The sequence below is a fragment of the Halobacillus litoralis genome, from assembly GCF_009856355.1.
Taxonomy (GTDB): domain Bacteria; phylum Bacillota; class Bacilli; order Bacillales; family Halobacillaceae; genus Halobacillus; species Halobacillus litoralis_B.
On sequence record NZ_WMEW01000007.1, the window covers coordinates 1 to 57,671 of the forward strand.

At 46.6% G+C, this 57,671-nt stretch carries 55 protein-coding genes, 1 tRNA gene and 1 pseudogene (1 of these 57 running past the window's edge); 49 read left to right on the top strand and 8 right to left on the bottom strand.

What is annotated here, in order from left to right:
• The first annotated feature begins 233 nt into the window (after positions 1-233).
• Both GLV97_RS11070 and GLV97_RS11075 read left to right on the top strand, forming a co-directional pair.
• Positions 234-545 carry a hypothetical protein gene (locus tag GLV97_RS11070; protein WP_160889687.1) on the top strand — a complete coding sequence of 104 codons (312 nt, stop codon included), beginning with the start codon at positions 234-236 and terminating at the stop codon, positions 543-545.
• Positions 546-725: 180 nt separating this feature from the next.
• Positions 726-971, top strand: coding sequence for a hypothetical protein (locus GLV97_RS11075; protein ID WP_160889688.1), 246 nt, complete (start codon positions 726-728; stop codon positions 969-971).
• A gap of 203 nt (positions 972-1,174) precedes the next feature.
• Here GLV97_RS11075 and GLV97_RS11080 read toward each other — a convergent pair whose 3' ends face one another.
• From GLV97_RS11080 to GLV97_RS11090, 3 genes are all read right to left on the bottom strand, one after another.
• Positions 1,175-2,374, bottom strand: a complete 1,200-nt coding sequence (locus tag GLV97_RS11080; protein ID WP_160889689.1) for an IS110 family transposase — start codon at positions 2,372-2,374, stop codon at positions 1,175-1,177.
• 345 nt (positions 2,375-2,719) lie between these two features.
• A complete protein-coding gene (locus GLV97_RS11085; protein ID WP_160838261.1) occupies positions 2,720-3,196 on the bottom strand; it encodes a hypothetical protein in 477 nt (158 codons plus the stop codon).
• Between the two features lie 1,811 nt (positions 3,197-5,007).
• The gene (locus GLV97_RS11090) at positions 5,008-6,372 is read right to left on the bottom strand and encodes an alkaline phosphatase (protein ID WP_160889690.1); all 1,365 of its coding nucleotides are present in this window, start codon (positions 6,370-6,372) and stop codon (positions 5,008-5,010) included.
• A 159-nt stretch (positions 6,373-6,531) separates the two neighbouring features.
• Here GLV97_RS11090 and GLV97_RS11095 point away from each other — a divergent pair, with 159 nt between their 5' ends.
• Entirely contained in the window at positions 6,532-6,954 is a 423-nt protein-coding gene (locus GLV97_RS11095) for an RDD family protein (RefSeq protein WP_160838265.1), read from the top strand.
• A gap of 465 nt (positions 6,955-7,419) precedes the next feature.
• Here GLV97_RS11095 and GLV97_RS11105 read toward each other — a convergent pair whose 3' ends face one another.
• Positions 7,420-7,959: a GNAT family N-acetyltransferase gene (locus tag GLV97_RS11105; RefSeq protein ID WP_160842205.1), complete on the bottom strand. Its 540-nt coding sequence runs from the start codon at positions 7,957-7,959 to the stop codon at positions 7,420-7,422.
• Positions 7,960-8,155: 196 nt separating this feature from the next.
• On the opposite strand from GLV97_RS11105, the gene GLV97_RS11110 reads away from it, so the two are divergent.
• On the top strand, positions 8,156-8,341 hold the full coding sequence (locus tag GLV97_RS11110; protein ID WP_160838269.1) for a hypothetical protein: 186 nt from the start codon (positions 8,156-8,158) through the stop codon (positions 8,339-8,341).
• A gap of 125 nt (positions 8,342-8,466) precedes the next feature.
• Complete coding sequence (locus tag GLV97_RS11115) at positions 8,467-8,799, top strand: YnfA family protein (RefSeq protein ID WP_202409749.1); 333 nt, start codon at positions 8,467-8,469, stop codon at positions 8,797-8,799.
• Between the two features lie 150 nt (positions 8,800-8,949).
• On the opposite strand, the gene GLV97_RS11120 is transcribed toward GLV97_RS11115, so the two are convergent.
• Positions 8,950-9,633, bottom strand: a complete 684-nt coding sequence (locus GLV97_RS11120) for a Crp/Fnr family transcriptional regulator (protein ID WP_160838271.1) — start codon at positions 9,631-9,633, stop codon at positions 8,950-8,952.
• Between the two features lie 209 nt (positions 9,634-9,842).
• On the opposite strand from GLV97_RS11120, the gene GLV97_RS11125 reads away from it, so the two are divergent.
• The 3 genes from GLV97_RS11125 to GLV97_RS11135 all read left to right on the top strand — a co-directional run bounded on the left by GLV97_RS11125 (position 9,843) and on the right by GLV97_RS11135 (position 13,757).
• A complete protein-coding gene (locus GLV97_RS11125; RefSeq protein ID WP_160889692.1) occupies positions 9,843-10,403 on the top strand; it encodes a TetR/AcrR family transcriptional regulator in 561 nt (186 codons plus the stop codon).
• 296 nt (positions 10,404-10,699) lie between these two features.
• A complete protein-coding gene (locus GLV97_RS11130) occupies positions 10,700-11,530 on the top strand; it encodes an ABC transporter ATP-binding protein (protein ID WP_160838275.1) in 831 nt (276 codons plus the stop codon).
• 154 nt (positions 11,531-11,684) lie between these two features.
• Positions 11,685-13,757, top strand: coding sequence for a PAS domain S-box protein (locus GLV97_RS11135; RefSeq protein WP_160889693.1), 2,073 nt, complete (start codon positions 11,685-11,687; stop codon positions 13,755-13,757).
• 25 nt (positions 13,758-13,782) lie between these two features.
• On the opposite strand, the gene GLV97_RS11140 is transcribed toward GLV97_RS11135, so the two are convergent.
• Positions 13,783-14,430 (bottom strand): haloacid dehalogenase type II, encoded by a 648-nt coding sequence (locus tag GLV97_RS11140; RefSeq protein ID WP_160838279.1) that lies wholly within the window; start codon positions 14,428-14,430, stop codon positions 13,783-13,785.
• A gap of 85 nt (positions 14,431-14,515) precedes the next feature.
• Here GLV97_RS11140 and GLV97_RS11145 point away from each other — a divergent pair, with 85 nt between their 5' ends.
• Together GLV97_RS11145 and GLV97_RS11150 are read left to right on the top strand one after the other, a co-directional pair.
• Complete coding sequence (locus GLV97_RS11145; protein ID WP_160838281.1) at positions 14,516-15,070, top strand: metal-dependent hydrolase; 555 nt, start codon at positions 14,516-14,518, stop codon at positions 15,068-15,070.
• Between the two features lie 104 nt (positions 15,071-15,174).
• Positions 15,175-16,065, top strand: coding sequence for a COX15/CtaA family protein (locus tag GLV97_RS11150; RefSeq protein WP_160838283.1), 891 nt, complete (start codon positions 15,175-15,177; stop codon positions 16,063-16,065).
• Positions 16,066-16,107: 42 nt separating this feature from the next.
• Here GLV97_RS11150 and GLV97_RS11155 read toward each other — a convergent pair whose 3' ends face one another.
• A complete protein-coding gene (locus tag GLV97_RS11155; protein ID WP_160889694.1) occupies positions 16,108-19,311 on the bottom strand; it encodes a DEAD/DEAH box helicase in 3,204 nt (1,067 codons plus the stop codon).
• 261 nt (positions 19,312-19,572) lie between these two features.
• On the opposite strand from GLV97_RS11155, the gene GLV97_RS11160 reads away from it, so the two are divergent.
• The 32 genes from GLV97_RS11160 (at position 19,573) to GLV97_RS11315 (ending at position 51,844) form a co-directional block, all read left to right on the top strand.
• The gene (locus GLV97_RS11160) at positions 19,573-21,162 is read left to right on the top strand and encodes a peptide chain release factor 3 (RefSeq protein WP_160838287.1); all 1,590 of its coding nucleotides are present in this window, start codon (positions 19,573-19,575) and stop codon (positions 21,160-21,162) included.
• 175 nt (positions 21,163-21,337) lie between these two features.
• The gene (gene uvrB, locus GLV97_RS11165) at positions 21,338-23,317 is read left to right on the top strand and encodes an excinuclease ABC subunit UvrB (RefSeq protein WP_160838289.1); all 1,980 of its coding nucleotides are present in this window, start codon (positions 21,338-21,340) and stop codon (positions 23,315-23,317) included.
• 6 nt (positions 23,318-23,323) lie between these two features.
• Complete coding sequence (gene uvrA, locus GLV97_RS11170) at positions 23,324-26,200, top strand: excinuclease ABC subunit UvrA (protein WP_160838291.1); 2,877 nt, start codon at positions 23,324-23,326, stop codon at positions 26,198-26,200.
• Between the two features lie 66 nt (positions 26,201-26,266).
• The gene (locus GLV97_RS11175) at positions 26,267-26,638 is read left to right on the top strand and encodes a YojF family protein (RefSeq protein WP_160838293.1); all 372 of its coding nucleotides are present in this window, start codon (positions 26,267-26,269) and stop codon (positions 26,636-26,638) included.
• Positions 26,631-27,284: a bacillithiol biosynthesis deacetylase BshB2 gene (gene bshB2, locus GLV97_RS11180; protein ID WP_160889695.1), complete on the top strand. Its 654-nt coding sequence runs from the start codon at positions 26,631-26,633 to the stop codon at positions 27,282-27,284. Before GLV97_RS11175 ends, bshB2 begins: the two co-directional genes overlap by 8 nt.
• Before the next feature lie 106 nt (positions 27,285-27,390).
• Positions 27,391-28,419 carry a DUF4097 family beta strand repeat-containing protein gene (locus tag GLV97_RS11185; RefSeq protein WP_160889696.1) on the top strand — a complete coding sequence of 343 codons (1,029 nt, stop codon included), beginning with the start codon at positions 27,391-27,393 and terminating at the stop codon, positions 28,417-28,419.
• A 27-nt stretch (positions 28,420-28,446) separates the two neighbouring features.
• On the top strand, positions 28,447-28,803 hold the full coding sequence (locus GLV97_RS11190) for a phage holin family protein (RefSeq protein WP_160838299.1): 357 nt from the start codon (positions 28,447-28,449) through the stop codon (positions 28,801-28,803).
• Positions 28,804-28,961: 158 nt separating this feature from the next.
• A complete protein-coding gene (gene hprK / locus GLV97_RS11195) occupies positions 28,962-29,894 on the top strand; it encodes an HPr(Ser) kinase/phosphatase (RefSeq protein WP_160838301.1) in 933 nt (310 codons plus the stop codon).
• A gap of 12 nt (positions 29,895-29,906) precedes the next feature.
• The gene (lgt, locus tag GLV97_RS11200; RefSeq protein ID WP_160889697.1) at positions 29,907-30,743 is read left to right on the top strand and encodes a prolipoprotein diacylglyceryl transferase; all 837 of its coding nucleotides are present in this window, start codon (positions 29,907-29,909) and stop codon (positions 30,741-30,743) included.
• Between the two features lie 13 nt (positions 30,744-30,756).
• Positions 30,757-31,713, top strand: coding sequence for a nucleoside recognition domain-containing protein (locus tag GLV97_RS11205; protein ID WP_160889698.1), 957 nt, complete (start codon positions 30,757-30,759; stop codon positions 31,711-31,713).
• Positions 31,688-32,326, top strand: a complete 639-nt coding sequence (gene ppaX / locus GLV97_RS11210; protein WP_160838306.1) for a pyrophosphatase PpaX — start codon at positions 31,688-31,690, stop codon at positions 32,324-32,326. Before GLV97_RS11205 ends, ppaX begins: the two co-directional genes overlap by 26 nt.
• 3 nt (positions 32,327-32,329) lie before the next feature.
• Positions 32,330-32,842, top strand: a complete 513-nt coding sequence (locus tag GLV97_RS11215; protein ID WP_160838308.1) for an acyltransferase — start codon at positions 32,330-32,332, stop codon at positions 32,840-32,842.
• Positions 32,839-33,390, top strand: coding sequence for a glycerol-3-phosphate responsive antiterminator (locus GLV97_RS11220; RefSeq protein WP_160838310.1), 552 nt, complete (start codon positions 32,839-32,841; stop codon positions 33,388-33,390). Before GLV97_RS11215 ends, GLV97_RS11220 begins: the two co-directional genes overlap by 4 nt.
• A 108-nt stretch (positions 33,391-33,498) precedes the next feature.
• Positions 33,499-34,299 (top strand): MIP/aquaporin family protein, encoded by an 801-nt coding sequence (locus GLV97_RS11225; protein WP_160838312.1) that lies wholly within the window; start codon positions 33,499-33,501, stop codon positions 34,297-34,299.
• 15 nt (positions 34,300-34,314) lie between these two features.
• Positions 34,315-35,814 carry a glycerol kinase GlpK gene (gene glpK, locus GLV97_RS11230; RefSeq protein ID WP_202410631.1) on the top strand — a complete coding sequence of 500 codons (1,500 nt, stop codon included), beginning with the start codon at positions 34,315-34,317 and terminating at the stop codon, positions 35,812-35,814.
• Positions 35,815-36,039: 225 nt separating this feature from the next.
• Positions 36,040-37,707, top strand: coding sequence for a glycerol-3-phosphate dehydrogenase/oxidase (locus GLV97_RS11235; RefSeq protein ID WP_160838314.1), 1,668 nt, complete (start codon positions 36,040-36,042; stop codon positions 37,705-37,707).
• A 233-nt stretch (positions 37,708-37,940) separates the two neighbouring features.
• Positions 37,941-38,759: a hypothetical protein gene (locus tag GLV97_RS11240; protein WP_160889699.1), complete on the top strand. Its 819-nt coding sequence runs from the start codon at positions 37,941-37,943 to the stop codon at positions 38,757-38,759.
• A 322-nt stretch (positions 38,760-39,081) separates the two neighbouring features.
• Positions 39,082-40,263 carry an ATP phosphoribosyltransferase regulatory subunit gene (locus GLV97_RS11245; protein WP_337192771.1) on the top strand — a complete coding sequence of 394 codons (1,182 nt, stop codon included), beginning with the start codon at positions 39,082-39,084 and terminating at the stop codon, positions 40,261-40,263.
• A complete protein-coding gene (hisG, locus tag GLV97_RS11250; RefSeq protein ID WP_160838320.1) occupies positions 40,256-40,894 on the top strand; it encodes an ATP phosphoribosyltransferase in 639 nt (212 codons plus the stop codon). Before GLV97_RS11245 ends, hisG begins: the two co-directional genes overlap by 8 nt.
• Positions 40,891-42,165, top strand: a complete 1,275-nt coding sequence (gene hisD, locus GLV97_RS11255) for a histidinol dehydrogenase (RefSeq protein ID WP_160842191.1) — start codon at positions 40,891-40,893, stop codon at positions 42,163-42,165. The genes hisG and hisD overlap by 4 nt, the downstream gene beginning before the upstream one ends.
• Complete coding sequence (gene hisB, locus GLV97_RS11260) at positions 42,162-42,755, top strand: imidazoleglycerol-phosphate dehydratase HisB (RefSeq protein WP_160838324.1); 594 nt, start codon at positions 42,162-42,164, stop codon at positions 42,753-42,755. Before hisD ends, hisB begins: the two co-directional genes overlap by 4 nt.
• Positions 42,756-42,757: 2 nt before the next feature.
• On the top strand, positions 42,758-43,387 hold the full coding sequence (hisH, locus tag GLV97_RS11265; RefSeq protein ID WP_160889700.1) for an imidazole glycerol phosphate synthase subunit HisH: 630 nt from the start codon (positions 42,758-42,760) through the stop codon (positions 43,385-43,387).
• A 13-nt stretch (positions 43,388-43,400) separates the two neighbouring features.
• Complete coding sequence (gene hisA, locus GLV97_RS11270) at positions 43,401-44,132, top strand: 1-(5-phosphoribosyl)-5-[(5-phosphoribosylamino)methylideneamino]imidazole-4-carboxamide isomerase (RefSeq protein WP_160842189.1); 732 nt, start codon at positions 43,401-43,403, stop codon at positions 44,130-44,132.
• Entirely contained in the window at positions 44,132-44,890 is a 759-nt protein-coding gene (gene hisF, locus GLV97_RS11275; RefSeq protein WP_160889701.1) for an imidazole glycerol phosphate synthase subunit HisF, read from the top strand. Before hisA ends, hisF begins: the two co-directional genes overlap by 1 nt.
• Positions 44,887-45,510 carry a bifunctional phosphoribosyl-AMP cyclohydrolase/phosphoribosyl-ATP diphosphatase HisIE gene (gene hisIE / locus GLV97_RS11280; protein WP_160842187.1) on the top strand — a complete coding sequence of 208 codons (624 nt, stop codon included), beginning with the start codon at positions 44,887-44,889 and terminating at the stop codon, positions 45,508-45,510. Before hisF ends, hisIE begins: the two co-directional genes overlap by 4 nt.
• An 88-nt stretch (positions 45,511-45,598) precedes the next feature.
• Positions 45,599-46,624 carry a tetratricopeptide repeat protein gene (locus tag GLV97_RS11285; RefSeq protein ID WP_160889702.1) on the top strand — a complete coding sequence of 342 codons (1,026 nt, stop codon included), beginning with the start codon at positions 45,599-45,601 and terminating at the stop codon, positions 46,622-46,624.
• A gap of 298 nt (positions 46,625-46,922) precedes the next feature.
• The gene (gene trxB, locus GLV97_RS11290) at positions 46,923-47,873 is read left to right on the top strand and encodes a thioredoxin-disulfide reductase (protein ID WP_160842186.1); all 951 of its coding nucleotides are present in this window, start codon (positions 46,923-46,925) and stop codon (positions 47,871-47,873) included.
• A 273-nt stretch (positions 47,874-48,146) separates the two neighbouring features.
• Positions 48,147-48,605, top strand: coding sequence for an 8-oxo-dGTP diphosphatase (locus GLV97_RS11295; protein WP_160842185.1), 459 nt, complete (start codon positions 48,147-48,149; stop codon positions 48,603-48,605).
• Positions 48,606-48,629: 24 nt separating this feature from the next.
• Entirely contained in the window at positions 48,630-49,514 is an 885-nt protein-coding gene (rapZ, locus tag GLV97_RS11300; RefSeq protein WP_160838340.1) for an RNase adapter RapZ, read from the top strand.
• A gap of 3 nt (positions 49,515-49,517) precedes the next feature.
• Complete coding sequence (locus GLV97_RS11305) at positions 49,518-50,471, top strand: gluconeogenesis factor YvcK family protein (protein ID WP_160838342.1); 954 nt, start codon at positions 49,518-49,520, stop codon at positions 50,469-50,471.
• Positions 50,472-50,505: 34 nt separating this feature from the next.
• Positions 50,506-51,462: a DNA-binding protein WhiA gene (gene whiA / locus GLV97_RS11310; protein ID WP_160838656.1), complete on the top strand. Its 957-nt coding sequence runs from the start codon at positions 50,506-50,508 to the stop codon at positions 51,460-51,462.
• A gap of 127 nt (positions 51,463-51,589) precedes the next feature.
• A complete protein-coding gene (locus GLV97_RS11315) occupies positions 51,590-51,844 on the top strand; it encodes an HPr family phosphocarrier protein (protein ID WP_160838344.1) in 255 nt (84 codons plus the stop codon).
• A gap of 101 nt (positions 51,845-51,945) precedes the next feature.
• Here the strand turns inward: GLV97_RS11315 and clpP are convergent.
• Positions 51,946-52,533, bottom strand: a pseudogene (gene clpP / locus GLV97_RS11320) (ATP-dependent Clp endopeptidase proteolytic subunit ClpP); the annotation flags it as partial.
• Positions 52,534-52,876: 343 nt separating this feature from the next.
• On the opposite strand from clpP, the gene GLV97_RS11325 reads away from it, so the two are divergent.
• The 7 genes from GLV97_RS11325 to tpiA all read left to right on the top strand — a co-directional run.
• Positions 52,877-52,952: transfer RNA gene (locus GLV97_RS11325), tRNA-Arg, on the top strand.
• Positions 52,953-53,204: 252 nt separating this feature from the next.
• Positions 53,205-53,429 (top strand): hypothetical protein, encoded by a 225-nt coding sequence (locus GLV97_RS11330; RefSeq protein WP_160838346.1) that lies wholly within the window; start codon positions 53,205-53,207, stop codon positions 53,427-53,429.
• 73 nt (positions 53,430-53,502) lie between these two features.
• The gene (locus tag GLV97_RS11335) at positions 53,503-53,724 is read left to right on the top strand and encodes a glutaredoxin family protein (RefSeq protein ID WP_160838348.1); all 222 of its coding nucleotides are present in this window, start codon (positions 53,503-53,505) and stop codon (positions 53,722-53,724) included.
• Positions 53,725-53,874: 150 nt separating this feature from the next.
• Positions 53,875-54,903, top strand: a complete 1,029-nt coding sequence (locus GLV97_RS11340) for a sugar-binding transcriptional regulator (protein WP_160838350.1) — start codon at positions 53,875-53,877, stop codon at positions 54,901-54,903.
• Between the two features lie 36 nt (positions 54,904-54,939).
• Positions 54,940-55,947, top strand: a complete 1,008-nt coding sequence (gene gap, locus GLV97_RS11345; RefSeq protein ID WP_160838352.1) for a type I glyceraldehyde-3-phosphate dehydrogenase — start codon at positions 54,940-54,942, stop codon at positions 55,945-55,947.
• 175 nt (positions 55,948-56,122) lie between these two features.
• Positions 56,123-57,304 carry a phosphoglycerate kinase gene (locus tag GLV97_RS11350; RefSeq protein WP_160838354.1) on the top strand — a complete coding sequence of 394 codons (1,182 nt, stop codon included), beginning with the start codon at positions 56,123-56,125 and terminating at the stop codon, positions 57,302-57,304.
• A 21-nt stretch (positions 57,305-57,325) separates the two neighbouring features.
• Positions 57,326-57,671 carry the 5' end (the start) of a triose-phosphate isomerase gene (gene tpiA / locus GLV97_RS11355; RefSeq protein ID WP_160838356.1) on the top strand. Its footprint extends 416 nt past the window's final position, so the window shows 346 of its 762 coding nt (coding positions 1-346); it begins with the start codon at positions 57,326-57,328; its stop codon lies beyond the right edge, outside the window.

The window sequence follows — 57,671 nt, forward strand, 5'->3', positions numbered from 1 at the left end:
TGAGGAGTTAAAAAACATTAAAATCTTAGATGAACAAAATGACACAATCAGCAATATGAGAGACATATAGAACTTCCCAGAATATTTCTTAATTTAACTTGAATTCAAGTCTTCCGCTATTGGGGGCGATTGCTTAAAAGAGTACTCCCCCTTAATTTCACTTGCATAGTGGTTCTGATGAATATAAATTATAAATTTAAAAAGCGATCAAAGTTTAATTAGGGAGGGGTTTTGTGCAGAAGTTAAACTGGAAACATATGAGTTGGAGTTTGCTTTTATGTATTTTTATACCATATTTCATACCTAGTAATTATTCTAATGAAGGGATAGGCAACCATAATATTGGATTTCCATTAAAGTATATAACGATACACCAGAAAGAACCTTACAGTGTCTGGCTTTTTGATAACTTATTTAGCGGAAATGATGGAATGGCCATTAATCCTGCGACTTTTCTGTTAAATGTACTTATCCTTTATTTAATAATTAGATTCGCGGTAAATATAGTGAAGAAGAGAAAAGACGTTAATTTAAATGTCCAATAACAAACACTATAGTATTAAATATTGTTTTTGGTGTGATTTTATACTACATAATTTGGGAGTTATCTCAGTTTCAAGTCTTATAAAAACGGGGGCAATAGCTTAAAGGAAACTTGACCTTATTACATAACGTTTTCGTTCTAAAGGATATGATGGAAGGAAGTCTTTAGGAGGGAGTAAGTATTGAAAGCACTTAAATTAGTGAATTTAATCTTAGCTATCATTGCTATGATGCTGGGGTTTTCTCATCTATTTGTTAGTAATGTTCGAATACTATCTGTTTTATTTATCCCCTTTTTGTTCATCTTCTTTTTAGCAATGGGAGTTGAACAGGTAATGGCTAAGCAAAAGAAAAGAGGATATTTATATATTGTTGCAGCTATCTTTTTCATTTTTCCAGTGATAAAAGTATTAACTGCCCATATATAAACGATCAAATGCATATGTAATTACATAAGTTATTTCGAGGTTCATCTTGAATTCGAGTCTTCCGTAATACCAGCTAATAGAAGGTCAACAGGTAAGGGTAAAAAAGATGAATCAGACATGGTACAATAAAATTGAACATGCTAAATAAACTTCAATAATAACGATTTGAAGTATTTTCTATAAAAGTTTTTTATTGGTTGATTCTAAATCACAAAAGCCTTTTTACTTTTTAAGATGGCATAGATCCAATGAATGAGCTTGTTTGCACAAGCAATAATCGCCACTTTATGGGGCTTGCCTTCTTCGCGTTTCTTATCGTAATAAGCTCTTAATTTTGGATTACGATTCTTGGTTATCCCGCATTGGACTGCGTTATATAGACTTTTGCGAAGGCTAGACGATCCGCGTTTTGTGATTCGGTTAATGGTTGCTTTAAACTGTCCTGATTCATGGACACTTGGGTCAATCCCCGCGTATGCAACGAGCTTCTTAGGGTGGTTAAACTGATCAATATCCCCAATCTCGGATAGGATTGTTGCCGCAATCTTTCCACCAATACCGGGAATTGATCGGATAATTTTATATTCATCAAATTCTTCAGCCAGGGCATCTATCTCTTTCAGTAGCTTCGATAGGTGCCTTTGGTATTGGAGAAGAAGTTGAATAAACATCGTTAAACTCACCACATGACTCGAATATAGATTCCGCTTGAAAGGATCTCGTCCTGCTGCCTCTTTGAGTTGATGAGCTTTATCTAGCGCCCATCCATAAGAGCGTTTAACTCCTTGTTGGAGGATGACTTCAGCTATCTTTTCCTTCGTATCCTCCCGAACACCTTGAGGTGTTTGATAATGGAGTAACGTTTGTAAGGAGGTGGGTGAATACAGAGATCCAAAGACCGTCTTATATTCAGGAAATACTTGATCCAATACCGTTTGGAATTGAAGTTTAATCTGTACATAAGTTCCTGTTAGAGCGTCATGTTGACGGGTTAGGTTCCTCAAGTTCATGATTTTGACGGCTTTTTTTTTGAAAGGTTGAAGATCATCATATAGATAATACAATTCCCCTAAACGAAAGGCATCAATGGCGTCGGTCTTCACTTTCCTTAAGCTCATTTTTTTAGCTTCATGAGATAGAACCGGATTCACCAAATAATAGACGATTTGATGCTCTTCTAAGAACTGTAAAACGGGTTCATGGTAATGACCGGTAGATTCAAAAACGACGACCGGAGGTCGCCCTGTGATCTCTTCCATCTCTAACCATAACCGATGAAAATCATGTAACCCTAGAACGTTATGCTCGAAAACAAAGCTCTTCTTGTAAGGATCTTTCTTTTGTAAAAAGGCTTGTACTTGGCTTTTTCCCTTCGCAACATCCAGGCCAATGACTGGATCCATGTTTTATCACATCTCCTTTTATTAGATTTGCCGGCAGCCCCTAACCTATCTTGTAGTGTCATAGCTTCGCTTGTTATTCGGGATCCAGGTCCCAACCAGCCTCAAACATGTTTCTACAAGTAGGGGGTGGACAGTATTCTGGACGGGATCAGAGTCCCACGGGGGCTTACGTCCTACCCGGCTACTTAAAGAATAACCTATAAAAAATAGGTCAACCAGATAAACTGGTTAACCTTATAATACGAAGGGGGCTTCAGTTGAATATGCCCAATATCAAAAAGAGATTCCATGAAATTGGAATCTCTTTTTGGTAGTAATATTAATACTAAACTTTAACAGAGCGATTTAATTAGGAACAACTGTAAAAGCGTAAATTTCATACTGAACTTTTTTACCCTCAGTCTTATGGTGTTTATAATAAATATACTTTGAGGATTCTCCTTTATTTCCTGTTACGGGTAGTGAATAATCATCACTCAAGTTTACTTGTTTAGTTGTAGAATTATAATGGATCATAGCTCCAGAACTATTAGCGTCAATGTCTGCTTGATTAATTTTTAGTTTTGCCGGAGTGTCTATTTCAGGAACTCCATAACTATCAAAATTCTCATGTATCATCTTAAGATCATCTTTTAAAGTGCAGTTTTTGTTACATGCGTATACTGGCTCAAGTTCGTAATTCTTACCCCCAGTTTTGATAGTTATTTCTTCATTCAATTCCTCCCCCTTGTTGTTATTGTTTTTCTCATCTTTACCTTGATCAGTTGATGAGCACCCTACTAAACTAATTGAAATAAAAAGAAAAAATAGAAATTTACTCATTTTCAACAACTCCCGTTGGAAAGCTTCTTAAATGTTACACTTGGAATTGTAAGGTCTCATTTGGAAAATATCAACATATAGAAGGATTCATACAACTAAGAATTAATGTGGTAAATAAGGAATCATAAAAACTAAGGATGGTTCCGGCGCTTACGACAAGAAGCACAGGAACCACCACCTTGCTTTGGTTATCTTGAATTCGAGTCTTCCGTTATCGGGGTCGTTTCTTGAACATTGGGGATCGTTTCCTTCTTATGTTAATTAGGATAGATGAAGGCGTGAATTTGAGATGAAACATTATGTTACTATCCAAATTAGGGAGGTCTTGTAGGGTGAGATAAAAGATTACTTGTCAGGAGGTATTTCAAAATGAAATTAACTCTAAGTCTAATAGGCTTATTTTTGATAGTGGTTATATCACTCTATAATGTTTTTAACAGAGAACTTCCCAGTACCCAGATATCTGCTTTTACCGTACTTGCTTTTACAATAGGTGGATTATTTAGTATATATATAAGTTACATTAGAAAAAATAGTAAAAAATAAAACTTTACAATAAGAGCAGCCGGTCCACTATGGAGGCTGCTTATTTTAGATAGCTCTGATCCACTTTTTTAATAAGGCTGGGCTGGCTTGAATATTGAATCGTTAAGTTTTCATTCAATCCTAATTCATCTCAAAATCAAGTCTTTTGTAACAGGGTGCGATGGCTTGATGAAAGAAATTGTTCTATAGTCTTAGGATTAATTGACTTAGTATATACATTACAAGTAATATGCCAATTCCTAACGCGCTATATCCAAGGTGTTTACGTTCTGACAAGTACTCACCTCTCAAAGCTTTCCAATCTGGATAGAAAAAGCTGATCACCCGGACTGCTATTATCCCAATCATAACTAAAACGACAGCTAATACTTCCATAAGAGTAACTCCTTTTACATAAATAGTTACCTCTTCTTTACTATGTAAAACTGATGGAAGTATAATTCTATTCGTTATAATTTCATCTTTAAGCTGCGATTTTCGGAAACGGGGACTTTTCTTTAATCAGGATATAGCCATTGCATAACTAATAACTTCAGGAAAGGTAGATTAAATGTACTTAGCAATAAGTTTAATATCTCTTATTCTCTTGATACTTCTAGTGATTCTGAATCGCAAGCATTTATTTTCTGATGCAAACAATGCTAAACTTCTCCTAGTGATCTTTGTATTTCTTCCTTTGGTGGTAATTGGAATAGTGGTAGCAGCATTTATATGACTACAATAAAAAATGGTTTCATACATCTCGATATCAAATCTTCTGCTAACGGGGGTGCTTCTATAAAATACTTTATTGATTTATTCTCGAGCATTTCATTCGTAATAGGCTGGTTCATAGTAGTTGTGGCTGCATGCTATTTCATACCCTCTATATTTCTTGGAGGTATATTTTTATTAGGATCTTTTTCAGGTATATTATTTGGAATGATGCTCATATGGGTGTCAAAACAAATATAATAATACCTGCAATGACGTGATGATAAAACACTTTGAAACTGAGTCTTCCTCAACCATGGGCTTATTTATGAAAGATAGATCTTTTATTGTTATAGGAGTGATTTTCTTTTATATATAAAAGAAAATCACTCTTTTTAGATGGGACACCGTTGATGCCATGATAAACGTTAGATGGTGACGCCTGCGGGAACAGCTGAGGCCGTGCCCGCGGCAGGCATCCATCGACGAGCTTCAATCACTTCTCTTGATAGGAAGGAGCTATTCAGCGGCCTCTCCTGGGACTGTCGTTTTTTTATACGGACTTTTTTTCTTTACTTATTCTCTAAATTTATTTTCATAGCTTTTGACATGATTTTAGGAAGATCTGTGTTATCAATAATGCCGCTGAACGCCTCCGATTGAGGTCCGTAGGCATAAACTGGAATGTCTACACCTGTATGTCCAGTACTGGTCCATCCGATAAGGGCTTTATCACTGACAAATTGGTTGATTGCGAATTTTGGTTCTTCAGATTCCTGGATTTTTTCAACATCTTCTTCGGTTAAATCAAATGGTGTATGACTCTCTACGACTTCTTTAACATTGGAACGATTTTCATTTAATTCCTCAGCCATAGCGGCCCCTGTTGCTGTAACATCTTTTACAAGCTCTGGCTTGGTATCATACTCGCCATTAGAGCCAGCGGTCATGCCGCCGGTTTCGTGGTCGCCAGCTATAACTACAAGGGTGTTTCCGTCTTTTTCAGCGAATGCAATGGCTTGTTCCACTGCCTCCTCAAAAGCTTCTGTATCCTTGAATGCCCATGTGGGATCATTATCGTGGCCTGCCCAGTCGATTTGACTGCCTTCGACCATCAGGAAGAATCCATCTTGGTCCTTATCAAGAACATTGATAGCTTGTTCGGTCATTTCTGAGAGACTTGGCTGTTCTGTGTTTTCCCGCTCCATTTCGGGGTTTAATGGTCCATCGGCAAATAAGCCGAGCAGCTTTTCCCCTTCTTCTACATCAATATCTCCAGCTTCCAATAGATCATCACGCGTTTCTACATCTTTATATCCTGCTTCCTCGGCCTGCTCTAACAGATTCTCTTCCTGCTGCTCTCCGCCCTCAGACTGTGGGAGGAAGAAATCTCTGCCTCCACCAAGCATTACGTCGACGTCGTTACCCAGCATATGTCTGGCAATCTCAGGTTGGTTGTCACGTGACTCCACATGGGAGGCAAAAGCAGCAGGTGTCGCATGAGTAATCGTAGAGGTGGCAACTAACCCTGTAGATTTTCCTTTGTCTTCTGACGCCTCTAAAATGGTTTCCACTTCATTTCCTTCGTCATCTAATCCGACCGTACCGTTATTTGTTTTAACACCCGTTGCCATTGCTGTTCCGGCAGCGGCGGAGTCGGTAACCCTGGAGTCATCAGAATAAGTTTTGTGCAGTCCTTTTAAATGTTTGTCCCAAATGGCATCTTCCCCCTTATACCAGCGATAGCTTGTGGCGTAATCCGTATTGAAACCGTCAGGAATCATATAAATTACGTTTTCAACTTTTTCTTGAGGAGGGCCTGCATGGTCAGGCTTTCCTTTTTCATCCCCTTGCTGGGCCTCAGACTGAACGCATCCCGCTCCTGCGCCCAGGATTAAACCGGCACTCATTGTAAAAACACCTAATTTTTTTAGCATATGTATACTCCCCTTACTTATTTGATTCAACGTGAGTATACCAAGTACATGATTCGTTGATTTTAATGAACAGTTAAGGTTTTATAAAAATTGTAAATACAATGTAAATATATGGTATGTTTCACTTGGGGGTAGAATCATTTATTAAGGAGTGGTGAAATGGGATTTAGTTTAGATAGAGCAGGTTTTGGAATGAGGTTGCTTGCTGGGGTATTAGACACGTTGATTATTGTGATTCCGATTGGAGTTGTCGTTTCTCTTTATACGGGTACACCATCATTAAATTGGACGCAAGGCGTCACCTGGAACAGCTTGTATCTCCTTTATTCCATCATCCTTCCAGTAATCTGGGGAGGCTTCAATATAGGGAAGAGGTTGGTGAACATAAGGATTAAAAAAACGAATGGTAAGGAATTAAACCTGGCAGATATGTTTTTCAGAGAGTTCATCGGTAAGTTTCTTATCGGTTATGTAACTCTTGGTCTATCTACAGTGGTGAGTGTGTTTATGATTGTTTTCCGCAAAGATAAAAGAGCCATTCACGATTTTGCAGCTGGAACTTTTGTTTCAAATGAAGGATGAATGTTTCCGGAGTGGATCTGTAAATCAAAAGGGGGGCTCATTCTGTCCGAAGATAAGAAGCAAATGTATTTTTCCTTAACGATGGGGTATATAGGGGTTTTGTTCGTTGTTCTCAGCGGTTTTAGGATGGTTTGGATAGACGACTCTATGGGAAGCATCCTCGTATTGATGAGCCTGATTTTCATCAGTGGGTTTTGGAGATACGTTGAAGAGAAATTCATTCCTGAAACCAGGGAAAGACGGATCATAAAAAGCGTTTTTCTCAGCATGTTATTCATTGTTTTTTTAGGGGGCTGCTACTTGTTGTTCAAATGATCAAAGGGGCGGGGCGATCCTTTATTTACTATCAAAATCCAAGGAGAATAAAATCTGCTTCACAACACGGTTCCACCCGGGATATAGGTCCAGGTGGAGAGTGTTGATTATGAAGATTCAACTTCGTGTTTCAAAAACATCTTTTGGAACTTAGTCGTAGGGATTAATGACTGCCAACATTTGATGATCTTCCCACTGCCCATTGATTTTTACGCTTTTTTTGGCGATTCCTTCTTTGTGAAAACCGGATTTTTCCAAAACCCTTAATGAACCTATATTCCCGGGCATGACGCCGGCTTCAATGCGGTGCAGATGAAGGGTTTTGAAGCCGTAATCAACCATTAATTGACCGGCTTCAGTAGTGTAGCCTTTTCCATTATGATCCTCGTCTAAAAAGTATCCCAGGGTTGCCTTTTGAAGAGGGCCTCGAACAACATGAAAGAGTCCAATTTTTCCAATCAGCTCGTTTCCTTTTCTTTTGAAAATGCCGAAATTATACTCAAGATCTGATTCGATATTCTTTATCCATTTTTCAATAGCTTTACGCTGGGTTTTGATCGACTCTTCATCATTCGATTGTCCGGTTGAGGTTTCCTGGAGGAATGAACGGTTTTTATTTAGTAATGCTGTCAATTGTTCAGCGTCTGCAGGATTGAAACTTCTGATATATACATGTTCCCCTTTGATCATGGACTCTTCCTTTCTGAATTGAAATCGCTTAACGGACCCTGCCGTTTCTTTGGAAAGGCAGGGTTCTCCGGCTTCTTCATAAATGTAACCATCCGCCTGTGATTTTGCCACTGTCCTAAATATAAAGGATCTACTTACTGTATACTCAAGGAAAAATAAAGAGAGCACAATGATCAAACCATTGGAGGGTGTTTCTATGGAACAATTATTGGCAGTGTGTATCTTAGGCCTGGCCTTTAGCAGCGCAGCTCTCATGCTCGCAGTCCCTTTGTTGTTCCATTCCCCGACAGGAGGCTTTGAATGGATGTTTGCTGCCGGGGCAGCAGGAGCTGTCGGAGTTTTCGCTGTTTCAATCTCGGTGCTGCGAAAGCGATCATTCTAACTTATTGGCGGGCTTACATGATCGATGGAAAGAAAGTGATTTGGAAGCTTCCCTTTGATGAACGGGAGACTATAATCAATGTAGTGAAGATGAAATTACGTATATTCTATACATTTTAGGAAGTGATGACAATTATTCATGCCATTTTTCTGTTTATACTTGCCGGGATAGCCGAAATAGGCGGGGGTTATTTGATTTGGTTATGGCTGAGAGAGGGAAAACCTCTGTACTGGGGCCTGGGTGGAGGAGCAGCTTTAGCTCTCTATGGTGTGATTGCTGCCTTTCAATCCTTCCCCTCCTTCGGGAGAGTTTATGCAGCCTATGGTGGAGTGTTTATCGTTCTATCTATTTTATGGGGATGGGGGATCGATAAGAAAACGCCGGATTTATATGATTGGCTTGGTGCAGGTATATGCTTGATTGGGGTTTCTGTTATGCTGCTTGCCCCGCGTCCATAACCTATATTTATTCGGGACAGACGCCTTTGTCCATTGATATGAAAAAAGAGGACCGTTAAAGAGACAGTGACAGTCCTCTTCTTAAGCCTATCCGTATACGGTCAAGAGTCCCGCATCTGTTCTCCGGGACAGTTTGAAAATGCCTTCCTCTCAGGAGCTTCCATTCAGCAGCTCCTCTGTTTTATCCGCATCAATCGAGAGGTAGCGGACTTTTCTTACATAGCCGTCTTTTTTTAACTGACTCATAATCGCACTTGTCGTCTCTCTGGTGGCTCCGATCATATTGGCGAGATCCTGGTGGGTCAGCTTCATTTCGATGGTCTGCCAGTTTTTCTTCCGGCGCCCGGTTTTCTGACTGAGCATAAGCAGCAGGTATAAAAGACGCTGCTTTACATCACTGAGGGCGATTTTTTCACTCAGGCTGTAAAAATCCTTCAGCCGTGAGGAAAGGATATCAATTAATTTCAAAGCCACGTGTGGATTTTCTTTCATAAAGCTTTCATAGTCCTCATGGCTGAGCGTGCAGATATACGTATCCGTCATAGCCTCAGCATAGGTCTGGTCATCAGTCAGGCTGATGGTGGATGTTTCGCCGAAAATATTGCCGTCGACTAATATATCCACCGTAAACTGACGGCCGTCTTCATTCATGCGGTATAAGCGCACCTGCCCCTTCTTCAACAGGAAAAGCGCATCCATGGGGGTGTCGGGGGACACAATCACGGTTCCTTTTTTGACAGGACTCATTTCACTCATTTGATCAATACTCATTAATTCATCTTGGGACAGTTCTTCAAACAAACTGATTTGGGAAAGCAGCGATAGCTTGTCCATCCATGTTCACCTCATATCTTCCCTTGGACACAGGGAATTGAACTCGTTCACCTTTCCCGGGACTCTCCGGGAAACCTTTCTCTATCATAGCAAGGATAGAGAAAAAGGGACAATACAGAAAGGGCAGAGCTTTGTTTGTTTTCCTGCGGTCATGTTATGATGATACAACTGAACCAACTGGTTGGTATAACTGCAGGAAGGGGATGCAGATGAGTAATAAAAAGCAGCAGATCATTCTGGCTGCCGCAGCATTGATTCACGGGAAGGGCTACGAAGCGACCAAGCTTAGTGACATCATGGGAGCGGCCGATATTGGGAAAGGTCAGTTCTATCATTATTTTACTTCGAAAAGGGAGCTGGGTCTTTCTATTGTCGATTATTATGCACAAATGTGGCAGGACGAATTGATTGAAGGAATATTAAAGTCCCGCCGGTCTCCAGAAGAGAAAATGGAAGCGATGCTTCAATGGGCGGTTCAGTTTCATGAAACGCCGGCCAAGCTTCACGGCTGTCCGTTTGGGAATCTTGCTCTTGAAATGAGTGAGCATGATGAAGAGTTCCGGTTGAAAATCAACCGCATTTTCTCCGATTGGATTAAAGAGCTGACGTATGTCATTGAAAGGCTGAAAGGAGAAAAGCATGCGAAACGGAAAGCCCGTATGGTCGTGGCACAGATTGAGGGAGCAATCCTCCTCATGAAAAACCATCAGGATTCTGAAGTTCTTCTTGATATTATTGAAGGCATACGAATGGAATATCTCAGCAGCTGAAAGAGACCCAGGGTCTCTTTTTTTATGGCTGGATATCTGTGTACAGGTCAGATCCGATGTTCTTGGATGGTTTCCAAAGGCATACACTTTCCTGTACACCAGGTGACAATGATTCTCAAATTCATTGACACACTTTGCGTAAGCCCATACACTAGATAGTAGGAAAATGATAGATTTATAAATGGCGTTTTTTATAGATGACATTAAACAGATAGAGGCCTTGAAGGACGTTTATCAAGGTCATTCATAGAGTAGACAGCCTAGATTTAGTGAGAACAAAAAGGAGAGGTCAGGTCATGGATACCTTATTGGCAAACAATCTCACACTTGGATATGGAGACTCGGTCATTATTGACTCTCTTGATGTGAAAATACCGAAAGGGAAAGTAACGGTCCTGATTGGCGGGAACGGATGCGGGAAATCAACCCTTCTCCGCTCCATGGCACGTCTTTTAAAGCCGAAGTCCGGTCAGGTGGTTCTTGATCAGAAGGATATTTCCAAAATGCGGACCAAGGATGTTGCCAAAAAAATGGCGATTCTTCCCCAGAGTCCGACGACTCCCGAAGGATTAACTGTGTACCAGCTCGTGAAGCAGGGGCGTTATCCTTATCAGGGGTTTGCTAAACGCTGGTCTGATGAAGATGAAGAAGCCGTTACACGAGCCTTGAATGACACGAACCTTATGGAATTGAAGGACCGCTCAGTGGATTCCTTATCCGGAGGGCAGCGGCAGCGGGCGTGGATAGCCATGACCCTTGCCCAGGATACAGATACTTTGCTGCTGGATGAACCGACCACTTACCTGGATATGACCCATCAGATTGAAATCCTTGATCTTCTCTTTGATTTGAATCAGGATAATGGCCGGACGATTGTCATGGTCCTGCACGATATCAACCTGGCGTGCCGGTATGCCGACCATATTATTGCAGTCAAGGATAAGACGGTGTACACGCAGGGGCGTCCGGAGGATGTTGTGACCTGTGACATGATGCATCACGTGTTTGAAATGGTCTGTGACGTAAGAGAAGATCCTCTCTTCGGCACACCGATGTGTATTCCGCATGGAAAAGGGCGCTGTCTCATTAAACAGGCCCAGGCCGATGCTCAGAAACAAACCGTATAGAAGGCAAAGCAGCCGGAATATCCGGCTGCTTTTTTTGTTGAAAAAAAGAGGAGGAACAAGGGGAATCGTCTATCGGACTAGAAGAGTACATAGCAGGAGAGAAATTTGTAGAGTCATGAAGGATATGGATGCATAAGAAACAAGGAGGAATTAGGTGAAGCAGATAGAAGATAAGCACGGTACAGATACAGTGGAGGAGATCAGCAGTCATATTTCCGAAAATGATCTGCTTCCCATGTTGATGAACGGCGTTTCTGATTTTATATTTTTTATGGAGGTGGCCGGCCGGCGCCGGTTTACATACAGGTACATGAACGAGTCAGCCATCAACGATTTATTGGGCAAAGAAGCCGATTGGAAAGGGAAATACATAGAAGATCTACTGGACGACGCTGCTTCGTCCTCCCTTATTGACGCCTATGAAGAAGTCGTTGTGACAAAGAGGCCGGTCACGTATGAAGATGAGATGATGGTTAACGGACAGGTTTATCGGGGGCATTCTGTACTGACGCCGACAATGGATGAAGCAGGCCGTGTTACACATATCCTGGCGGTGACGAGAAACCTGACGGAAATGTTGGAAAAGGAAAAGGCGCTTGAGAGCATGAATGCGGTGTACAAGTCGTTAATGGCGAATACGACCGATGCGGTAATCATCCTGGGTACAGACGGGAAAGTGTTCGATGTGAACGAGGCGTTTACGGATCTTTACGGCTTTTCTAAGGATGATATGCCCGGATGTACGTATCCTTTTGTTCCCGAAGAATTCACTGATGAAGCCCGTGGTCTCGTTCAACGAGCTTTGGAGGGGGCCGGAGCTTCGGGATATGTAACGAAACGAAAGTCACGCGATGGACAGCTCCTGGATGTATCCATCAGTGTGTCCCGTATTCAGAATGAGGAAGGCGAAACCATCGGAGTCAGTTCGATCATCCGGAATGTGACCGAACAGAAGAGGGAGGAACGGAAGCGGGAAAGCAGCCGCTCACGCTACCGCTCCTTGTTCAAACACAACCCACAGGCCATTTTAACACTGACATTCCGCGGTACCATCACCAATGCGAATCCAGCCAGCCTGGAAATGCTTGATAAAGAAGGGAATGAACTGCTGCACACGTCGATCATGCAATTGGTTTCCAAAGAGCAGGAACGTGCTGTGCGAAAGGAGATTGCCGGCTCCTTTTTTGACCACGGAGGCCGGTTTCGGACAATGGTGGATGTCGGAGGCAACGAGAAAATTCTCTACGTCTCATTAGTGCCGATTATTATTCAGGGTAGGAAAGAAGGCATCTATGCCATATTGGATGACATTACAGAAAAAGAACGAGCTTATGAGGGGATGCGGCAGAGTCAGGAAAGCTTCCGCTTGATTGCCAATTACTCCAATGATCTGATTTCTGTATTTACTCCAAATGGAAACCTGGTTTATGCCTCACCCTCCCAGCGTGAATTTTTCGGTGAGGACCCATTAAACTGGTCCGTGGAGAAGGTGATGGAGAAAGTTGAGTCCGTGGATCTGCGGAGACTGCAGGACCGATTTATGAAAAGCCATCAAAGCAGGGAAGGCTTCACTATAACAATCAAGCTGACAAGCTTTAACGGGGAGCCGGTGTGGTTTGAATGCCGCGCCACACCTGTGATCGATGATGATCATGCAGTCAGTCATATGGTCATGGTGGCCCGGGATATTTCTGAACAGAAGAGTTACGAAGAGAAACTGGAAAGGTTCGCCTACTATGATTACTTAACCGGCCTCCCCAACCGTCTGTTATTTGAGGAAAACGTATGGAAAGCTGTCGAAAAAGGGCATCGGACAGGGCAGGCGTTTGCGATTTTATATTTGGACGGCGACGGATTCAAAGCCATCAACGATCAATATGGCCACGATATGGGCGATGAATTCCTGAGAGAGGTCGGAAAACGGCTCCGTTCCTGTATTCGTGGAGGCGATTCGGTGGCAAGAATCGGCGGTGACGAATTTTCCATCCTGATTGAAGAATTGAAGGACCGGCGTTTGATCCGGGATGTTTCGACAAGAATGCTGAGAGAACTGCGTGAACCGTACTACGTGAAAGGGGTGGAGATTCGAACGTCCTTTTCCATCGGAGTTGCCTGCTTCCCGGAAGACGGGGAAACGCACGACGCCTTGTTCCGAGCTGCTGATACAGCTTTATACGAAGGGAAGAGAAACGGGAAAAATCAGGTTCTGCTCTATGAAGACCAATAGGAAAAGGAGTCCGCAGTGGACTCCTTTATTGTGGAATATTTATCAGGTTATCAATGATGTATGTGGGTTCAATGCCGAGTTCCGGCCACTTTTGTTCCTTGCGGTTCACCCAGGCCGTATGGAATCCGTAAGATGCTGCTCCAGTGATGTCCCAAGGATTGCTGGAGAAGAATAGAATGTCTTCTTTATTCAATCCGAGCTTTTCCTGAGCATAGGCATAAGCTTCCGGATGCGGTTTGTACACCTGAACATCATCGGCACTCAGCAGCTGGAAAGTATCGGACAGCTGGTTATTTTCAAGGAGCGGTTCAAGCATGGATGTCGTTCCGTTTGAAAAGATGGTGAACGTTTTATCCGGATGCTTTTCGCTCATAGAAGCAACTTCTTCATAAGGGGAAAGGTGCTGGTATTCCTCCATCAGCTCACTCACGACCTCTTCTTTCACTTCCACACCACTTGTGGACAGGGCATCAAGAAGCGCCCATCTTGTAATATCCGTAAAAGGACGGTAATCTTGAATCAGCTGACGGACAAGGAAATAATGAATCTGGTTACTGCGCCATTTCTGACTGATGGCTTCCCCTTTTTCAGGATAGAATTGATGAATTTTTTCCATGACGCTGTGCACATCGAAGACGGTGCCGTACGCGTCAAAAACGTAAGCTTTATACATAACTTCGACTCCTTTCCATGTTGTATGTTTCCCCCGCTGCTGAAAGGATAAACAACGTTCGAGGGAAGATAAGGGAGATGAACGCATGAACACGTTACACCATGGATACTGGACATTTTTCGCCACCCGGAAAAAGAAATACACCGGCTGGTTCGTGTTTGGCAGCATCCTTCCAGACATCGTCTATTATGTCATGTTTCTATATTTGAGCGTTAGCAGAAGGGCCTGGGAGGTCGCGGATGATGAGAACCCGATGCAGTCGCTGTTTCGTCTCGTCCATGATCTATTTGAACATCCGGTCGTCTTCGTTCTGCGCCAAGCCGGCCATTCTGTTTTTGTATGGGCGGTGGTATTTGCTGTGCTGCTCGTTTGGAAGGGGAGGAAATTGAATGCATGGACGGCCCTTGCCTACGGCTGGCTCGGACATATCGTTCTGGACCTTCTCACCCATGTGGAGGATGCGGTTCCGATGTTTTACCCAGTCAGCAGCTACACGTTCCGCGGACCTGTTTCCTACTGGGATGATGATTATCATGCTGCCGCCTTTTCCCTTGTCAATACGACACTGATCGCCCTCTCACTGCTCTATATGCTTGTAAAAAAAGTGAAGGACAAACGTTCGTTCACAAAAAGTTCATGAGAGTTGGGTGCGCTTTCCTTTATCGAATCCGCTGTTTTCATGATATGATTTACATGTAATTCTTCTGTTACATGTCATGATCTAAATAGAGAAAGGGTAAGACGATGAAGAAATTTTCTATTCTTACAACGTTTGTCACGTTCCTCGCCCTTATACTCGGAAATCTCGTCGTTGCGACAGATTCCGGCGATGCTTGTGGAACGTCATGGCCGTTTTGTAATGACCGGATTATCCCCGATTTCACGGATTATCACGTCATTATCGAATATTCCCACCGGTTGATGGTGCCGCTGCTTATTGTACTGACGGGCCTCAATGCGATAGGAGCCATTTATAAGTACCGAAAACATAAATCTGTACTTGTTCTCGCTATTCTAAGCCTGGTCCTGCTTGTTCTTCAGTCCATTATTGGTGGATTGAATGTGCTGCTTGGAACCCCGCCTGGATTTACGACCTTTGATGTTACGTTCAGTCAACTCCTTTTAGTTGTCCTGGTGCTGTTGAGCTACAGTCTGCATGAGACGAAAATCGAGCTCGACAGAAGCCGCTGGTCTTCCATTGCGATGAGTTACCGGACGTTCCTGATCGGTTACGGGCTGTATGTGCTGCAGGTGATTTTAGGCGCCTTCTTCAAGCACAGTCGTGCCAGTAATGTGATGATGGACATCCCGGCGGTGGAGTATTTGATTACGAGTGAATCGGTGGCTAATGCCGTCTATTCGCTTCACTGGGTGGCGACGATCGTCATTATCGTAGCCGCTGTTTATTTTGTCATTTACGCCTCAAGGTTCAAGTATCATATCTCGTTGTCCTGGCTGTATTTGATTTCCATTCTGATGAATGCGGCGGTTGGCTTTATCATTGTTGTAACAGGAAATGTCGTGCTGGCATCTTCGATCCACATGATCATTTCCACCGTGACGATGACGATTGGCGCCTGTATCCTTGGCGGGTACTGGTTTAAACTACAGAAAAAATCCTTAACGGTAGAATAAAAGCACGAGCGGATGTGTCCGCTCGTGCTTTTTTATGAGGATCTATTGAAAAAGCTGCTGGATCTCTTCCTCGCTCAGTGATGTAAGCATGGATTCTCCAGGCTGGATGATCTGGTCGACGAGATCGCGTTTTTTCTGTTGGAGCTGATAAATCCTCTCCTCGATCGTTCCTTCAGATATCATGCGGATCACCTGGACGGCTTTCTCCTGACCGATCCGGTGGGCACGTCCGGCCGCCTGTTCCTCAATGGCCGGGTTCCACCACAGGTCATAGAGGATGACCGTATCAGCGCCTGTAAGGTTGAGCCCGGTACCGCCGGCCTTCAAGGAAATAAAGAAGGCATCTTTTTCACCGTTGTTGAAGGCTTCCACCATTTCCATCCGTTTTTCTGATTTTGTACTTCCATCCAAATAAAAAGCATCCAGACCGTTGTCGGTCAGTTCTTTATGCATGAGTGTCAGCATGCTGGAAAACTGGGAGAAGATCAGCATCCGGTGCCCGCCGGCTTTCATTTCTTCGGCCAGTTCTTTCAACTGCTCCAGCTTTCCGGACTGTCCTTCGTAGTTTTCAAGGAACAGGGCGGGGTGGCAGCAGATCTGCCGGAGACGTGTAAGACCTGCAAGGATTTCCAGCTTTCCGCGCTGAATCCCTTTCGTTGCGATCGTTTCCTGGATATCGTTTTGGATTCGTTCTAAATAAGCCAGATACACCTCTTTTTGTTCACGGGTCAGCTCGGAGTATTGAACCGAATCTATTTTGTCCGGAAGTTCATCCAGCACTTCGGTCTTCATCCGCCTGAGAATGAACGGGCGTGTCATCTGTGAGATTTTTGCCGGTTTCAGCTGTGTGAACTTCTTTTTGCTGGTAAAGAAGCCGGGCATGATCGCGCGGAACAGTGACCACAGTTCCTGCAGGGAGTTTTCGATCGGCGTACCGCTCAGGGCAAACCGGTGTCTCGCACGTAAGGACCGGACGGCAGAAGCTGTTTTAGTTGATTCGTTCTTGATTGCCTGCGATTCATCAAGCACCATGACGTGAAAGTCGTTCCCCTTGTAATGCTCGATATCCTGCCGGAGCAGAGGATAGGAGGTGATCCAGACGTCCTTTCCTTGAGCCTGTTCGAAAGCATCCAGGCGTTCTGAAGGATCCCCGGTCATCACCTGCACCGTCAGGGAAGGCGCGAATTTTTCAAGCTCCTTTTTCCAGTTGTACACAAGGGAGGCCGGAGCGACGATAACAGCTGGAGCGGTTAAGGAGCCCTCCTCCTTCTCATCAAGAATGTAGCAAATCGTTTGAAGCGTCTTTCCAAGCCCCATATCATCAGCAAGTACTCCCCCGAGTCCGTAATGGCTGAGCATTTTCATCCATCGGAAACCCGTCAGCTGATATGTTCTAAGGTCAGCCTGGAGATTCTCGGGTGGATCGATCTCAAAGGACTGAGGGGACCGGAGCCGTGTAACCAGTTCTTCGTAGCGGCCGCTGCGGTCGGCAAGGTTTGTGTCCAGCGTTTCATCCACCTCCAGACTTCGTGCGGCGGCAACCTGAAAGTGGTTGTCTTCCACATCGCCGGTGGTCAAGTTCAAGTCCTCCACCAGTCGCTGGAAGCGCTCGAATGAATCAGAAGTCAAGGACATCAGCGCCCCATCTGATAAACGGTAATACTTTTTCCGTTCAATGACTGCTTTTAAAGCTTCCGTAACGTCATCCGTACTGATCCCTTCAATGGCAAAGCTGATATCGAGCCAGCTGCCATTCGATTCGAGGTCAATAGACGCCTGCAGTTCATGCTGCTGATCGTCGAACAGCGAGCGGACAGCCGCGGATAAGAATACGTCGCTGTATTTCTTTAACGAAGGCAGATACTGATAAAGGAACGTTTCCAGTTCTTCTTCGTCCTCTAAATAAACCATCTCCCCGTCGAATTTGAATTCAGCGGATTCAATGATCTGCATAATGTTCTGCTCGGTTTCGAAGTCGCGCTGAACAATGGTCTGACCCGGGCGTTCCTGATCATTGAAAGGGTCGATCACGAGGTCCCCGTAATGAAATTTCACATCAATCGTTAATGTCCACTGCTGGAAATCAAGATACACCTCGGCTTTTAGTTCTTCCTGGTTGATCTTTTTCTGTGCGGACGTGTCCAGGTTCACGTCGGCGATCGTTTCCAGTTCCGGCAGGACATAGGAGACAATCCCTTCCATATCATTATGGCTGATCGTATGGCTGCCGTTGGAGTTGTAGGGAAGGATGGAGTACAAAGTCCGGATCACTTCCTCTTTGTCACGGGCGACAGGATAGAAGCTTCCTTCTTTATAAAGCAGGTGGTAATCGGATAAGTAATCATAATCCTTCAAATGATTCATATGCATGTGAAAATGCCCGCGCTCTTCCGATACATAAAACGTTAGTTCAGGAAAAGACTCTTCATATTGAAGCGGGCCGGCCTGGGTTCCCCGCTCAATAACCTCGGCCTCCTGCTTCTCCAGCAGCGGCAGGAGCTGGTGGACGAGGGCGGGGGAGATTTTCAGGATTTTCTGTTCGGCGGTGTTCCACTGCTGTTCAAAAAACTGTTCCTGCTCATAAGCCCTTTGAAGCAGCTGGAATACAGCCTGATCCTCCTCCGAAAACGTATGTTCAGCAGGATCGTATGTGAACGACTTAGTCAGGCGGTAGGGCTGCTGTTTTCGGATATACTCCAGGAGCTCCCGGATATTTTTAATGACATAGGGGTACTTCTCCCCGAGCTTTAATTCGATTCCGAGGCTCCGCGCTCCAAGAATGGATTGAATGTGGAGGGAATAGTGAACGCGCAGCGGTTTTTTCAGATCCATCCCCGTCCGGCTTTCCTGACGCTGACGGAAAGCTTCGAATAAACTGACCGCAAACATCCGGTCCTGGTTAGTCGTCCGGGGCGACCGGTTCCGGCCTTTTTCTGCCAGTTTCGGAGCGAGTTCCTCCAGTGCTTTTTCGCGGATTGCAATCAGTACCGCTGCGATGTGCTTACACGTATAATAGGTGGAGTAGGCGGCACATTCACATGTTGCTTCCACATCATCATCCTCAAAAAAGAAGACGCGTACTTCATAATCATGAGTACCCGCAACAACAGCGCGCCACGAATGGATGGCACTGTTATGGGAGAGCCCGTAGACTTTGCCGGATTCATAATACTGCTTCCCTCGTGCATAGAAGGCTTCGCCGGTAATTTTCTTTATATCTTTCGGTTGTAATAAGTAGCTCTGCATACTTGGCATCCTTACTCTCAGTTTTAGTTCCATTATAACAGGTTTAGGCTGTCCAGGAGAACGCTCCGGCCTTTGGAATCCTGTTCTGGTGATTGATTTTAATGGTTGGTTATGCTAACTTTCAATGTATCATATAAAAAATACGTGGAAGGCGCTTATAAGTCTGAGCGCTTTTTTTATGGAGTGAATCAGACCATGTAGGACGTATATCCTTTCCACCCCATTCATATAGAAATTTTTAATACGACGGAGGATATCACGATGAATGATATACAAAATGAAATGAAAAAACGCCGCACGTTTGCTATTATCTCCCACCCGGACGCCGGTAAAACGACGATGACGGAGAAAATGCTCCTGCTCGGTAACTTAATCCGCTCGGCGGGTACAGTAAAAGGTAAAAAATCCGGAAAATTCGCTACATCCGACTGGATGGAAATTGAGAAACAGCGTGGAATTTCCGTCACATCCAGTGTGATGAACTTCCCTTATAAAGACTATCAGGTCAACATCCTCGATACACCGGGTCACGAAGACTTTAGTGAGGATACGTACCGGACACTGACGGCCGTAGACAGTGTGGTCATGGTCATCGATGGAACAAAAGGGATCGAGGCACAGACCTTGAAGCTGTTTAAAGTTTGTAAGATGCGTGGAATTCCGATCTTCACTTTCATTAACAAAATGGACCGTGAAGGCCGTGAGCCGTTTGAGTTGATGGAAGAGATCGAAGAGACGCTGAACATCGAAACCTATCCAATGACATGGCCGGCGGGGATGGGCAAACGTTTCCTTGGTGTATTTGACCGCCAGAACGAGCAGTTCGTTCAATATACCGGGAATGAGGAAGAAGAATATATTCCTTACGCTGATCTTGACCAGCACCCTGAGCTGACCGAAAACGCAACGTATAAGGAAGCGGAAGAAGAAATGATGCTTGTCGATGAAGCGGGGGAAGATTTTGATATGGATAAAGTCCTGCGCGGTGAGCAGACCCCTGTCTTCTTCGGGAGTGCTCTCGCTCCGTTCGGCGTGGAGACGTTCTTCAACAGCTTTATTGATATGGCACCGGAACCGGCACCGAGGAAGTCAACGGAAGGCGTCGTTTCACCGGATCATGAAGAGTTCTCTGGATTCATCTTTAAAATCCAGGCCAATATGAACCCGCAGCACCGGGACCGTGTCGCTTTCGTAAGGATCTGCTCCGGTAAATTCGAGCGTGGCATGAACGTGACGCTTTCACGGACAGGGAAATCCTTCAAGCTCGCCCAGTCCCAGCAGTTTGTGGCTTCTTCAAGAGGAACCGTCGAGGAAGGCTATGCCGGAGATATCATCGGCATCTATGACCCGAACGTGTACCGGATCGGGGATACGATCGTTACAGGGAAATCGAAGTTCCAATATGATGAACTGCCCCAGTTCCCGCCGGAAATCTTTAAGAAGGTGACCGCTAAAAACGTTATGAAATCCAAGCAGTTCCGCAAAGGGCTTGAACAGCTCGTGCAGGAAGGGGCGATCCAGCTGTTCAAACGCTATCGCTTTGAGGATTACATCATTGGAGCAGTCGGTGAACTTCAGTATGAAGTGTTCGAATACCGTATGAAAAATGAGTACAATGTCGATATCGAATTGACACAGCTCGGGGAAAGGATCCCGCGCTGGCTGAATGAAGACCAGGTGGATGAATCGTTGTTCGATGAACGGAACATGCTTGCTGAAGACCGTGAAGGCAATCCGCTTGTCCTGTTCAAAAACGACTTCTCACTCCGCTGGTTCAAGGACAAGAACCCGGATATCGAACTGACCGATCTATTTGAAGTGAACCAGTACAACCAGACATTCGAAAATTAATCCAAAAGCACTCTGCGTTGAGCAGAGTGCTTTTTATATGGCTGAACGTGGGTATAATGAATGGTTAGAAAGATCTTTCGAGCATCCGGGACCGAATGTTTGTTCGATAGATGTTAGAATGATAAACTGATGTGGTAAACTAAAGTGTAACTAGTAAGGAACGGAGGTTTTCGTCGTGGATGAGAAGTTTGAGTTAGTTTCGAAATTTTCCCCACAGGGAGATCAGCCGAAAGCCATTGAGAAAATGGTGGAGGGGATCCAGAGCGGGAAAAAGCACCAGACACTGCTGGGCGCAACAGGTACCGGAAAAACGTTTACGATGTCCAATGTCATTGCACAGGTGAACAAACCGACCTTAATTATCGCCCATAACAAAACACTGGCTGGACAGCTGTACAGCGAATTCAAGGAGTTCTTTCCTAATAACGCTGTGGAGTACTTTGTCAGCTATTATGATTATTATCAGCCGGAAGCATATGTACCCTCTTCCGACACCTTCATAGAAAAAGACGCGAGCATCAATGATGAAATCGATAAGCTCCGACATTCGGCGACCTCGGCCCTGTTCGAGCGGAATGATGTGATTATCGTTGCCAGTGTCTCCTGTATTTACGGCCTCGGTTCTCCAGAAGAATACCGGAGCCAGGTGCTTTCCATCCGTTCCGGCATGGAAAAAGACAGGGATCAGCTTCTCCGCGAACTTGTAGACATTCAATATGCCCGTAACGATATCGATTTTCAGCGCGGTACGTTCCGTGTGCGCGGCGATTCAGTGGAAATCATTCCTGCATCGAGAGAAGAACATGCCATTCGTGTGGAGTTTTTCGGAGACGAAATCGATCGGATCCGCGAGGTGGATGTGCTGACAGGTGAAGTGACCGGTGAACGGGAGCACGTGGCCATCTTCCCTGCTTCCCACTTCGTCACACGTGAAGAAAAGCTGAAAAAAGCCATTGCCAACATCGAAGCAGAAATGGAAGCGCGGGTAAAAGAACTGCGTGACCAGGAAAAGCTGCTGGAAGCCCAGCGTCTAGAGCAGCGGACGAACTATGACCTTGAAATGATGAGGGAGATGGGATTCTGTTCCGGTATCGAGAACTATTCCCGTCACCTGACATTCCGTGAAGAAGGGGCAACTCCTTATACACTGCTTGACTTCTTTCCCGACGACTTTTTAATTATGGTCGACGAATCGCACGTGACCCTTCCCCAGGTGAGAGGGATGTATAACGGGGACCGCGCCCGTAAGCAGGTGCTTGTCGATCACGGCTTCCGGCTTCCATCCGCTCTTGATAACCGTCCGCTCATGTTCCCTGAATTTGAGGAGCATATCAACCGCATTGCTTATGTATCGGCGACACCGGGTCCGTATGAGATTGAACATACCCCTGAAATGATTGAACAGATCATCCGGCCGACGGGGCTGCTTGATCCTGAAATTGAAGTGCGCCCGATCCACGGCCAGATTGATGATCTTGTCGGGGAGATTCATAAGCGGAAAGATAAGGACGAGCGTGTACTTGTCACCACTTTGACGAAGAAAATGTCTGAGGATCTGACCGCTTACTTGAAGGACCTCGGTATCAAAGTAGCGTATCTCCACTCGGAGATTAAAACATTGGAACGGATTGAGATCATCCGCGATCTGAGGGTCGGTAAATATGACGTTATTGTAGGAATCAACCTGCTCCGGGAGGGACTGGACATACCGGAAGTATCACTCGTGACCATTTTGGATGCGGATAAGGAAGGCTTCCTGCGCTCCGACCGATCCCTGATTCAGACGATCGGCCGGGCGGCGCGTAATGAGAACGGCAGAGTCATCATGTACGCCGATAAGATGACCAAATCCATGCAGTATGCCATCGATGAAACGTACCGGCGCCGTGAAAAACAGATGGCTTACAATGAAGAGCACGGCATTACACCACAGACCATTAAGAAAGATGTCCGTGATGTCATTAAGGCGACTGCCGTCGCTGAGGAAGATATCACCTATGAGACAGGCAAGAAGCCGTCAGAAATGACGAAGAAGGAACGTCAGGAAATGATCGACAATATGGAAACAGAAATGAAGCAGGCTGCGCGTGATCTCGACTTTGAACGGGCCGCTGAGCTGCGCGACATTCTGCTGGAATTAAAAGCGGAGGGATGATGGAGTATGCCGAGCAAACATATTAGTATACGGGGAGCCCGTGCCCACAACTTGAAAAATATAGACATTGATATCCCGAAAAATAAACTGGTCGTCATGACCGGGTTGTCGGGGTCCGGAAAATCGTCACTGGCCTTTGATACGATTTACGCAGAAGGGCAGCGGCGGTATGTAGAATCGTTGAGCGCATATGCCCGTCAGTTTCTCGGACAGATGGACAAGCCCGATGTAGACTCCATTGAAGGTCTGTCCCCGGCGATTTCCATCGATCAGAAAACGACGAGTCGCAACCCTCGTTCCACAGTCGGAACGGTGACGGAGATTTACGACTACCTCCGCTTGCTATTTGCCAGAATCGGCCGCCCGACCTGCCCGAATCACGGCATTGAAATCAGTTCTCAGACCGTCCAGCAGATGGTGGATCGTCTGATGGAATATCCGGAGCGCACGAAAATGCAGATTCTTGCCCCTGTCGTCTCCGGGCGTAAGGGTGAGCACGTTAAGGTTTTTGAACAGCTTCAAAAAGAAGGGTACATCCGTCTTCGTGTCGACGGGGAAATGCGCGAAATTTCCGAGGAAATAAAACTCGAAAAAAATAAAAAGCATTCTATTGAGGTCGTCATCGACCGTGTCGTCATTAAAGACAGTGTGGAAGGACGTCTTTCCGACTCCTTGGAGACGGCGCTGAATCTTGGGAATGGAAATACAATCGTGGATGTTATTGGAGAAGAAGAACTGACATTCAGTGAACACCACGCCTGTCCGATCTGTGGGTTCTCAGTCAGTGAACTGGAGCCGCGGATGTTCTCCTTTAACAGTCCCTACGGCGCCTGCAGCCGCTGCGATGGACTTGGAACACAGCTGGAAGTCGATATTGACCTCGTTATTCCGGACTGGGGACGCTCCTTGAACCAGCATGCGATTGCAGCATGGGAACCGCAGAGCTCCCAGTACTACCCGCAGCTTCTGAAAAGTGTCGCAGATCATTACGGCATTGATATGGACAAACCGTTCCGGGAGCTTCCGGAGGAGCATAAGGAGCGTATTCTTTATGGAAGTGGGGATGAGAAAGTCTACTTCCGTTATGAAAATGACTTCGGCAAAGTTCGTGAAAATGAAATTTTCTTTGAAGGGGTCATTCCTAACATTTCCCGTCGTTACCGGGAAACAAGTTCTGATTACATCCGCGAGCAAATGGAAAAATATATGGCTCAGAAGCCTTGTCCAAAGTGTAAAGGCAACCGTTTAAACGAAGAAGCTCTTTCCGTTTTGGTCAATGGCCGCCATATCGGAACAACGACGGACTTTTCTGTCACAGAAGCAAAAGAGTTCTTTGAATCCGTTGAACTGACGGAAAAGGAAGAGACCATCGCCCGGATGATCTTGAAGGAAATCTGTGAGCGCCTCAGCTTTCTTGCCAATGTGGGTCTTGACTACCTGACCCTTTCCCGCTCTGCCGGAACGCTTTCCGGAGGGGAAGCCCAGCGGATCAGACTGGCGACTCAAATCGGTTCTGCGCTTACAGGTGTATTATACGTGTTGGATGAGCCTTCGATCGGACTTCACCAGCGCGATAATGACCGCCTGATCAATACACTGAAGCGGATGCGTGACCTGGACAACACATTGATTGTCGTGGAACATGATGAAGATACGATGCTTGCCGCGGACTACTTGATTGATATCGGCCCGGGAGCCGGTGCTCATGGCGGCCATATCGTTACACAAGGGACGCCGAAGCAGGTGATGAAAAACCGCAAATCCTTGACAGGTCAATATTTATCCGGTCGTCAATTTATCCCGCTGCCGTCTGAACGGCGGAAATCTGACGGACGCTCCCTGAAGGTGACAGGAGCCGAGGAAAACAACCTGAAAAAAGTCAATGCAGAAATACCTCTCGGTGTCTTTACAGCGGTCACGGGAGTGTCAGGGTCTGGTAAAAGTACCTTGATTAACGAAATCCTCTACAAAACGTTGTCCATGAAGCTTCATAATGGAAAGCAGAAGCCGGGACAGCATAAATCCGTAGAAGGGATCGACCAGCTGGACAAAGTCATTGATATCGACCAGTCTCCGATTGGACGTACACCAAGATCCAACCCGGCGACCTATACAGGTGTTTTTGACGATATCCGTGATGTTTTTGCCCAGACGAACGAGGCGAAAATCCGTGGTTACAAAAAAGGGCGGTTCAGCTTTAACGTTAAAGGCGGGCGTTGTGAAGCCTGCCGCGGGGATGGGATCATTAAAATAGAAATGCACTTCCTCCCGGACGTTTATGTTCCGTGCGAAGTCTGTGACGGAAAACGGTACAACAGGGAAACCCTCGAAGTGAAATATAAAAACAAGAGCATCGCAGACGTTCTCGCGATGACCATCGAAGAAGCGCTGGACTTTTTCGCCAACATCCCGAAAATCAAACGCAAACTGCAGACGGTTGCGGATGTGGGTCTCGATTATATTAAATTGGGGCAGCCGGCTACGACATTGTCCGGCGGGGAAGCCCAGCGGGTGAAGCTTGCGAGCGAACTGCACCGCCGCTCCAATGGAAAATCCTTCTACATCCTGGATGAGCCGACCACTGGTCTTCATGTGGATGATATCTCCCGGCTGCTGAAAGTTCTCCAGCGTCTGGTGGATAACGGGGATTCCGTTCTTGTCATTGAACACAATCTTGATGTCATCAAAGAAGCGGATCACATTATCGATCTGGGGCCGGAAGGCGGAGAAAATGGCGGACGTATTATCGCGAGTGGTACGCCGGAGCATGTGGCTGAACAGGAGATTTCCTACACAGGACGTTATTTGAAGCCTGTCCTGGAGAGAGACCGTGAACGGATGGAGAAACAGATGGACAGTCGTGAACAAGTGGCCGGCAAGTAGATGTTTTGACGCCCGCCGCCAAATTGAGTATCGTTAAACAAGAATGGTTGGACGGGAGGAATACTAGTGGAATCAATACAACCGAACAAAGTTCAGGATAAAATCAACCAATTAGCTGATAAAACGGTATATGTGCACTTGGAAACAACCAACGGTGCCTATGCAAGTCATTTTGATGAGAATGCCTATAACGTAGGGGCTTTCATCCGCAATGCAGAAGTTTCTTATCAACACGGAAAAATCGTCAGCACAGGCGGTGCCTACCGTGTAGGTCTTAAACTCGATCTGGGGTGGGTGTATGCCGAAGGTCTGAGTGATTATGAAATCGATGAAAAAGGTCGTCTGCTGATGGCCGGTCATGACCGCGAAGGCCGCTTGATGGTCGCGCTGGAAATCAGCGAGACTCCGTTCTCACATGGGGCGGATCCGGATGAGTGAAGGCCATGTCGTCGTGATTTTCCCGCATCCGGATGACGAATCCTTCGGGGCTTCCGGCACCATCTCTAAATTCAGGGATGAAGGCGTACCAGTCACTTACCTGTGTGGCACGCTGGGAGAAATGGGCCGGAACATGGGAAGTCCTGTGTTTGCCAACAGGGAAACATTGTCCACATTCCGCAGAGAAGAATTGAAGGAAGCTGCTGCTCAGCTCGACATTGACGTCGAATTTCTCGGTTACAGGGATAAGACACTTGAATTTGAGCCCCGAGATCAGGTGGCGGCTCATTTACGGAAAAGACTGGAGGAGCTTGAGGCAACAGTTGTCATTACGCACTATCCAGGGTATGCCGTCCACCCGGATCATGATGCCCTCGGTGCCGCTGCCGTTGAGGCTGTGAAGTCGATGGATGAAGCATCACGTCCTGATGTATGGATGCATGCCATCTCCAACAATCATGCCGATGTATTAGGGGAACCGGACATCGTATATGACATCCGCCCTTATTGGGAACGGAAGCTTGCGGCAATTCAGGCCCATCTTTCCCAGGCAGACGGAATGATGAGCTTGATCGAAAATCACGATCAGGCTGCCGAACAGCTGGAACGATTGAAAACCGAACGTTTTTACCGCTGTCACTTTTAAGACATCAACCATGGATCAGACATCAACGTCCGATCCATGGTTTTTTAGTTTTTGAATCTTTTGTTATGGGAACAACGTACATAGACAGGTAAAGGAGAGTGAACTTATGCCGGTAAATGAAGAACGTATGAAAATATTGGAGATGATTGAAAAGGGTACAATCAATGCAGAAGAAGGCGCGAAGCTCCTGAGTGCTCTGGAGCATGAAGGGGACGAGCAGCAGGAGAAGAAAAAGTACGGCATCATGAATTTTCTCGATGACGCAGTGGATAAAATTAAAAATGCCGACTTTGACCTTGCTTTCGGAGAATCGGTGGAGATTGAAGAGGAATCTTTTCTCGACGCTGAAGAATTGAAGGAAGTCGATTTGATGATTGCCAATGGCTCCCTGAATGTTTACACATGGGAGGAAAACCAGGCGAGGGCATCCTCCAGAGTGAAAGTATATCAGGCAGGCACGGAAGAAGAAGCAAGGGAACGTTTTCATGGAGATGTCCAGTTTGACATTAAATATGGACTGCTTCGATTGGCCAGTCCTTCCAAGAAGATCAAGATGCATACGGACCTTTACTTACCGAAACGTTTCTATGAATTTATGAAAGCCCAGCTTCAGAACGGCTCGATCCATGCGGAAGGTTTGGAAGCGCAGCATTTCCATTTGAAGACCTCCAATGGCCCTGTCAAAGGATCCCGGCTCAAAGGCGGGAGCTGCAAAATTCATACGGCTAATGGACCGATCAAGCTTGAAGAAGGTGAGTTTGAGCAGGTGGAAGCAGACACGATCAACGGGCCGGTGACTCTGGAAGGAACCTTCGGAAAAGTTGATGGATCTTCTGTGAGCGGCGGTATTTCAGTCAATCATAAAGGAAGTACGGCTCACACCGCCTTTTTGAAAACGACGGCAGGGGCCATTGAAGTCTCCCTTCCGGTGAAACGTAAAATTGACGGGATTTTGAAAACGAAATTCGGTTCCCTCCAATGTGGTCTAGATAATTATAAAATCCTGAAAGACCAGAAAGATGTAATGAATAAGTCGCTGGAATTTGAAGCGTATGAACAATTTGAAGATGTTTATCATATAGAAGCAGAGACGAAGACTGGTTCAGTGAAGATTCAGCCTCCTGTCCAGCTTTAACACAGCGGAAAAAATGAGGTGAGTGTTATGAAAAACTGGCTCCTGCATATTTTAGTCAATGCTGTTGCCATTATTGCTGTTGGAGCCCTGCTCGACAGCGTCCAGATTGATGGGGTGGGTGGTGCTCTTCTGGCCGCTTTTATCCTTTCTATCCTTAATGCGGTCGTCCGTCCGTTTCTTGTCATTTTGACTCTTCCAATTACCATTGTTTCACTGGGGCTTTTCCTGTTTGTGATCAATGCGATCACACTGGCTCTGACTGACTTGTTCCTCGGAAGTACATTTGATATTGATGGGTTCGGCATGACGATTCTTGCCGCTGTCATCATTTCTTTCTTGAACCTGGTATTAAACAGCCTGTTAAAAGATATGAAAAACGGATGATTCAGCCGTGCGGAGAAATCCGCACGGTTTTTTTATGCGCGTGGCAAGTTTTATGTCTATACTGAGAAGGACCCCTGGTCGGGAGAGACCTATCCAAGATTTCAGCAAAACATGCTACAATAGGGGACAGTGATTGATGAATGGAGGTTGTTGGAAAGATGAGCAAGGTCCGCACAGAAGATTTACTGGAACAATTTCAGCTTGAATTAGTAACCGGAAAAGATGGAGTTCACCGTGAAATACATATGAGTGACATATCCCGCCCCGGTGTAGAAATGACCGGGTATTTCAAGTTTTACCCGAAAGACAGATTACAGCTTCTCGGAAAGACAGAGCTGTCCTATTTCAATGAACTGACAAAGGAACAGCGTCAGGAGCGGGCGCAAAAACTCTGCACGGACGTCACCCCCGGTATTGTGATTACGAGAGGGATGGATATTCCTGAAGAACTGTTTGAAGCAGCGAAGGAAGCGGGCGTCCCGCTGATGATTTCGCCCTATAAAACAACGAGAGTCATCAGCCGGCTGACCAATTTCCTGGAGTCCAAGTTTGCCCCGTTCACAGCAATCCATGGGGTGCTGGTAGATATTTACGGGATTGGCGTGTTGATCACCGGGCAGAGTGGTGTGGGTAAAAGTGAAACAGCGCTCGAACTTGTGAAACGCGGCCACCGTCTAGTAGCGGATGACAGCGTGGAAATCCGTCAGGAAGATTACGATACGCTGATCGGAAACAGCCCGCCACTGATTGAGCATCTTCTGGAAATCCGGGGCCTCGGTATTATCAATGTGATGACGCTGTTCGGCGCTGGTGCTGTCCGCAGCTTCAAACGCATCACCCTTGTCATCAATCTGGAAATTTGGGATAAGAACAAGCAGTATGACCGACTAGGCCTCGAGGAAGAGACGATGAAAATTATGGACGTTCATGTGCCGAAAGCGACGATCCCTGTCCGTCCGGGACGTAACCTTGCCGTCATTATTGAGGTGGCAGCGATGAACTTCCGCCTGAAGCGGATGGGCGTCAATGCGGCGGAGGAGTTTTCCGAACGCTTAACCAAAGTGATCGATCAAGATCAAACGGGAAAATAAGGAGGAGACAAGATGCAGACATGTGAAGCACAGCCTCTTGATCCCGTCTTTCTTCAACTGGGTCCACTCTCTATTTACTGGTACGGCCTGATCATTGCAACAGGCGCCTTTTTAGGATTATGGATTGCTACAAGAGAAACAGAAAGATTGGGATTGAAGAAGGATTACATGGTGGACATCGTTGTGTTCGCTATACCCGCGGCCATTTTATGCGCCCGTCTTTATTATGTAATCTTTGAATGGGAGCGGTATGCCGGCGGTCCGTTCTGGAAGGTATTTGCCGTCTGGGAAGGCGGAATTGCCATACACGGGGCGTTGATCGGTTCGGTACTGACCGCTTATATTTACACAAAAGTTAAAGGAATCTCTTTCTGGATGATGGCGGATATCGCTGCGCCGAGTATTATCCTTGGGCAGGCGATCGGCCGCTGGGGGAACTTTATGAATCAGGAAGCCCATGGTGGTCCTGTTTCACAGGCCTTTTACGAAAATTTCATGCAGTATCTGCCGGCATTTATTAACCAGCAGATGTGTATTGACGGAACGGTGTATCATCCGACGTTCCTTTATGAATCCGTCTGGAATATTATCGGTTTCGCCCTTCTGCTCGTTCTGCGTCACCGCTTTAACCCGCGTCGTGGGGAAGTTTTCTTAAGCTATGTCATATGGTATTCTGTCGGACGTTTCTTCGTAGAAGGACTACGTACGGACAGTCTCTACTTGTTTGCAGATATCCGCATGGCTCAATTTATCTCCATCGTCCTGGTCATTGCCTGTGCTGTTCTTATCTATTACCGCAGAAAGAACGGAATGGCAGATAAATATTACAACGGAAAGAAAGTAAAATAAGGGAGCCGATAGCATGAAAGGAACGCTGCTGCGTGGTGGAAAAAAGGGCCTGGATTTAACATGGACACTGGGAAAAGTCATTTTTCCCGTAACCCTGATTGTGACAATTCTCCAGTACACTCCTGTACTGCCATGGGTGATGGATAAGCTTGAACCTATGATGGGGTGGCTCGGCCTTTCCGGCCAGGCCGCCGTTCCTTTAGTTCTTGGGAATTTCCTGAATCTGTATGCAGGGATCGCTGCGATTCTTTCCTTTGACTTTACGGTAAAGGAAGTGTTTATTCTAGCCGTCATGCTGTCGTTTTCCCATAACCTGTTGATTGAATCAACGGTGGCTAAAAAGGTGGGCGTCAGCTGGTGGATTGTTATTGGCGTTCGTCTTTCTCTTGCATTCTTTTCTGCTTTTTTCATCCATTTGTTCTGGGCCGGCGGAGAGGCACAGGCGAAGTACGGCCTGGCCCCATCCAATCCAGTTGAACCGGAAGGATGGACGGAAATCATCATCCAGGGAGTGCAGACAGCGGGCATGGGGATTATCCAGCTTGCGTTTATTGTCATTCCTCTGATGGTCGTGATGCAGTTTATGCGGGAAAAAGGATGGCTCGACAAATTTTCGGAATGGCTCGCTCCCTGCACCAGGTTTTTAGGTATGGAGCGGAATACGTCCATGACGCTGGCCGCCGGCTTGACCATTGGTCTTGCCTACGGCGCCGGGTTAATGATCCAGGCCGTGGAGGAAGATGGTGTATCGAAGAAGGATATGTATCTGGCCGTCATTTTCCTTGTCGCCTGTCATGCCGTTGTTGAAGATACGCTCGTATTCATTCCACTCGGCATTCCTGTCTGGCCGCTTCTCATCATCCGGTTGACGACAGCTGTTCTTTTAACAGCAGCCGTAGGGTTTGTTTGGAATAAATTACAACACAATAGAAAGGATACATCACATGAGCATACGTACCATTCTCTTTGATTTAGACGGCACACTGATTGATACGAATGAACTGATTATCGCCTCCTTCACCCATACGATCTCGCAATACGGGGACAGAGACTATACGCGTGAAGAGATTTTAGATTTTATCGGCCCTCCTCTTGTAGAGAGTCTGGCTAAAATCAACCCGGACAAGGTGGAGGAAATGGTGGAAACCTACCGTGAACATAATATCAAAAACCATGATCGCTATGTCACCGCCTATGATGGAGTTGTCGAAACGATGCACACCTTGAAGGAGCAGGGCTTCCGGCTTGGTGTTGTGACGACAAAGATGAAAAACACGGTGCATATGGGGCTTGAGCTCACGAATTTGGACGGCTTGTTTGAAACGGTAGTCACTCTTGATGACGTGACCAATGCTAAACCGCACCCGGAGCCGATTGTGCGGGCGCTTCAGGAACTCGATACGCCGGCATCGGAAGCTCTCATGGTTGGAGATAATACCCACGATATTGAAGCCGGGAAGAATGCCGGTACGAAAACAGCGGGGGTAGCGTGGACCGTTAAGGGCAGAAAAGTACTGGATGATCTTCATCCGGATTATATGCTGGACAACATGCGCGACCTGCTGCAGATGACCGGGAGATAATCCATGAGAAAAACGGACCGCTATCCTGTAAGGGGCGCGAATTCTTTATGGCATATTTATAAAACCGTGCCGTTTTTGAAAGTCGTAAAAAATTTCATCGTTATTCAGATGGCACGTTACACCCCATTTCTCGGAATGAAAAATTGGTTGTACCGCACGTTTTTGAACATGAAGGTCGGTGATCAGACGGCCTTTGCGTTAATGGTCATGGTCGATATTATGTTTCCCGAAAAAATAAAAGTCGGGTATAATACGGTGATTGGGTACAATACAACCATCCTCGCTCATGAATATTTGATTGATGAATACCGTCTGGGAGAGGTGATCATCGGAGATGAGGTACTGATCGGAGCCAATACGACGATTCTTCCGGGAGTTACGATTGGAGACAGAGCCGTTGTATCAGCGGGCACGTTGGTGAATAAAGATGTTCCACCCGGCAGCTTTGTCGGGGGAAACCCGATGAAGGTCATTTATACGAAAGAGCAGATGGCGCAGCGGGAGGCGGAAGAATGAGTTTTACACAAACGGTTTTACCGGCAGTGAAGAGAATTAAAGAATTTGAGGCTTTGCTGGAGTCGGATACAGAGTATATCATCCTACTGGAAAGCCGGCTTGGACTGCTTCGCAAGCTCGTTCGTCTCGGGCAGAAGTCCGGAAAAAAAGTCCTGGTCCATGTGGATTTGATTCAAGGCCTGAAGGCGGATGATTACGGGATGGAATATCTTGGTCAGGAAGTTAAGCCGGATGGAGTGATTTCCACGAGAGGGCATGTGATTCATCAGGCGAAAAAATACAATATCTTATCTGTGCAGCGCCTGTTTCTGATTGACAGCCAGGCCATTGAGCATAATGTGAAGCTGATACAGAGAACGGAGCCTGATTACGTCGAAGTTTTGCCCGGGATTGTGCCGGGAATGATAAAAGAGATAAAAGAGCGGATCGGGGTTCCTGTCATCGCTGGTGGACTCGTCCGTACGCAGGAGGACGTAGAGCAGGCACTGGCCTCCGGGGCTTCGGCTGTTTCTACTTCTCGTACCGACTTATGGAAGTTTTCCAAATAGACGATACAGACGCCTTCTGTGAAAAAACGAAAACGCACAGTGAACTACAACACTGATTATTGTGCGTTTTTGGCAGGTATCCGCTGAAGATCGGAAAGGAGCGGGCACATGACGGAATTTATGGGTGAATTGATTGGAACGATGATTTTGATCATTTTTGGAGGCGGTGTCATAGCCGGTGCGAACTTGAAAGCTACGAAGGCGGAAGGGAACTGGGTGCTTATTACAATTGCCTGGGGCCTTGCTGTGGCCATGGGCGTGTATGCGGTTGGAAGCGTTACAGGCGCTCACATTAATCCGGCGGTTACGCTTGGGTTTGCTGTAGTTGGAGATTTTCCGTGGGCAAAAGTTCCACTGTACATCACCGCACAGATGATGGGGGCTTTCATCGGGGCGGCAATCGTGTTTTTCCATTACCTGCCTCATTTCAAGGATACGGAAGATCAGCTGGCTATCAAGTCCATCTTCTGTACGGATCCGGCCATCCGAAGTCCTATTTCCAATTTGGTCAGTGAAATTATCGGAACCTTTGTACTGGTGATGGGGCTGCTGTTTATTGGGGCGAATGAATTTACAGACGGGTTGAATCCACTTATCGTCGGCCTGTTGATTGTGGCCATCGGGATGTCCCTTGGTTCTACAACCGGCTATGCGATCAACCCTGCCAGGGATCTGGGGCCGAGACTGGCGCATGCTGTTCTTCCTATCCCAGGTAAGGGAGGATCCGACTGGGGTTATTCCTGGATTCCTGTGGCCGGTCCGGCTATCGGTGGAATGTATGGCGGATTATTTTATCAGGCCATTTTCCAGGCGCAGTTTACCGTCTGGTTCTGGGTAGGATCTGCGGTGATCGCCGCTGTTCTTCTCAGCTCAATGAACGTCGAGTTAAAAAAAGTGAAACAAGCATAAAGGGAGAGATTTATCATGGGAGATTATATTTTATCAATTGATCAGGGTACAACGAGTTCACGGGCGATCCTGTTCAACCGCGATGGAGAAATTGTTGAGACGGCGCAGAAGGAATTTCAACAGTACTTTCCAAAAAGAGGATGGGTGGAGCATGATGCCAATGAAATCTGGACATCTGTGCTTGCCTGTATTTCCGATGTGCTCCGACTAGCTGATGTAGACGCCGGGGACATTGCTGGAATCGGTATCACCAACCAGCGTGAAACCACCGTCGTCTGGGATAAACATACAGGGAAACCTATTTATAAAGCGGTCGTCTGGCAGTCCAGACAGACCCAGGGCATCTGTAACGAACTGAAGGAGCAGGGCCTGGAAGATACATTCCGTGAGAAAACGGGTCTATTGCTGGATCCTTATTTTGCAGGGACGAAAGTGAAATGGATCCTGGACAATGTAGATGGAGCAAGAGAAAAAGCGGAGAACGGTGACCTGCTGTTCGGAACGATCGATACGTGGCTCGTTTATAAGCTGTCCGGCCAGAAAGCCCACGTTACGGACTATTCCAACGCTTCCCGTACGCTAATGTACAACATATATGATCTGGAATGGGACAAGGAGCTCCTGGAACTGCTGAACGTTCCTGAAAGCATGCTTCCTGAAGTGAAGGAGTCTTCCGATATTTATGCTCATACCATTGATTATCATTTCTATGGAAAAGAAGTACCGATCGCAGGGATTGCCGGAGACCAGCACGCAGCTCTGTTCGGACAGGCCTGTTTTGAAAAAGGAATGGCTAAAAATACTTACGGTACCGGTGGTTTCATGTTGATGAATACGGGAGAAGAACCGGTCAAATCCAGCCACGGTCTCCTTACAACCCTGGCCTGGGGGCTGGATGGCAAAGTCGAATATGCCCTGGAAGGCAGTATCTTCGTATCCGGTTCAGCGATCCAGTGGCTTCGTGACGGTCTGCAGATGATTGAAACATCTCCTCAAAGCGAGGAAGTCGCAGGAGAAGTGAATTCTTCTGACGGCGTCTATGTCGTGCCGGCCTTTGTCGGTCTCGGAACACCTTACTGGGACAGTGAAGCACGCGGGGCTGTATTCGGTCTGACTCGTGGAACGACGAAAGCCCATTTCGTAAGAGCCACCCTCGACTCTCTGGCATACCAGACAAAAGATGTTGTCAATGCCATGGTGGAAGATTCCGGTCTTGAATTGAAAACCCTCCGTGTGGACGGCGGAGCTGTGAAAAACAACATGCTGATGCAGTTCCAGAGTGACCTGCTTAACGTCAATGTAGAGCGTCCGGAAGTCAATGAAACGACAGCGCTTGGGGCCGCTTATCTTGCCGGTCTTGCGGTTGGTTTCTGGGAAGACCGCCGGGAAATCGAAAATCAGTGGAAAGTGGAGCGTGAATTCCAGCCGGGTATGGAGGAGAAGAAAACGCAGACACTATATAAAGGATGGCAGAAAGCTGTGGAAGCTACCCGGGTCTTCAAGCCTGAAGAATAAATCTTTGACACGTGTCCGCTCTCTGATATAATAAAGGTACAAGTTAATGGACACGGTCGGAGACGCGGAGAGACCACGAAGCTTTATGCACTGCATAAGGAGTTTCGTGGTCTCTTTTTTTATGCCGCAGCGTCTTAAGAACATTCCCACACATAACTTTCGACGTTTTCGGGAATACCCGTACCAGACCATTAAATGAAGACAACGGAAGAAGGAGAGATCGATATGCAATCATTTTCAAGCCTGGAAAGACAACGTCAATTTGAACGCCTGACTCAGGAAGAGTGGGATGTACTCGTTATTGGTGGAGGAATTACCGGTTCAGGAATCGCTCTGGATGCTGCCAGCCGCGGTATGAAAACAGCGGTTGTTGAAATGCAGGACTATGCAGCCGGAACATCCAGCCGCTCTACGAAACTCGTACACGGGGGACTGCGTTATTTGAAGCAGTTTGAAGTTAAGATGGTGGCAGAAGTCGGAAAAGAACGGGAAATCGTGTATGAAAACGGCCCGCACGTAACGACTCCTGAATGGATGCTGCTTCCATTCCACCAGGGTGGAAACTTCGGCCCGTTCTCTACCAACATCGGTCTGCGCGTCTATGATTACCTGGCTGGTGTTAAGAAATCCGAGCGCCGCTCCATGATGAGTGCAGAAGAAGCGCTTAAGCGTGAACCTCTCATCAAACAGGATGGATTAAAAGGAGCCGGTTATTACGTAGAATATAAAACAGATGACGCCCGCCTGACTCTTGAAGTCATGAAAAAAGCGGTTGAATATGGCGCCAACTCTTCCAACTACTCCAAAGTTGTGGACTTTATCTACAGTGATGAAGGTAAAATCGTTGGAGCCGTAGTGGAGGATTTAATCACAGGTGAGCAGTATAACGTGAAGGCGAAGAAAATCATCAATGCCGGCGGTCCATGGGTGGATGAGCTTCGTGAAATCGATGGCTCCAAGAAAGGGAAAACACTGCAGCTGACCAAAGGTGTTCACCTTGTATTCGACCAGTCCGTATTCCCGCTGAAGCAGGCGATTTACTTCGACAGCCCGGACGGTCGTATGATTTTCGCTATTCCTAGAAACGGTAAAACGTATATTGGTACAACGGATACAGTGTACGATCAGGATATTTCCCACCCGACGATGACGGAAGAGGACCGCGATTATATTATCAAAGCGATGAACTACATGTTCCCAACCGTCAAAGCAACGAAAGAAGATGTGGAATCCAGCTGGGCCGGCCTTCGTCCTCTTATTCATGAGGAAGGCAAAGATCCATCTGAAATTTCCCGTAAAGATGAAATTTTCGTTTCTGATTCCGGTCTGATTTCCATGGCTGGTGGTAAGCTTACAGGTTACCGTAAGATGGCTGTGACTGCCGTGGATCTTGTCCGCGATCAGTTGATGGAAGAAACCGGCGTCCGCTATTCTGATTCCGAGACGAAGCGCATGGCTATTTCCGGAGGAGAAGTAGGCGGTTCTAAAGGATTCAAGCAGTTCAAGGAAGAACGCTTGAAAATCGCTGAGTCCATCGGTATCGATAAAGAGGAAGCAGATAAACTGATCCAGCTTTACGGTGCCAACGTGGATAAAGTGTTCAACAACTTCCAAAACCGTAAGCAGGAAGCGGAGAATGAAGGCATCGATCCAATCGTCTTTGCTCAGCTTGCTTATGCTCTTGAAGAGGAAATGACCTTCAAGCCGGTGGACTTCTTCATCCGTCGTACGGCTGCCCTGTTCTTCAATATCCAATGGGTACGCGATCATAAGGACAGCGTTATTGACTATATGGCTGAATCCTTGAACTATACAGATGAGCAGAAGAAAGAATACACGGAGCAGCTTGATCAGCTTCTAAAAGAAGCCGTCACACCTGTTGAATATGTATAAATGATAAACCCGTCCTCTCCGGAGGACGGGTTTTCAGTTTCTTTGGGAAATCGTTGGGCTGTGAGCATGACACATGTACGGTTACGTTCCGCTTCTTGGTGGATCTTAGGCTCGTGCTGTTCCTGCCGGGGAACGCTCCTCGTAACCACACCAAGTGAAAACGGCAAAAGGGCACGGTTTTTTTGAAACTTTTTCCTTCTTTCCTGCGTAGAACATAGAAAGGAGGAACGTGTATGACGGATATTCGGGCGTTGATGCTAAAAGATGCAAGGAGACAAGTGGTAACGGGCGGCTTACTGCTGCTTATGGGCATTTTCTTTCTTATTTCCATTTTATTTTACCAGGAGGCCTCCTTTATTCTTTCCCTGATCTACTTTCCTTTGTTTTTCGTAACGGGAGCGGGGTTGTTTGTCAATGGGATGAACGATTTCAAAAAGTCCAGGTTTACAAGCATTCCGACAGCGGTCTCCGGGGTTGAAACCACCTATCCTCTTTTCCCGAAGCGGATGTATCTCGGCCAGCAGGATCTTAGAGATGATCAGGCGGGTCTTTATGATATGAATGGAGAACGATATGCCCGGGCGGACGAAGAACATCATTGGAAACATAAACCTGGAGCTGTTGTTTCCCGCTGGCTTTCTTTTCCGGCTGTTAAATCAGGTTCTTTTATTTATAAAGATGAGCATCATGCATTTCAGTACCGCCTGGAGAAAAAGGGCGGCTTCAAGTGGCGGGGCTATATTCAGAATGAAGAAGGACGATATACGGCTTACACAAAAGAGTGGAAAGGCGCAGGTGGGAAGCGGAGCATCGCTTTTATTGAAGGGAATGTGCTCCGATGGCAGCTCGAAGGCGACCGGTATCTCGGCCAATACCAGTTGAAAGATGAGAATGGCAGGGTCTGGGCGGAGGTTAAGCAGGGAGCTATTCCAACCGAAGCGGCCGACCGTTTCGGGAATATGCCGGGATTTATCGTAGAATGGTCTGTAAGGGACCAGGTTCCTTCCTCCCTTGTCGCTTTTCTCTTTTTATTTCAATACGGGAACTATTAAACACCAGCCGTCGCTGGTGTTTTTAATTTCTATAATTTCACAGCTGACGTTAACGTTAGAAGATCCACTCGTTCTCCCATTTGAAAATGAACTGTTACACAAGGAAACACTGCAAGCAACGCGTTGTCCTGTGACTCTAAAAACACCAACGTCTCATAGAATGGAGCAGTTTTTATCGAGGAGGCTGAACCAGTTTTTTTCAAAAGATTCTGTTATGATAAAAAAGAATGCAAGCAGATGGGAATTCTTGTTTGACGCTTTATCTTCATCGTGTTAGCATATTAGCATGCTAAAGGATTTGACGAAAGGATGGGTTCCATTGGTGAAACGTCTGATGTTTGAAAAACCATTGGGAATGCGCGACACGCTTCCCTTTTTTTATAAACAGAAATCAAAAGCGAGAAGAAATTTATCTGAAACCATTTTATCCTACGGCTATTCGTTTATGGATACGCCGATTATGGAATATCACGATACCGTCGGTCAGGTGAGTGCAACGCTTGATCAGCAGCTGTTCAAGCTGCTTGACCAGCAGGGGCATACCCTTGTCCTCCGCCCGGATTTAACGGCTCCGATCGCCCGCGTTGCGGCTTCTCAGCTGAAAAACAGCGAGTTTCCTCTCCGCCTGGCTTATGACGGCCCGGTCTTCCGTGCGCAGCAGGCGGAAGGTGGAAAGCCCGCGCAGTTTGAACAGGTGGGAACAGAACTCATCGGTGACCATTCGTCCTATGGAGACGCAGAAGTGATCGCTCTCCTTGTCGACTCATTGAAGCAGACGGGACTGGACGACTTTGTCATTACAGTCGGCCATATCGGTTATGTCAAAGCTTTTTTCACCGACCTGCTTGGCGATGATGAAGAAACCATTGATGAGCTGTTGAACTATCTCTATCGAAAAAATTATGTCGGCTATAGAGAAGCCGTGAAATCCCTGGATGCCCAGGCGGATAAAAAGCAGTCCCTTCTTCAGCTGCTCACGTTAAAAGGCGGAGAGGAAATCTTCGAATACAGCCGCTCGCTTGCCCGCAACCAGTCCTGCATGCAGGCGGTGAACGAGTTGAAGCAGCTGCACCGTCTTCTGGAGCAGTACGGCGTACAGCAGTACATTCAGTTTGATTTGAATTTGATCAGCCATATGGATTACTACACAGGGGTGTTGTTCGAAGGATACGCCCCTCACCTTGGAGCGATGCTCTGTAATGGAGGGCGCTACGATACACTTCTGCCTTCTTTCCAGTTGAACGCATCAGCAACAGGATTCGCCATTCACCTGGAGCGTTTGGTCGAGGCCTTGAATGACCAGGAGGATGAAGACGAGCGCATGGCTGTCATTGTGGACGATGAAACACACAGCCGCGGCATTGAAGAAGCGAAAAAATACCGCCGGGAAGGATACGCCGTTCTGCTGCAGCACGTCGATCAGATCCCTGATATTCAGGCTTTCCAGCAGGAGCTTTCCCAAACGGTCGATTTAACGAAAAAAGGAGGGAATCAGAATGAGTAAGCCTTTAACAATTGCCATGCCGAAAGGACGGATTTATAAAGAAGCGGCTGCCCTTATGGAAAAGGCCGGCTATTCACTTGGAGCCGATCTGGACGATTCCCGTAAATTGATTCTCGAGTTTCCTGACCAGAATATCCGGGTCATGATGGCCAAACCGATGGATGTAGTCACGTACGTAGAATACGGGGCAGCTGATATCGGCATTGCCGGAAAGGATGTCCTGTTGGAGCAGGACCGGGATGTCTATGAAGTGCTGGATTTGAAGATCAGCCCGTGCTACGTAGCGGTTGCCGGTCTACCTGATCAGCCGTTAAGCCGGATTGCTCCTAAAATTGCCACGAAATATCCGAAGGTCGCCTCCGATTATTTCCGGGAGCAGGGCGAACAGATTGAAATTATCCCCCTGAATGGTTCGATTGAACTTGCTCCGCTGATTGGTCTGGCCGATCGGATTGTCGATATTGTATCTACCGGACGAACGCTGAAGGAGAACGGTCTCGTCGAGTATGAGAAGATTGCCGATATCACCTCACGCTTGATTGTGAATCCTGTCAGCTACCGGTTGAAGAGTACAGAGATTGAACAGATGGTCACCAATTTAAGCGAAGTGATGGAGGGGACCCGCCCATGAGGATCATGAATAAATCGGACCTGCCTTCATTAAAGCGCAGTGTTGACCAGGGGACAGAAGAGCAGCGGAAATCGGTCCAAACGATCATTGCCCGCGTGAAACATGAGGGTGATGAAGCTGTACGAGCTTTTACCGAACAGTTCGACGGTGTCACCCTTGAAGATATGAAAGTAACGAAAGAAGAGTTTGAACAGGCCTATCAATCCGTCGATGGAGAGTTTGTCAGCATTCTGGAGGAAGCGGCGGCCAACATCCGCTCCTTCCATGAGAAGCAGAAAACTTCCTCATGGTTCGATACGAATTCCGACGGGACGATGCTCGGACAGAAGATTACGCCGATTGAGGCTGCCGGCGTTTACGTACCGGGTGGAACAGCGGCTTATCCCTCTTCCGTATTTATGAACGTCATTCCTGCTCAAGTAGCCGGTGTAGAAAAAATCGCCATGGTTACGCCTCCGGGTAAAGATGGACGAGTACCGGACGGGGTGCTGCTGGCCGCCCATATTCTTGGTGTGGACCATGTCTATAAAGTGGGCGGAGCCCAGGCGGTTGCCGCTCTTGCCTATGGTACGGAAACGATTCCGGCTGTCGATAAAATCACAGGCCCCGGGAACGTATTTGTAGCTCTTGCCAAGCGTGAGGTATTCGGTGATGTAGATATCGATATGATCGCCGGGCCGAGTGAGATCGCTGTCCTTGCTGACGAAACGGCGAAGGCAGAAGAAATCGCTGCAGATCTGTTGTCCCAGGCTGAACACGATGCCCGCTCTTCCAGTGTCCTTGTAACGACGAGCCCGGAACTTGCGGAGGATGTCAAGGAAGCGGTGCTCCAGCAGGTAGAGAAACTACCTCGGAAGGAAATCGCCGGGAAAAGTGTGGAAGACTATGGGATGATCGTTCTGTGCAGGGATCATGAAGAAGCGGTGGCGGCTGTTAATGAAATCGCCCCCGAACACCTCGAAGTGATGACTGCAGCCCCTTTTGATGATCTTGGAAAGATTAAGCATGCGGGCGCTATATTCCTCGGTCCATACAGCAGTGAACCTGTGGGGGATTATTTCGCCGGACCGAACCATGTTCTCCCGACCAATGGGACCGCACGTTTTTCCAGCCCGTTGAATGTCGATGACTTTGTGAAAAAATCAAGCATTATCTCTTACAGTGAACAGGCGTTGAAGACGCATGCAGATAAAATTGCCCGCTTCGCCAGACTGGAAGGCCTTGAAGGCCACGCCCGGGCCGTTGAAATCAGAAAGGAGCGCTGGACATGACAGAACAAAGAAACGCCGGCATCGAACGAAAAACAAGAGAAACAGATATCAGCCTCGACTTTACAATTGACGGTCAAGGCAGGGCGGATCTGGACGTACAGGTTCCGTTTCTTTCCCACATGCTGGAACTGTTCGCCAAACACGGACTCTTTGACCTGACAGTCAGAGGTTATGGAGATGTGGAGGTGGACGACCACCATTTAACCGAGGATATCGGTATTTGTCTCGGCCAGACGCTGCGCCGGGCCATGGGAGATAAATTCGGAATGAAACGGTATGGATCGATGACGCTTCCGATGGATGAAACGCTCGTAACTGTAGCCGTTGATTTAAGTGACCGGCCACATTTGGAATGGCGTGCTGAACTTCCGAAAGACCGGGTGGGTACCTTTGATACCGAAAATGTCCATGAATTCTTCTGGAAGCTGGCGGTGGAAGCCAGAATGAACCTTCATATCGTCCTTCACCACGGGCACAACACCCACCACATTATTGAGGCCATGTTTAAGGCTTTGGCACGCGCGCTGGATGAAGCCACTCAGATTGATCCACGGGTACAGGGAGTGCCTAGTACGAAGGGGAGTTTGTAATCATGATTGGTGTGATCGATTACGGTATGGGCAATCTCTTCAGTGTTTCCAAAGCATTGGAGCGTTTAAATATTGAATACAAAATCGGGGACCGTCCTGATCAGCTTCATGGATGTGATGGGTATATCCTTCCTGGAGTAGGAGCTTTTCCTGATGCGATGAAGGCATTAGCGGAGCACCAGTTCATCGGTTTCATCCACCAGAAAGTAGACGAAGGGGTGCCGCTGTACGGCATATGCCTCGGGATGCAGCTGCTTTTTGAAGGCAGTGAAGAAGGTGGTCAAACGGATGGGCTTGGACTCTTCACCGGGACGATCCGCCGTTTTTCCGGAATGGATGAAAGCGGCCGGGCCTACAAAGTCCCGCATATGGGGTGGAATCAGATGAATATCCATCGTCCGGAAAAAGAACTGCTGACAGACGTGGAGAATGAATACGTCTATTTCGTTCACTCCTATGCCGCTGTCACCGATGATGAGGATCTATTATATGCCACCGCAGATTATCATGGAGCCGTGCCGGCCATTGTGGGTCGGGATCACGTGGTAGCCAGTCAGTTCCACCCGGAAAAAAGCGGTCGTGCAGGGATGCAGCTGTTGGAAAATTTCTGCCGGGTGATGTGCAGACAATAAGGAGGGGTACGAGATGAGTTTTACGATTTATCCTGCTATCGACATGCGCGGCGGGAAATGCGTGCGATTGGAACAGGGAGATTTTAATAAAGAGACCGTTTATGGGGAAAACCCTTTTGATGCTGCGAAGCAGTTTGCGGAAGCCGGCGCGTCCTGGATCCATATGGTGGACCTGGATGGAGCGAAAGAAGGGTCCAGACAGAATGCTGAATTTGTGCTTCAGGCAGCTGAGGAGTTGAATTGCCGTATTCAGATCGGCGGGGGTATCCGGTCTGAAGCGGATGTTCAGTATTACTTGGATCAAGGCGTCGATCGTGTCATTATTGGTTCCCTTGCGGTGAGTGATACCGAAACCACCAAGGAGCTTCTTTCTAAATACGGCAGCCGCATCGCCATCGGGCTTGATGCGAGAGACGGGTTTGTGTCCACGGCCGGATGGCTGGAACAGTCTGAAATCAAAGCTGTTGATCTGGCGAAGGAACTGGTGGAAGCCGGAGCCCGGACCTTCATCTATACGGATATTGCTAAAGATGGAATGCTCTCAGGCCCGAATACGAAAGAAATAGTGCGCCTGGCTGAAGAAGCCGGCGTCGATGTCATTGCCTCCGGAGGCATCAAGGACCTTGGAGATCTTCAGGAATTAAAACAGTACCGGGATCGGAATGTTTCCGGCTCAATCGTAGGAAAAGCGCTGTATACGAATCAGTTCACGCTGCAGGATGCCCTCGCTGTGGAGGTGGAGTAATGCTTTCCAAGAGGATTATTCCATGTCTTGATGTGAAAGAAGGACGGGTGGTCAAAGGGATCCAGTTTGTTGATATAAGGGATGCCGGAGATCCTGTTGAACTTGCCAAGGTTTATGATGAGCAGGGAGCTGATGAACTCGTCTTCCTTGATATATCCGCCAGTCACGAAGGAAAGAAAACGATGATTGACGTCGTCCGCTCGGTTGCTTCAGAGCTTGCGATTCCTTTTACAGTCGGTGGGGGGATCCGGACCCTTGAGGATATCAAGGAGGCGCTGAGAAACGGGGCCGATAAAGTATCCTTGAATTCATCCGCCGTCCAGCGTCCTGAGTTAATTACCGAAGGCGCGGATTATTTTGGCAGCCAGTGCATCGTCGCGGCCATTGACGCCAGATACGATGAGCAGACCGACAACTGGATCGTCTACATCCATGGAGGACGGACGCCGACGGAATGGTTCCTGACCGACTGGGCTCAGGAAGCGGTGAAGCGCGGAGCGGGTGAAATTCTGCTGACATCCATGAATAAGGACGGGGAAAAGACTGGTTTTGATCTGCCGATGCTGGAAGCTGTCCAAAACGTCGTAAGCGTTCCGGTCATTGCATCAGGCGGTGCCGGCTCCAGTGAGCATTTTTATGATGTATTTACAAAGGTGGATGCAGACGCGGCTCTGGCTGCTTCGATTTTCCACTACAAAGAAACATCTGTAGGAAACGTGAAACGTTACTTAAAAGATAAAGGGGTGCCGATCCGATGAACATCAGTGAAGTGAAATTTGACGAGCAGGGCCTAGTACCGGCGATTGTCCAGGATGAGCGCTCAAAAGAAGTGCTGACACTGGCTTATATGAATAAAGAATCCCTCGAAAAAACGCTGGAGGTTGGAGAAACCGTCTTTTACAGCCGTTCAAGAGAAGAGCTGTGGCACAAAGGAGAAACGTCCGGAAACACTCAGAAGGTGAAACAGATCAAGTATGACTGTGATCAGGACGCTCTGCTCCTGCAGGTCATCCCGGCTGGTCCTGCCTGCCACACGGGGAGCTACAGCTGTTTTTCTAAAACACTGACCGGAGAACACACAGAAGCTGAGGAAAACCGCTATGCTATTCTCGATGAACTGCAATCGGTCCTGGCGGAAAGGAAATCTCTTCTTCCGGAAGGCTCTTATACGTCCAAGCTTTTCCAGGAGGGTGTCGACAGGATCGCTAAAAAAATCGGTGAAGAAGCAGGGGAAGTGATTATTGCCGCTAAAAATGATGACCCTTCCGAGATGGCTCTTGAATCCGCCGATCTTCTTTTCCACCTTCTGATGATTCTGACAGACCGTGGTGTGCCGTTTGATGATGTTCTTCGTGTGCTGGAGGAAAGACATTCCTAAGCCGGATTCCTTTTTCTCCTATTTCTATCTTCCTATTTATGTTATACTGCATAATTAGTGAGATTTGATACGTATTAGGGGGACAGTCATGACAACATCAGTAAAAGGGACAGCGGCACGGCAGGATACGAACATTATCCCATTTCTGCCATCCGGTAAGTTTTATTTTACCCATGGGATTCAGGCTTTTCAGAAGCGTCGTTTCAATGCCGCTGTCAAGTGGCTGAAGAAAGCTATCGAAGCCTCTCCCGAAGAACCTCTATATCCATGCCAGCTTTCAGTGGTCTACACGGAAGTTGGCTCTTATCATGCAGCCAACCAGGTGTTGACGGAAGTACTTGCCAATTTTGGCAGAGAATACGTCGACTGCTATTATTTGATGGCGAACAATTACGCTCATCTTGGGCTGCTCAGTGATGCGAAAAAGTATGTCGATACGTACCTTGAACAACCAGGTGATGGGGAATTCGAGGAAGCGGCTGAGCAGTTGAAGGAAATGCTGGATTCGCTGGAGGAAGAGGAAGAAGAGGATGAGGACGAGTGGGCTTTTGAAGACGAAGATGAGCTTTTGATCTATCAGGAAACGGCCTTTTATCATTTGGAGCAGGAAGAATGGGACCAGGCGCTCCAGCTTCTTGAAGAAATGATGGACATGTTCCCTGAATTTACGATGGCGCAGCATAAGTATGCCTTCGCTCTATATATGAACGGCAGTCAGGAAGAAGCGGTGGACCTCGAGCGTTCCATTTTGGCGGAGGACCCATCCGACATTCACAGTCATGTGAACCTTGCTGTTTTTTACTTGAAAAATGGGCGGCAGGAGGAAGCTATGCATCATATCCATCAGCTGCGCAATGTCTTTCCCATGCACGAACAGCAGAAACTGGCTGTAGCAGAAACGCTGGCACGGGCAGGGTTTTATCAGGAATCCATTGAACGGTTCCGCGCGCTGAAGGATAAGCAGGTGGTGCGGAGACGGGTGTACTACAAGTGGTACAGCATCGCTCTTTACCATACCGGTCAGCCGGCGAAGGCTCTCCAAATGTGGGAAAAGGGCTGCAAGCAATTCCCTAAACTGGCTGAGGAAGGCGGTCCCTGGTCGAATCAGCTGTAAAAAACCACGTAGAGACGGAGGGGCCTTCTCTCTGTCTGGACGTTAAAGCAGATCTTTGCTGAAGAGGGGGAACTTTTCTTCGAAGGTCTGTTTTCGTATGTTCGGCCGACCCTGCTTCATTCCCTGCCTAGGGTCCTAAGACTCCGACGGGAATCAAGCACTCCCCTTCAGAGTCTCAGGAAGCTTGTCAAGGCTTTCGGAGAACCTTCAAGCACATTAATGGACGGTTGTCGTATGATTTACTATGATATGTACAGGAAACAACAAGTGATTTGGAATCATAAGGAGTTGAATATAGATGAGTGAAGAACGTATTTATGATGTGATTATCGCCGGCGCCGGCCCTGCTGGTATGACAGCAGCCGTTTACACGTCTCGTGCGAACCTGGATACGCTCATGATCGAGCGTGGAATTCCGGGCGGACAGATGGCCAATACAGAAGATGTTGAAAACTACCCGGGCTATGAAAGTATTCTTGGACCGGACCTTTCCAATAAAATGTTCGACCATGCGAAAAAGTTTGGTGCTGAATACGCGTATGGCGATATTAAAGAAGTGATTGACGGGAAAGAATATAAAACAGTTAAAGCCGGTAACAAGGAGTACAAAGCCCGTGCTGTCATCGTAACGACAGGCGCGCAGTACAAAGAACTCGGTGTACCGGGAGAAAAAGAACTCGGTGGCCGCGGTGTATCCTACTGTGCCGTATGTGACGGAGCATTCTTCCGTGACAAAGAACTTGTCGTTGTCGGCGGCGGGGATTCTGCTGTGGAAGAAGGCGTATACTTGACCCGTTTCGCAAGCAAGGTAACGATTGTGCACCGTCGTGATGAACTTCGTGCCCAGAAAATCCTTCAGGATCGTGCCTTCGATAATGATAAGATCGATTTCATCTGGGATACAGTTGTGAAATCCATCAATGATCAAGATGGGAAAGTGGGCAGCGTGACCCTTCACAATAGAAAGACAGATGAAGAGTATGAATTCGATACCAACGGTGCTTTCATTTATATCGGCATGATTCCGTTGAGCCAGCCGTTTACAAGCCTGGGCATTACAAATGAACAGGGATATATCGAAACGGATGAAAATATGGAAACGAAAGTGCCGGGCGTCTTCGCAGCTGGAGATATCCGTGAAAAAGAACTGCGTCAAATTGTAACAGCAACAGGCGACGGCAGTATTGCAGCTCAGTCTGCACAGCACTATATTGAGAATCTTCTAGAGGAATTAAAAGTCGTCAATTAAGGATATAATAGTTTAACGCTGATGTAACATCCGTGAAATATTCTTTTGTTACGATGAAGATCATTAATTGACCCCCTTTTAATAGAGTAATCTCTAAAAGACACAGGTGCTTATCATCTGTGTCTTTTTTTTTATGAAATGGCATCACCCGTGTTCTACGTTCGAAGAGATGCTGACAGGGAAAATCAGCTCATAATATTGTTGCCGTGTGTGTATTCATTGTATAATGGGTGGAGATGCCCTCCAGACAGAAATTGAGGTGACGTACTAACGATGCAGCGTGTAGCCAATTGTGTATTACGTTCAAAAGACAAAGTGTTGATGCTCAAAAAACCACGAAGAGGCTGGTATGTAGCTCCTGGAGGAAAGATGGAGGCAGGAGAGAACATTAAAGATTCGGTCGTGCGTGAGTTTAAAGAAGAAACAGGGCTGGATATCGAAAACCCTGAACTGCGGGGGTCTTTTACTTTTATTATGAGGAAAGAAGAGAAGACTGCTCAGGAATGGATGATGTTCACCTTTTATACGACAAGTTATTCGGGTGAACTGCTTGATGAAAGTGAAGAAGGTGAACTGGAATGGGTACCTGTGGATGATGTGCTGAAGAAGCCCATGGCTGAGGGAGACCGTGAGATCTTCAGACATATCCTAAGCAGTGATCACCAACTTTATGGAACATTTGTATATACGACGGATTTCCGATTGATTGATCAGGATCTGGATCCGTCTTGACCTGACGAATGGGGAGCGATGGAGATGCATGTAGATGCAAACGAAACTCAGCTGGTAATTATTACTGGAATGTCGGGGGCAGGAAAAACCGTGGCTGTTCAAAGCTTTGAAGATCTCGGTTTTTTTTGTGTGGATAACCTGCCGCCTGCCCTTCTGCCTAAATTTCTGGAATTGATGAAGGATTCCAGCAACAACATACAGAATGTGGCGCTTGTCATGGATCTGAGAGGCAGAGAATTTTTTGATGCGCTTTTTGATTCCCTGGACAGGCTTGGGAAGGAAAACTGGCTGCAGGAGCATATTCTTTTTCTTGATGCGGAGGATCAATCCCTCGTTTCAAGGTATAAAGAAACGCGCCGCTCCCACCCGCTTGCCAAAGAAGGGCTTCCTCTTGAAGGGATCCGCAAAGAACGGAAGATGCTCGATGAGCTGAGAGGCCGTTCCCAGACCATCATTGATACCACTTCGCTCAAGCCGAAAGAACTGCGGGAGCGCATTATTGAAAGCTACCGTCAGCAGGAGCAGCAGGTGTTTTCGGTTCAGATGGTATCCTTCGGTTTCAAATATGGGGTGCCGATTGATGCGGATTTGATGTTTGACGTGCGTTTCCTTCCCAACCCCCATTACGTGGAGCAGATGCGCCCGCTGACAGGGCTGAATTCTGAGGTGTCCTCGTACGTATTCAAGTGGAGCGATACTCAGAAATTCCTGGAAAAGTTGAAGGACCTGCTTCAGTTCATGCTTCCCCAATACAAACGGGAAGGGAAGAGTCAGCTGGTTGTGGCCATCGGCTGTACGGGTGGTCAACACCGTTCTGTAGCTTTGGCGGAACATCTCTCCGAGTATTTCTCCAGCGATTTCGTGACCCATGTGACCCACAGGGATATCGAAAAAAGGAAGGGTTTGTAGTAGATGGATTCAAAGACGAAGCCGCGTGTCGTCGTCATAGGAGGCGGAACCGGAATGCCCGTCCTCCTGCGGGGACTGAAAAAATTACCCGTTGACCTTTCGGCGATCGTAACGGTCGCTGATGACGGGGGAAGTTCTGGAAGACTGCGGACGGAAATGGCCATCCCTGCTCCAGGAGATATCCGCAATGTCGTCGCTGCTCTGTCTGATGCAGAGCCTATGCTGCTCGACCTGTTTCAGCACCGGTTTTCCAACGGGAACGGCCTTTCCGGCCATTCCATGGGAAATCTCCTGTTGGCAGCTATGGCGTCCATGACAGGGGATTTTTATAAAGGCATTAAGGAAATATCCCGGGTACTCAATGTACGCGGAAATATATATCCGATCGCCAATCACAGCATGAATCTTCATGCTGAAATGGAAGATGGAACGATTGTAACAGGCGAGTCGAGCATACCGAAGCAGGGGAAAAAGATCAAACGGGTGTTTGTCAGTCCTACACCGGTTCAGCCGCTCCCGGAAGCCGTTGATGCCATACAATCTGCTGATTTAATTGTCATCGCTCCGGGCAGTCTATATACGAGCATTCTGCCGAACATTATCATTCCTGAAATCGGCCATGCTCTCAAAGAAACAAAAGCGAAAGTGACGTATATCTGCAATGTCATGACCCAGGAAGGTGAGACGTCCGGCTATTCTGCGGGCGATCATATCCAGGCGTTAGTTGATCATATCGGCCGGGACGTGGTACAGTCAGTTATTGTGCATAACAGACCGATCGATCAGCAGGTCAGGAAAAAATATGCCGAAGAAAACGCCGAACCGGTTGTGTATGATATCGACCGGATTAAGTCCATGGGTGTCCAGGTAATTGAAGAAGATATTATTGACCATGATAAAGTGATGCTGCGCCACGATACAGCTAAATTGGCGCGTCTTTTACATTCCATGCTCTAAGCAGGAGATTGTTGTTATGAAAGGGGGGATCGGAATGTCCTTCGCATCTGAAATAAAAAAAGAACTGACGAACGTGGAAGCAGATATGGGATCTATGGAAGCAGAACTGGCTGCGCTCGTACGGATGAACGGAACATTTTCTTTATCCAATCGACAGTACATTCTGGATGTGCAGACGGAAAATGCGGCTATTGCACGCAGGATCTATACGCTGATTAAGAAGCTGTATCCATATCCCGTTGAACTTCTTGTGCGGAAGAAAATGCGGTTGAAGAAGAATAATGTTTATATTGTAAGACTTGCGGAAAAGGCGGATGCCGTTCTGGAGGACCTGGAGATATTAAAAGGCCCGTTATCCATCAATCCGAATATTCCAGAGAAGTACTTGAAAGATACGGGGTGTAAACGGGCGTACTTGAGGGGAGCCTTTCTTGCGGGAGGTTCTGTCAATAATCCGGAAACTTCGTCTTACCATCTGGAGATTTATTCAGCTGATGAGGAACACAACGAAGCGTTGTGTAAGCTGATGAACAGTTTTGACCTGCATGCCCGTACGTTAAGCAGGAAAAAGGGGTACATCACCTATTTGAAAGAAGCGGATAAAATTACGGAGCTGATCAGCAATATCGGAGCCCATCAGGCGTTGTTCAAGTTTGAGGATGTCCGGATCGTTCGAGATATGAGAAACTCCGTAAACCGTCTGGTCAACTGTGAGACAGCGAATTTAAATAAAACCATCGGTGCGGCTTTCCGGCAGGTGGAAAATATTAAATTCATTAAACGGACCGTTGGTCTTGAGGCTCTTCCAGACAAGCTTCAGGAGATTGCCTCCCTGCGCCTGCAATACCAGGAGGTTTCATTGAAGGAACTTGGTGAATATGTTTCCGGTGGAACGATCAGCAAATCCGGCATTAACCATAGACTGAGAAAAATCGATGAATTCGCTGACCGTGTCAGAAAAGGTGAAGTCACAGAAAAGTCCAGAAACTGATTCATCTTCGGATTTATTCATGCTATAATAAAAGACAATTATAACGCTTTCGTAAGGAGAGCGTTCTTTTTTCAACCTTTTGATAACGCTTACAAAGGGTGATGGGAACAAGAAAGGAGAATGACCAGTGTTGGAAAAAACGATTAAAATCGAATTGGAAACAGGTCTGCAGGCAAGGCCGGCTGCCTTATTTGTTCAGGAAGCCAATAAATTTTCTTCTGATATCTTTATTGAAAAAGAGGAAAAGCGTGTCAACGCGAAGAGCATCATGGGATTGATGAGTCTGGCGGTCGGCACAGACGAAGAAGTAAAAATCATCGCGGATGGCTCGGACGAAGAGCAGGCGATTCAAATGTTAACGGCTTTCGTACAACCTGCGTAAGCTTTGTTATGTGAATCAGTGAACGTGTCGAATAAGAGAACGTTCTCATATTAAACATAAAAAAATCCGCTGGGATACCAGCGGATTTTTAAGAAGTTACATTATACGTTCTTTTCCATGACCTTATCGATCAAGCCGTATTCTACAGCTTCGTGAGCGGACATGAAGTTGTCGCGGTCTGTATCGCGCTCAATGACCTCATAAGGCTGACCTGTGCGCTCAGCAAGGATCTGGTTCAGTTTTTCGCGCATTTTAATGATACGCTTCGCATGGATTTCAATGTCAGAAGCCTGACCTTGTGTACCGCCAAGAGGCTGGTGGATCATGACTTCACTGTTTGGAAGAGCATAACGCTTCCCAGGCTCACCAGCGTTCAGAAGGAAGGCACCCATGGAAGCGGCCATTCCTGTGCAGATGGTGGATACATTCGGTTTGATGAACTGCATGGTATCGTAGATCGCCATTCCTGCGGTGATGGACCCACCCGGTGAGTTGATGTATAGGGAAATATCTTTTTCAGGATCATCGGCTGCAAGGAATAGCAGCTGAGCTACAACAGAGTTCGAGATGTTGTCATCAATCGGGCTGCCGAGCATAATGATCCGGTCTTTAAGCAAGCGGGAGTAAATGTCATAAGCACGCTCTCCCCGGTTTGTTTGTTCAATAACTGTAGGGACTAAATTCATTGTAAGTTCCTCCTTATCATCACTTGATTATCTTTGAGATACATTCATCATACCTTTAAGGTCAATAAAGGTCAAACAAAAACAATCGACGATATCCGCGACTACGTAAAGCTTTGGAATACACGGATTCCTTCTACCATCATACCCTGAATTGTTTGATATAAACGTAGGATATAAAAATCCATGGTCCATGTTTTTATCCTCCTATATAATGAATAGGAACAGCAGGATTGCTGCAGAACGGGGGGAATCACAAATCGTTGGTTGTACATAGAGGAATAAATTTTAAAAAACGGGTTGCGTAATCGGGAGTCATTCATTATAATAGTATTTGCATGTCGCTTCTGCGCCTGTAGCTCAGTTGGATAGAGCGGTAGATTCCGGTTCTACGTCAGTCGGGGGTTCGAATCCTCTCAGGCGCGCTTTCTAAAAAAAGTCTTCCTCTTGGAAGGCTTTTTTTATTCCTTCAATATTATTATGATATAATGGTTGTAGGATAAAGCATACAGTTACATCCATGTTATTTAAACAATTATTGAACAGTAACCTCATGAAAGCTGTACGAACGTTTATTTGGTTTAGTTATTTCAATGTAGTTTCTAAATAGAGCGTCGTATGATATGATTACTTTATGTACTGTAGGACTTTTCGCTTTATTTAGAAGAGGGGTATCTATGACAAACCTAATCCGTTACAAAATCTTGTCCACCGAACAAGTATCTGAAGACAGGCGGATTCACGTGTTTGATATGCAGAAGCAGCAGAAGTTGTCGTTTAATTACGAGTCCCTGAAACGAACTCCGGAAAACTATGTAGGCGAAGGGTTGGCGGAATTTCTACATCGCAGAAAACTCAAAATAGATAATGGCTTTTACGATAAAAAGGGACACGCATCTTAAATGTGTGTCCCTTTTTTGTTGTAAGATTGGAACCAGTCCTGTTGAAAGGGATAATATATAAGGAGGGGATGGCGTGCAGGGAATTGTCCTCTATACGAAGAAGGAATGTACCTTGTGTGATGAAGTGAGAGCTTTATTGGATTTGTTTTCCGTGGAGGTCACGGAAATAGATATTGAATCAGACCCGGAGCTTCATGAGAAGTATTTTCTTGAAATACCAGTCGTGAGGATCAAGGAAGAGGAACTGGACTACCGGTCCATTGATTACTTTGAACTGCAAAAGCGTTTACAATGAAAAACCATAGGTTTTCTGCTTGCACCCGTACCCCCTCACTGTTAATATAAAAAATGTAATAAGATATTTTTTTGCTCCTAGCGGGACATAATATGACTACCTGGGACGTAATTCATCCCGGTCAGCAGTTTTCAAAGAAGGGGCTTTTCCATGAGAGCGTTCATCGATCTACAAAAAAAATTATTCCCTGATGTCCTGGACGTTATTCAGAGGCGGTATCAGCTGCTTCATTACATCCAGATCATGCAGCCCGTCGGAAGGAGAGCATTGGCGGAAAACGTCAATCTTGCCGAACGGACGGTACGCAGCGAGGTGGACTTCTTAAATCAGCAGGGAGCTGTCGAGATTACATCAAGAGGCATGCACCTGAGCTATGAGGGGCAGAACATCCTTGAGCAGCTGGCTGAATTTATTAAGGAAGTTTCCGGCATTAAGGTTTTGGAACAACAGTTAAAGGATAAATTAAATCTGGATCACGTTGTTGTTGTTCCTGGTGATAGTGATGAGCTCAATTGGGTAAAACAAGAGATGGGAAAAGCTTGTGTCCAGTATTTGAAAGATCATATGAATCCTGAACAAGCCATTGCCATTACAGGTGGAACAACGATGGCATCAGTGGCCCAGACGATGACCTCATTCAAGGGCGCTGATCAATGCCTGTATGTACCTGCCAGAGGCGGTTTGGGCGAAAGAGTGGAAAATCAGGCCAATACGATATGTGCGGAGATGGCTAAAAAAGCCAAAGGGGACTACCGTTTGTTATATGTACCCGATCCGCTGAGCGAGGAATCCTATAAGACGATAAAAGAAGAGCCTTCCATCAAGGAAGTTCTGGACATTATCCGTCACGCTGACATCGTTATCCACGGGGTTGGAGATGCGATGACCATGGCCGAACGGAGAAAAACGTCTCCGGAGCAGCTGGAGCTGATCCAGCAGCATGAAGCTGTGGGTGAAGCGTTTGGTTATTATTTCAACCGTATGGGTGAAATCGTTCATAAAGTTCGAACCGTAGGTCTGCAGCTTGAGGATCTGAATAGATCCCGGCATGTCATTGCCGTTGCCGGAGGCCGTTCAAAGGCCCGGGCGATCGCGTCTTATTTTCAGCCCGGACAAAGTAATGTCCTCATCACAGATGAAGGGGCTGCCCAGGAGTTAATAAGGGAATTTTCCCTTTAAATAAAATGATATTTATCATTCAAGGAGGAATTTTGCATGACAGTAAGAATTGGTATTAATGGTTTTGGACGTATCGGACGTAACGTATTCCGTGCTGCACTTGACAACAATGATGTAGAGGTAGTGGCGGTTAACGATCTAACAGATGCGAATATGCTTGCACACCTTCTTCAGTACGACACTGTACACGGTGCTCTATCTGAAAAGGTAACAACAAACGGTGACAACCTGATTGTTGGCGGCAAAGAAATCAAAGTACTATCTGAAAAAGATCCAGCACAACTTGGCTGGGGAGATCTTGGAGTAGATGTTGTAATCGAATCTACAGGACGCTTCACTCAGCGCGAAGATGCGAAGAAACACATCGACGCCGGTGCTAAGAAAGTCATCATCTCTGCTCCAGCGAAGCAGGAAGATCTTACAATCGTTATGGGTGTTAACGAAGATCAGTATGATAAGGATTCCCATCACGTTATTTCCAACGCTTCCTGCACAACGAACTGCCTGTCTCCAGCAGCGAAAGTTCTTGATGAGAAGTTCGGTCTTAAGCGTGGTATGATGACAACCATCCACTCTTACACTAACGACCAGCAAATCCTTGACCTTCCACACAAAGACTACCGTCGTGCGCGTGCTGCAGGTCAAAACATTATCCCAACAACTACTGGTGCTGCACAAGCTGTTGCAAAAGTACTTCCACACCTTGATGGTAAACTAAGCGGAATGGCTATGCGTGTACCAACAATGAACGTGTCTATCGTTGACTTCGTTGCGGAGCTTGAAAAAGACGTAACAGCTGAAGAAGTAAACGAAGCACTTCGTGAAGCTGCTGAAGGCGACCTTAAAGGTGTGCTTGCTTACAGCGACGAGCCACTTGTATCTTCCGACTACAATGGCAACACGAACTCTTCCATCATTGATGGTCTTTCTACTGCAACTCTTGAAAACAACATGGTTAAAGTTGTCACTTGGTACGACAACGAAACTGGTTACTCCAACCGTTGCGTAGACTTGGCTGTATACCTTAAAAACCAAGGCTTGTAATATCTGAGTCTTTTTTGAAAATACTAGGAAAAGCAGGAAAGGAGGAGGTCTCATGTCCTCCTCCTTTATCCTTGTTTTTCTGATTTCTGCTTGTCTGCGTTTCTGTTCCTTCAAGGTGTGGAAACGTACATAAGGGCAGATGTTTAACGACCAAAACCAAGGAGGTTGTCATTCTATGAATAAACAAACGATTCGCGATGTTGAAGTGAACGGAAAAACGGTTTTCTGCCGTGTAGACTTCAACGTGCCTATGAGCGATGGAGAGGTAACAGATGACACAAGAATCAAAGCGGCTCTCCCAACCATCCAGCACCTGACTGGAAACGGAGCAAAAGTCATTCTTGCCAGTCACCTGGGACGACCTAAAGGAGAAGCGGTACAGGAGCTTCGTCTTGATCCTGTAGCCGATCGTCTAAGTGATCTTCTTGGACAAACGGTTACGAAAACAGATGAAGTTTACGGAGACGAAGTCAGCCAGGCCATTTCTGAATTGAACAGTGGTGATGTGCTTCTTATCGAGAACGTACGCTTCCATCCTGGTGAAGAAAAGAATGATGCTGAGCTGGCGAAGGCTTTCGCTGACATGGCTGATCTTTTCGTTAACGATGCCTTCGGTGCTGCCCACCGTGCCCATGCGTCCACAGCTGGCGTAGCGGAATATATCCCTGCCGTAGCCGGTTTCCTTATGGAAAAGGAAATCAATGTACTCGGCAAAGCTCTTTCCAACCCTGAGCGTCCTTTCACAGCGATTGTTGGTGGAGCAAAAGTAAAAGATAAAATCGGTGTCATTGATAACCTGATTGATAAAGTTGACAACCTGATTATCGGCGGCGGTCTGGCTTATACTTTTGTAAAAGCCCTCGGTCACGAAATCGGAAAGTCTCTTCTTGAAGAAGACAAGATGGATCTTGCTAGAGAATACATGAAGAAAGCGGAAGAAAAAGGCGTGAACTTCTACATGCCGGAAGATGTTGTCGTTGCTGATGACTTCTCTGATTCCGCCAACAAGAAAGAAGTAGCGATCGACAGCATCCCGGCCGATTGGGAAGCGCTCGACATCGGTCCGAAAACGAGAGAGAAATACGCCAATGTCATCAAAGAATCCAACCTGATCATCTGGAACGGTCCTATGGGCGTATTTGAAATCGAATCATTTGCCAATGGTACAAAAGCCGTTGCTGAAGCTCTGTCCCAGACAGAAGGCTACAGCGTCATCGGCGGCGGAGATTCAGCTGCAGCTGTTGAGAAATTCGGCTATGCATCTGATATGAACCACGTATCCACCGGCGGCGGTGCTTCCCTTGAATTTATGGAAGGTAAAGAACTTCCAGGGGTTGCTCTACTAAACGATAAGTAAAAAAGGAGAGGTGAAGCAGACATGCGTAAACAAGTAATCGCAGGTAACTGGAAAATGAACAAAACGCACCGTGAAGCAGAAGATTTCATTCAGACAGCTAAAAACGAAGTGCCATCTGCCGATCAGGTGGAATCCATCGTTGTAGCTCCATTTCCTTTTCTACAAAAGCTTGTAGAGGAAACAGAAGGAACGAGCCTGAAAATCGGTGCACAGAACATGCACTTTGAAGAGAATGGTGCTTTCACAGGCGAAGTCAGCCCTGTCATGCTGAAAGAACTTGGGGTGTCCCACGTTGTTCTCGGCCACTCTGAACGCCGTGAAATCTTCAAAGAAACAGACGAGGATGTCAACAAAAAAGTCCACGCCG

Coding starts and splice junctions, on each gene's coding strand:
- GLV97_RS11080 (WP_160889689.1), bottom strand. CDS start 2,374: ATGGATCCAGTCATTGGCCTGGATGTTGCGAAGGGAAAAAGCCAAGTA.
- GLV97_RS11085 (WP_160838261.1), bottom strand. CDS start 3,196: ATGAGTAAATTTCTATTTTTTCTTTTTATTTCAATTAGTTTAGTAGGG.
- GLV97_RS11090 (WP_160889690.1), bottom strand. CDS start 6,372: ATGCTAAAAAAATTAGGTGTTTTTACAATGAGTGCCGGTTTAATCCTG.
- GLV97_RS11095 (WP_160838265.1), top strand. CDS start 6,532: ATGGGATTTAGTTTAGATAGAGCAGGTTTTGGAATGAGGTTGCTTGCT.
- GLV97_RS11105 (WP_160842205.1), bottom strand. CDS start 7,959: ATGATCAAAGGGGAACATGTATATATCAGAAGTTTCAATCCTGCAGAC.
- GLV97_RS11110 (WP_160838269.1), top strand. CDS start 8,156: ATGGAACAATTATTGGCAGTGTGTATCTTAGGCCTGGCCTTTAGCAGC.
- GLV97_RS11115 (WP_202409749.1), top strand. CDS start 8,467: ATGACAATTATTCATGCCATTTTTCTGTTTATACTTGCCGGGATAGCC.
- GLV97_RS11120 (WP_160838271.1), bottom strand. CDS start 9,633: ATGGACAAGCTATCGCTGCTTTCCCAAATCAGTTTGTTTGAAGAACTG.
- GLV97_RS11125 (WP_160889692.1), top strand. CDS start 9,843: ATGAGTAATAAAAAGCAGCAGATCATTCTGGCTGCCGCAGCATTGATT.
- GLV97_RS11130 (WP_160838275.1), top strand. CDS start 10,700: ATGGATACCTTATTGGCAAACAATCTCACACTTGGATATGGAGACTCG.
- GLV97_RS11140 (WP_160838279.1), bottom strand. CDS start 14,430: ATGTATAAAGCTTACGTTTTTGACGCGTACGGCACCGTCTTCGATGTG.
- GLV97_RS11145 (WP_160838281.1), top strand. CDS start 14,516: ATGAACACGTTACACCATGGATACTGGACATTTTTCGCCACCCGGAAA.
- GLV97_RS11150 (WP_160838283.1), top strand. CDS start 15,175: ATGAAGAAATTTTCTATTCTTACAACGTTTGTCACGTTCCTCGCCCTT.
- GLV97_RS11155 (WP_160889694.1), bottom strand. CDS start 19,311: ATGCAGAGCTACTTATTACAACCGAAAGATATAAAGAAAATTACCGGC.
- GLV97_RS11160 (WP_160838287.1), top strand. CDS start 19,573: ATGAATGATATACAAAATGAAATGAAAAAACGCCGCACGTTTGCTATT.
- uvrA (WP_160838291.1), top strand. CDS start 23,324: ATGCCGAGCAAACATATTAGTATACGGGGAGCCCGTGCCCACAACTTG.
- bshB2 (WP_160889695.1), top strand. CDS start 26,631: ATGAGTGAAGGCCATGTCGTCGTGATTTTCCCGCATCCGGATGACGAA.
- GLV97_RS11185 (WP_160889696.1), top strand. CDS start 27,391: ATGCCGGTAAATGAAGAACGTATGAAAATATTGGAGATGATTGAAAAG.
- GLV97_RS11190 (WP_160838299.1), top strand. CDS start 28,447: ATGAAAAACTGGCTCCTGCATATTTTAGTCAATGCTGTTGCCATTATT.
- hprK (WP_160838301.1), top strand. CDS start 28,962: ATGAGCAAGGTCCGCACAGAAGATTTACTGGAACAATTTCAGCTTGAA.
- lgt (WP_160889697.1), top strand. CDS start 29,907: ATGCAGACATGTGAAGCACAGCCTCTTGATCCCGTCTTTCTTCAACTG.
- GLV97_RS11205 (WP_160889698.1), top strand. CDS start 30,757: ATGAAAGGAACGCTGCTGCGTGGTGGAAAAAAGGGCCTGGATTTAACA.
- ppaX (WP_160838306.1), top strand. CDS start 31,688: ATGAGCATACGTACCATTCTCTTTGATTTAGACGGCACACTGATTGAT.
- GLV97_RS11215 (WP_160838308.1), top strand. CDS start 32,330: ATGAGAAAAACGGACCGCTATCCTGTAAGGGGCGCGAATTCTTTATGG.
- GLV97_RS11220 (WP_160838310.1), top strand. CDS start 32,839: ATGAGTTTTACACAAACGGTTTTACCGGCAGTGAAGAGAATTAAAGAA.
- GLV97_RS11225 (WP_160838312.1), top strand. CDS start 33,499: ATGACGGAATTTATGGGTGAATTGATTGGAACGATGATTTTGATCATT.
- glpK (WP_202410631.1), top strand. CDS start 34,315: ATGGGAGATTATATTTTATCAATTGATCAGGGTACAACGAGTTCACGG.
- GLV97_RS11235 (WP_160838314.1), top strand. CDS start 36,040: ATGCAATCATTTTCAAGCCTGGAAAGACAACGTCAATTTGAACGCCTG.
- GLV97_RS11240 (WP_160889699.1), top strand. CDS start 37,941: ATGACGGATATTCGGGCGTTGATGCTAAAAGATGCAAGGAGACAAGTG.
- hisG (WP_160838320.1), top strand. CDS start 40,256: ATGAGTAAGCCTTTAACAATTGCCATGCCGAAAGGACGGATTTATAAA.
- hisD (WP_160842191.1), top strand. CDS start 40,891: ATGAGGATCATGAATAAATCGGACCTGCCTTCATTAAAGCGCAGTGTT.
- hisB (WP_160838324.1), top strand. CDS start 42,162: ATGACAGAACAAAGAAACGCCGGCATCGAACGAAAAACAAGAGAAACA.
- hisH (WP_160889700.1), top strand. CDS start 42,758: ATGATTGGTGTGATCGATTACGGTATGGGCAATCTCTTCAGTGTTTCC.
- hisA (WP_160842189.1), top strand. CDS start 43,401: ATGAGTTTTACGATTTATCCTGCTATCGACATGCGCGGCGGGAAATGC.
- hisF (WP_160889701.1), top strand. CDS start 44,132: ATGCTTTCCAAGAGGATTATTCCATGTCTTGATGTGAAAGAAGGACGG.
- hisIE (WP_160842187.1), top strand. CDS start 44,887: ATGAACATCAGTGAAGTGAAATTTGACGAGCAGGGCCTAGTACCGGCG.
- GLV97_RS11285 (WP_160889702.1), top strand. CDS start 45,599: ATGACAACATCAGTAAAAGGGACAGCGGCACGGCAGGATACGAACATT.
- trxB (WP_160842186.1), top strand. CDS start 46,923: ATGAGTGAAGAACGTATTTATGATGTGATTATCGCCGGCGCCGGCCCT.
- GLV97_RS11295 (WP_160842185.1), top strand. CDS start 48,147: ATGCAGCGTGTAGCCAATTGTGTATTACGTTCAAAAGACAAAGTGTTG.
- rapZ (WP_160838340.1), top strand. CDS start 48,630: ATGCATGTAGATGCAAACGAAACTCAGCTGGTAATTATTACTGGAATG.
- GLV97_RS11305 (WP_160838342.1), top strand. CDS start 49,518: ATGGATTCAAAGACGAAGCCGCGTGTCGTCGTCATAGGAGGCGGAACC.
- whiA (WP_160838656.1), top strand. CDS start 50,506: ATGTCCTTCGCATCTGAAATAAAAAAAGAACTGACGAACGTGGAAGCA.
- GLV97_RS11330 (WP_160838346.1), top strand. CDS start 53,205: ATGACAAACCTAATCCGTTACAAAATCTTGTCCACCGAACAAGTATCT.
- GLV97_RS11340 (WP_160838350.1), top strand. CDS start 53,875: ATGAGAGCGTTCATCGATCTACAAAAAAAATTATTCCCTGATGTCCTG.
- gap (WP_160838352.1), top strand. CDS start 54,940: ATGACAGTAAGAATTGGTATTAATGGTTTTGGACGTATCGGACGTAAC.
- GLV97_RS11350 (WP_160838354.1), top strand. CDS start 56,123: ATGAATAAACAAACGATTCGCGATGTTGAAGTGAACGGAAAAACGGTT.